This is a genomic window from Edaphobacter aggregans DSM 19364, assembly GCF_000745965.1.
GTDB lineage: Bacteria > Acidobacteriota > Terriglobia > Terriglobales > Acidobacteriaceae > Edaphobacter > Edaphobacter aggregans.
In genome coordinates, this window is sequence record NZ_JQKI01000005.1 from 115,344 (window position 1) to 172,019 (window position 56,676).

53 protein-coding genes (2 of these 53 running past the window's edge) are annotated in these 56,676 nt (G+C 60.9%); 28 read left to right on the forward strand and 25 right to left on the reverse strand.

Annotated features, from left to right (window positions below; all coding sequences use genetic code 11):
• Positions 1-518 carry the 5' end (the start) of an aminodeoxychorismate synthase component I gene (gene pabB / locus Q363_RS04405; protein WP_051978358.1) on the reverse strand. It extends 1,390 nt beyond the left edge of the window, so the window shows 518 of its 1,908 coding nt (coding positions 1-518); the start codon lies at positions 516-518; the stop codon falls past the left edge of the window.
• 125 nt (positions 519-643) lie between these two features.
• Positions 644-3,034 carry a glycoside hydrolase family 2 gene (locus tag Q363_RS04410; protein ID WP_035348131.1) on the reverse strand — a complete coding sequence of 797 codons (2,391 nt, stop codon included), beginning with the start codon at positions 3,032-3,034 and terminating at the stop codon, positions 644-646.
• Positions 3,035-3,134: 100 nt separating this feature from the next.
• Here Q363_RS04410 and Q363_RS04415 point away from each other — a divergent pair, with 100 nt between their 5' ends.
• The gene (locus Q363_RS04415) at positions 3,135-5,378 is read left to right on the forward strand and encodes a PKD domain-containing protein (protein ID WP_084079991.1); all 2,244 of its coding nucleotides are present in this window, start codon (positions 3,135-3,137) and stop codon (positions 5,376-5,378) included.
• A 151-nt stretch (positions 5,379-5,529) separates the two neighbouring features.
• On the opposite strand, the gene Q363_RS04420 is transcribed toward Q363_RS04415, so the two are convergent.
• From Q363_RS04420 to Q363_RS46090, 3 genes are read right to left on the reverse strand one after another with little or no spacing between them, the layout of a single operon-like run.
• A complete protein-coding gene (locus Q363_RS04420) occupies positions 5,530-5,718 on the reverse strand; it encodes an amidohydrolase family protein (protein ID WP_035348134.1) in 189 nt (62 codons plus the stop codon).
• Positions 5,699-6,742 (reverse strand): DUF481 domain-containing protein, encoded by a 1,044-nt coding sequence (locus tag Q363_RS04425; RefSeq protein ID WP_035348136.1) that lies wholly within the window; start codon positions 6,740-6,742, stop codon positions 5,699-5,701. The genes Q363_RS04420 and Q363_RS04425 overlap by 20 nt, the downstream gene beginning before the upstream one ends.
• A gap of 19 nt (positions 6,743-6,761) precedes the next feature.
• A complete protein-coding gene (locus tag Q363_RS46090) occupies positions 6,762-7,028 on the reverse strand; it encodes a hypothetical protein (protein ID WP_425387623.1) in 267 nt (88 codons plus the stop codon).
• Here Q363_RS46090 and Q363_RS43715 point away from each other — a divergent pair.
• Positions 6,937-7,176, forward strand: a complete 240-nt coding sequence (locus Q363_RS43715) for a hypothetical protein (protein WP_245632031.1) — start codon at positions 6,937-6,939, stop codon at positions 7,174-7,176. The two genes, Q363_RS46090 and Q363_RS43715, sit on opposite strands and share 92 nt — an antisense overlap.
• Here Q363_RS43715 and Q363_RS04435 read toward each other — a convergent pair.
• Positions 7,173-7,970, reverse strand: coding sequence for a hypothetical protein (locus Q363_RS04435; protein WP_035348140.1), 798 nt, complete (start codon positions 7,968-7,970; stop codon positions 7,173-7,175). The genes Q363_RS43715 and Q363_RS04435 overlap by 4 nt on opposite strands.
• Positions 7,971-8,289: 319 nt before the next feature.
• Complete coding sequence (locus Q363_RS04440; RefSeq protein WP_035348142.1) at positions 8,290-11,139, reverse strand: serine/threonine-protein kinase; 2,850 nt, start codon at positions 11,137-11,139, stop codon at positions 8,290-8,292.
• A gap of 334 nt (positions 11,140-11,473) precedes the next feature.
• On the opposite strand from Q363_RS04440, the gene Q363_RS04445 reads away from it, so the two are divergent.
• Both Q363_RS04445 and Q363_RS04450 read left to right on the forward strand, forming a co-directional pair.
• Positions 11,474-12,058, forward strand: coding sequence for a sigma-70 family RNA polymerase sigma factor (locus tag Q363_RS04445; RefSeq protein ID WP_035348144.1), 585 nt, complete (start codon positions 11,474-11,476; stop codon positions 12,056-12,058).
• Positions 12,059-12,149: 91 nt separating this feature from the next.
• Positions 12,150-12,608 carry a hypothetical protein gene (locus Q363_RS04450; protein ID WP_035348145.1) on the forward strand — a complete coding sequence of 153 codons (459 nt, stop codon included), beginning with the start codon at positions 12,150-12,152 and terminating at the stop codon, positions 12,606-12,608.
• Between the two features lie 71 nt (positions 12,609-12,679).
• Here the strand turns inward: Q363_RS04450 and Q363_RS04455 are convergent, their stop codons facing one another.
• Both Q363_RS04455 and Q363_RS04460 read right to left on the reverse strand, forming a co-directional pair.
• Positions 12,680-13,774 carry a P1 family peptidase gene (locus Q363_RS04455; protein WP_035348147.1) on the reverse strand — a complete coding sequence of 365 codons (1,095 nt, stop codon included), beginning with the start codon at positions 13,772-13,774 and terminating at the stop codon, positions 12,680-12,682.
• Between the two features lie 43 nt (positions 13,775-13,817).
• The gene (locus Q363_RS04460) at positions 13,818-15,272 is read right to left on the reverse strand and encodes a sodium:solute symporter family protein (RefSeq protein WP_051978359.1); all 1,455 of its coding nucleotides are present in this window, start codon (positions 15,270-15,272) and stop codon (positions 13,818-13,820) included.
• Between the two features lie 108 nt (positions 15,273-15,380).
• Between Q363_RS04460 and Q363_RS04465 the strand changes: the two genes are divergently transcribed.
• The 10 genes from Q363_RS04465 to Q363_RS04515 all read left to right on the forward strand — a co-directional run bounded on the left by Q363_RS04465 (position 15,381) and on the right by Q363_RS04515 (position 26,856).
• The gene (locus tag Q363_RS04465; protein ID WP_035348149.1) at positions 15,381-16,721 is read left to right on the forward strand and encodes an aminotransferase family protein; all 1,341 of its coding nucleotides are present in this window, start codon (positions 15,381-15,383) and stop codon (positions 16,719-16,721) included.
• 69 nt (positions 16,722-16,790) lie between these two features.
• Positions 16,791-18,185, forward strand: a complete 1,395-nt coding sequence (allB, locus tag Q363_RS04470; RefSeq protein ID WP_051978360.1) for an allantoinase AllB — start codon at positions 16,791-16,793, stop codon at positions 18,183-18,185.
• On the forward strand, positions 18,160-20,469 hold the full coding sequence (locus Q363_RS04475; protein ID WP_084079995.1) for a xanthine dehydrogenase family protein molybdopterin-binding subunit: 2,310 nt from the start codon (positions 18,160-18,162) through the stop codon (positions 20,467-20,469). Before allB ends, Q363_RS04475 begins: the two co-directional genes overlap by 26 nt.
• A complete protein-coding gene (locus tag Q363_RS04480) occupies positions 20,466-21,002 on the forward strand; it encodes a (2Fe-2S)-binding protein (RefSeq protein ID WP_051978361.1) in 537 nt (178 codons plus the stop codon). Before Q363_RS04475 ends, Q363_RS04480 begins: the two co-directional genes overlap by 4 nt.
• Positions 20,999-22,405: a 2-oxo-4-hydroxy-4-carboxy-5-ureidoimidazoline decarboxylase gene (gene uraD, locus Q363_RS43720; protein WP_245632032.1), complete on the forward strand. Its 1,407-nt coding sequence runs from the start codon at positions 20,999-21,001 to the stop codon at positions 22,403-22,405. The genes Q363_RS04480 and uraD overlap by 4 nt, the downstream gene beginning before the upstream one ends.
• Positions 22,402-22,746, forward strand: a complete 345-nt coding sequence (uraH, locus tag Q363_RS04495) for a hydroxyisourate hydrolase (protein WP_245632033.1) — start codon at positions 22,402-22,404, stop codon at positions 22,744-22,746. The genes uraD and uraH overlap by 4 nt, the downstream gene beginning before the upstream one ends.
• A 5-nt stretch (positions 22,747-22,751) precedes the next feature.
• The gene (gene pucL / locus Q363_RS04500) at positions 22,752-23,600 is read left to right on the forward strand and encodes a factor-independent urate hydroxylase (protein ID WP_035348155.1); all 849 of its coding nucleotides are present in this window, start codon (positions 22,752-22,754) and stop codon (positions 23,598-23,600) included.
• Positions 23,590-24,876, forward strand: a complete 1,287-nt coding sequence (locus Q363_RS04505; RefSeq protein ID WP_245632034.1) for an allantoate amidohydrolase — start codon at positions 23,590-23,592, stop codon at positions 24,874-24,876. The genes pucL and Q363_RS04505 overlap by 11 nt, the downstream gene beginning before the upstream one ends.
• Positions 24,869-25,609: a (S)-ureidoglycine aminohydrolase gene (allE, locus tag Q363_RS04510; protein ID WP_035348157.1), complete on the forward strand. Its 741-nt coding sequence runs from the start codon at positions 24,869-24,871 to the stop codon at positions 25,607-25,609. Before Q363_RS04505 ends, allE begins: the two co-directional genes overlap by 8 nt.
• Before the next feature lie 5 nt (positions 25,610-25,614).
• Positions 25,615-26,856: a M20 family metallo-hydrolase gene (locus tag Q363_RS04515; protein WP_035348158.1), complete on the forward strand. Its 1,242-nt coding sequence runs from the start codon at positions 25,615-25,617 to the stop codon at positions 26,854-26,856.
• 64 nt (positions 26,857-26,920) lie between these two features.
• Here Q363_RS04515 and Q363_RS40145 read toward each other — a convergent pair whose 3' ends face one another.
• The 4 genes from Q363_RS40145 to Q363_RS04530 all read right to left on the reverse strand — a co-directional run bounded on the left by Q363_RS40145 (position 26,921) and on the right by Q363_RS04530 (position 29,447).
• Positions 26,921-27,088 (reverse strand): hypothetical protein, encoded by a 168-nt coding sequence (locus Q363_RS40145; protein WP_157466530.1) that lies wholly within the window; start codon positions 27,086-27,088, stop codon positions 26,921-26,923.
• 35 nt (positions 27,089-27,123) lie between these two features.
• Positions 27,124-27,588 carry a hypothetical protein gene (locus Q363_RS04520; protein WP_051978362.1) on the reverse strand — a complete coding sequence of 155 codons (465 nt, stop codon included), beginning with the start codon at positions 27,586-27,588 and terminating at the stop codon, positions 27,124-27,126.
• Positions 27,589-28,002: 414 nt separating this feature from the next.
• Positions 28,003-28,677 (reverse strand): Bax inhibitor-1/YccA family protein, encoded by a 675-nt coding sequence (locus tag Q363_RS04525; protein ID WP_051978363.1) that lies wholly within the window; start codon positions 28,675-28,677, stop codon positions 28,003-28,005.
• A 341-nt stretch (positions 28,678-29,018) separates the two neighbouring features.
• Entirely contained in the window at positions 29,019-29,447 is a 429-nt protein-coding gene (locus Q363_RS04530; RefSeq protein ID WP_035348159.1) for a cupin domain-containing protein, read from the reverse strand.
• A gap of 299 nt (positions 29,448-29,746) precedes the next feature.
• On the opposite strand from Q363_RS04530, the gene Q363_RS04535 reads away from it, so the two are divergent.
• Positions 29,747-30,055, forward strand: a complete 309-nt coding sequence (locus tag Q363_RS04535) for a hypothetical protein (protein WP_035348160.1) — start codon at positions 29,747-29,749, stop codon at positions 30,053-30,055.
• Positions 30,056-30,236: 181 nt separating this feature from the next.
• Here Q363_RS04535 and Q363_RS04540 read toward each other — a convergent pair whose 3' ends face one another.
• From Q363_RS04540 to Q363_RS04560, 5 genes are all read right to left on the reverse strand, one after another.
• Positions 30,237-30,590 carry a hypothetical protein gene (locus Q363_RS04540; RefSeq protein WP_035348161.1) on the reverse strand — a complete coding sequence of 118 codons (354 nt, stop codon included), beginning with the start codon at positions 30,588-30,590 and terminating at the stop codon, positions 30,237-30,239.
• A 174-nt stretch (positions 30,591-30,764) separates the two neighbouring features.
• On the reverse strand, positions 30,765-31,241 hold the full coding sequence (locus Q363_RS04545) for a VOC family protein (protein WP_035348162.1): 477 nt from the start codon (positions 31,239-31,241) through the stop codon (positions 30,765-30,767).
• Positions 31,242-31,580: 339 nt separating this feature from the next.
• The gene (locus Q363_RS04550) at positions 31,581-32,849 is read right to left on the reverse strand and encodes a GDSL-type esterase/lipase family protein (RefSeq protein ID WP_245632035.1); all 1,269 of its coding nucleotides are present in this window, start codon (positions 32,847-32,849) and stop codon (positions 31,581-31,583) included.
• A 497-nt stretch (positions 32,850-33,346) separates the two neighbouring features.
• On the reverse strand, positions 33,347-35,287 hold the full coding sequence (locus tag Q363_RS04555; protein ID WP_035348164.1) for an FG-GAP-like repeat-containing protein: 1,941 nt from the start codon (positions 35,285-35,287) through the stop codon (positions 33,347-33,349).
• Positions 35,288-35,414: 127 nt separating this feature from the next.
• The gene (locus Q363_RS04560; RefSeq protein ID WP_051978364.1) at positions 35,415-36,959 is read right to left on the reverse strand and encodes an asparagine--tRNA ligase; all 1,545 of its coding nucleotides are present in this window, start codon (positions 36,957-36,959) and stop codon (positions 35,415-35,417) included.
• Between the two features lie 157 nt (positions 36,960-37,116).
• On the opposite strand from Q363_RS04560, the gene Q363_RS04565 reads away from it, so the two are divergent.
• The gene (locus tag Q363_RS04565; RefSeq protein WP_035348167.1) at positions 37,117-37,326 is read left to right on the forward strand and encodes a hypothetical protein; all 210 of its coding nucleotides are present in this window, start codon (positions 37,117-37,119) and stop codon (positions 37,324-37,326) included.
• Positions 37,327-37,504: 178 nt separating this feature from the next.
• On the opposite strand, the gene Q363_RS04570 is transcribed toward Q363_RS04565, so the two are convergent.
• Entirely contained in the window at positions 37,505-38,716 is a 1,212-nt protein-coding gene (locus Q363_RS04570) for an alpha/beta hydrolase (RefSeq protein WP_051978365.1), read from the reverse strand.
• 146 nt (positions 38,717-38,862) lie between these two features.
• Between Q363_RS04570 and Q363_RS04575 the strand changes: the two genes are divergently transcribed.
• Together Q363_RS04575 and mddA are read left to right on the forward strand one after the other, a co-directional pair.
• Positions 38,863-39,060: a hypothetical protein gene (locus Q363_RS04575; RefSeq protein ID WP_035348169.1), complete on the forward strand. Its 198-nt coding sequence runs from the start codon at positions 38,863-38,865 to the stop codon at positions 39,058-39,060.
• Positions 39,061-39,063: 3 nt separating this feature from the next.
• A complete protein-coding gene (gene mddA / locus Q363_RS04580; RefSeq protein WP_035348170.1) occupies positions 39,064-39,828 on the forward strand; it encodes a methanethiol S-methyltransferase in 765 nt (254 codons plus the stop codon).
• Between the two features lie 82 nt (positions 39,829-39,910).
• Here mddA and Q363_RS04585 read toward each other — a convergent pair whose 3' ends face one another.
• Positions 39,911-40,765, reverse strand: coding sequence for a sugar phosphate isomerase/epimerase family protein (locus tag Q363_RS04585; protein ID WP_035348172.1), 855 nt, complete (start codon positions 40,763-40,765; stop codon positions 39,911-39,913).
• Positions 40,766-40,849: 84 nt separating this feature from the next.
• On the opposite strand from Q363_RS04585, the gene Q363_RS04590 reads away from it, so the two are divergent.
• The 4 genes from Q363_RS04590 (at position 40,850) to Q363_RS04605 (ending at position 43,931) form a co-directional block, all read left to right on the forward strand.
• Positions 40,850-41,635 (forward strand): SGNH/GDSL hydrolase family protein, encoded by a 786-nt coding sequence (locus Q363_RS04590; RefSeq protein WP_245632036.1) that lies wholly within the window; start codon positions 40,850-40,852, stop codon positions 41,633-41,635.
• Positions 41,636-41,646: 11 nt separating this feature from the next.
• Positions 41,647-42,444, forward strand: coding sequence for an SGNH/GDSL hydrolase family protein (locus Q363_RS04595; RefSeq protein ID WP_211256116.1), 798 nt, complete (start codon positions 41,647-41,649; stop codon positions 42,442-42,444).
• 106 nt (positions 42,445-42,550) lie between these two features.
• Positions 42,551-43,027, forward strand: a complete 477-nt coding sequence (locus Q363_RS04600; protein WP_035348173.1) for a nuclear transport factor 2 family protein — start codon at positions 42,551-42,553, stop codon at positions 43,025-43,027.
• A gap of 76 nt (positions 43,028-43,103) precedes the next feature.
• Positions 43,104-43,931 carry an alpha/beta fold hydrolase gene (locus Q363_RS04605; protein WP_035348174.1) on the forward strand — a complete coding sequence of 276 codons (828 nt, stop codon included), beginning with the start codon at positions 43,104-43,106 and terminating at the stop codon, positions 43,929-43,931.
• 73 nt (positions 43,932-44,004) lie between these two features.
• Here the strand turns inward: Q363_RS04605 and Q363_RS04610 are convergent, their stop codons facing one another.
• From Q363_RS04610 to ggt, 4 genes are all read right to left on the reverse strand, one after another.
• On the reverse strand, positions 44,005-46,044 hold the full coding sequence (locus tag Q363_RS04610) for a beta-N-acetylhexosaminidase (protein ID WP_157466532.1): 2,040 nt from the start codon (positions 46,042-46,044) through the stop codon (positions 44,005-44,007).
• A 76-nt stretch (positions 46,045-46,120) separates the two neighbouring features.
• Positions 46,121-47,602, reverse strand: a complete 1,482-nt coding sequence (locus Q363_RS04615) for a hypothetical protein (protein WP_035348176.1) — start codon at positions 47,600-47,602, stop codon at positions 46,121-46,123.
• A gap of 125 nt (positions 47,603-47,727) precedes the next feature.
• Entirely contained in the window at positions 47,728-48,429 is a 702-nt protein-coding gene (locus tag Q363_RS04620; protein WP_035348177.1) for a carbonic anhydrase, read from the reverse strand.
• Between the two features lie 129 nt (positions 48,430-48,558).
• Positions 48,559-50,340 carry a gamma-glutamyltransferase gene (gene ggt, locus Q363_RS04625; protein ID WP_035348179.1) on the reverse strand — a complete coding sequence of 594 codons (1,782 nt, stop codon included), beginning with the start codon at positions 50,338-50,340 and terminating at the stop codon, positions 48,559-48,561.
• A gap of 497 nt (positions 50,341-50,837) precedes the next feature.
• On the opposite strand from ggt, the gene Q363_RS04630 reads away from it, so the two are divergent.
• From Q363_RS04630 to Q363_RS35700, 5 genes are all read left to right on the forward strand, one after another.
• On the forward strand, positions 50,838-51,419 hold the full coding sequence (locus Q363_RS04630) for an RNA polymerase sigma factor (protein ID WP_245632037.1): 582 nt from the start codon (positions 50,838-50,840) through the stop codon (positions 51,417-51,419).
• The gene (locus Q363_RS04635; protein ID WP_035348180.1) at positions 51,416-51,967 is read left to right on the forward strand and encodes a hypothetical protein; all 552 of its coding nucleotides are present in this window, start codon (positions 51,416-51,418) and stop codon (positions 51,965-51,967) included. Before Q363_RS04630 ends, Q363_RS04635 begins: the two co-directional genes overlap by 4 nt.
• Before the next feature lie 13 nt (positions 51,968-51,980).
• On the forward strand, positions 51,981-52,577 hold the full coding sequence (locus tag Q363_RS04640) for a hypothetical protein (protein WP_157466533.1): 597 nt from the start codon (positions 51,981-51,983) through the stop codon (positions 52,575-52,577).
• Between the two features lie 1,063 nt (positions 52,578-53,640).
• Positions 53,641-54,252, forward strand: coding sequence for a phosphatase PAP2 family protein (locus tag Q363_RS40150; RefSeq protein ID WP_157466534.1), 612 nt, complete (start codon positions 53,641-53,643; stop codon positions 54,250-54,252).
• The gene (locus tag Q363_RS35700) at positions 54,207-54,794 is read left to right on the forward strand and encodes a vanadium-dependent haloperoxidase (RefSeq protein ID WP_051978367.1); all 588 of its coding nucleotides are present in this window, start codon (positions 54,207-54,209) and stop codon (positions 54,792-54,794) included. The genes Q363_RS40150 and Q363_RS35700 overlap by 46 nt, the downstream gene beginning before the upstream one ends.
• Positions 54,795-54,890: 96 nt before the next feature.
• Here Q363_RS35700 and Q363_RS04650 read toward each other — a convergent pair whose 3' ends face one another.
• A complete protein-coding gene (locus Q363_RS04650; RefSeq protein ID WP_035348183.1) occupies positions 54,891-55,529 on the reverse strand; it encodes an NADPH-dependent F420 reductase in 639 nt (212 codons plus the stop codon).
• 106 nt (positions 55,530-55,635) lie between these two features.
• Between Q363_RS04650 and Q363_RS04655 the strand changes: the two genes are divergently transcribed.
• Positions 55,636-56,676, forward strand: partial view of a 4-(cytidine 5'-diphospho)-2-C-methyl-D-erythritol kinase gene (locus Q363_RS04655; RefSeq protein ID WP_035348185.1) — the 5' portion only. It continues 135 nt past the right edge of the window; 1,041 of the gene's 1,176 nt are visible here — the first part of the coding sequence; it begins with the start codon at positions 55,636-55,638; its stop codon lies beyond the right edge, outside the window.

A 56,676-nucleotide genomic window follows, 5' to 3' on the forward strand; every position in this document is an offset into this window, starting at 1 on the left:
TCGGTGAAGTTCACCTGGTAGGTGTCGCCGGCTTCGATGTATTGCTGGATGCGGAGGATCTTTTCTGCGTATTCGACTTCGGGAATGTCTAGGGCGGCTTCGGCAGTGAAGGTTGTTGGTGTGGGTTCGATGGACGCTTGCGGCGGCGTGGGACCGGCGAAGGTGCCGGTAGCGTGGTGGAAGATGAAGGGCTGAGGGTAGGCTCCGAACCAGGCTATTGGCTCGTCGGTTGGTGCTCGTTCGTTGAGGGGTTCGAAGCGGCTCGGCTCGAAGTGGTAGCCGCACTCGTAGTGGAGGTAGCCGGCGAGGTGGAGGCCTTGTTTGTGTGCGGACTCGATGCGGGCGAAGAGTGCGGGGAGATCGTCGAGGGCTTGGGCTGTGATGATCTCGGTGGGGTTGAGGAAGAGGTAGCTGTAACAATTTTGCTGGTCGAAGCGCGAGGTCTCGAGCAGCACTGCGTTGCGGGAGGTTGCCGCGAGTGTGCGGAGGTGGGGCGGGAGTGGTGTCCAGCGGGGCACGGGGTTAGTGTTTCATGTTCGTGACTGCGCTGAGTTTGAGTCGAGCGCGAGCAAAACGCAGATCCTTCGACTCCGCTGCGCTTCGCTCAGGATGACACTTCTGACATAGGTACGTAAATGTTGGTTCACACCGCCTCTGGCGTTGCGGCTTTGAAGGTGATGGTGATGGTTTCGGTGCCGAGGCGTGGGTGGGTTGCGGTGAAGTGGGCGGTGCCGGAGAGTTCGCGGGCGCGGAGCCAGATGGCTCCTGTGCCGCCGATGAGTGCGAAGGGGTTGTCGCCGATGAGGTCGGCGGGGCCTTCAAGCTTGAAGGTGATGGGGTCGTTGGCGTAGGGGCGGATGTTGCCGAAGTCGTCGGTGACGCGGAGGACGATGCGTGTGGTGTCGGCTCCGTCGGCGAGGAGTGTTGTGTCATCGGGAGTGACGGTGAACTTGCAATCGGCACCACTGCCGGAGAGGGTGCGCGAGATGACCTGCTTGCCGTTGAGGAAGCCGTCGATGCGGAGGTCGCCCCAGGGGCGGTGGGCTCCGGCGTGGTCGCGGTCGAGGATGAAGGGCGCGTACTTGAGATGCGCGAACTCGGTGCGGTCGGGGTCGAGCTCGATGTAGGGCTCCCACGGCGTGTTGGGGTCGCTTTTAGGGCGGAGGTAGAGCTTGAGGTGGTCGCAGTTGGAGCAGATGACGGCGCGGCGGAGGTGTTCGGATTCGTCGGAGTTGGCCCAGTGGAAGGCGGGCTCGAGGACGATCTCCTCGGCGGGGTCGCACTGCGATTTGTAGAAGGCGGCGGCGGGCTTGGGCTCGCGGAAGATGTCGGTGACGCCGTGGTAGCAGATGCGGTCGCCGGCGCCGAAGTTGGAGTGGGTGTTGTAGTCGAAGGCGCACCAGCCGATGCCGCCGGCGTACTGCGGATCGGAGGCGAGCTGGTTGTGAATGCGTGCGTGGCGCAGGGTGTGCTCGCGCTGGCGCTCATCGTCGTCGGTGGTCTTGGTGGGGAAGGTGTGACCGACGAATTCGGTGTTGAGGTAGAGCGGGTGGTTGGGGGCGCGCAGGGGGAAGCCGAAGTCGTTGATGGTGAAGACGTCTTCGAGGAGCTCTGACTTTTCGAAGTTGCGGATGCCTCCGGTCTGGCGCGTGGGGTCGAGCAGGTGCGCGAGCTTGTTGGTGCGGAGGTAGAAGTCGTGGTCGTCGCGGGACTCGTTGATGCGCACGCCCCAGAGGATGACGGAGGGGTGGTTCCAGTCGCGTCGAATCATGCGGCCGACGTTGTCGATGGAGATCTGCTTCCAGGACTCGTCGCCGATGTGCTGCCAGCCGGGGATCTCTTCGAGGACGAGGAGACCGATCTCGTCACAGCGGTCGAGGAAGTGGCGCGACTGCGGGTAGTGCGAGGTGCGGACGATGTTGCAGTGGAGGTTTTTGCGGAGGATGTCGGCGTCCTTGCGCTGTGCGCGCGCGGGCATGGCCTGGCCGACGAAGGGGAAGGTCTGGTGGCGGTCGAGGCCGCGCAGCTTGATGACCTTGCCGTTGAGCGAGAAGCCCTGCGGGGTGAAGACGGCCTCGCGAAAGCCGATGCGGCGTGTGTCGGAATCGATGACGCGGCCTGCCGCGAGGAGGCGGACGTGGACGGTGTAGAGGTGCGGCTGGTCGAGACTCCAGAGCTGGATGTTCTGCAGAGAGGAGAGTGTGACGGTGTGGCGCGCGGGATCGTTGATGGTCTGAGTGCTGGCGTGGACGGGCGCTGAGGTCTCGGGGTTGGCGCCGGCGTTGGGGTCGGGGGCGGTGGTGTGGGAGATTTTTTCGGAGGATTTTGCGATGGTCTTGTCGCCGTCACGCAACTCTACTTCGAGCATGAGGTCTTGCGCTGCGGCTCCGGCGAGGAAGCAGTCGACATCGAGCGCGGGTGAGGTGAGGACGTCTTTCGTGCGGGCGAAGATGTTGTCGATGTAGGTTTGCGGGACGATACGAAGCCCGACCTCGCGATAGATGCCGCCGAAGGTGAGGTAGTCGATCTCGTTGCCGAAAGGTGGGATGTCGGCGCGCTCGGTGGAGTCGACGTAGACGGTGAGGATGTTGTCGCCAGCGTCTTTGAGGTGTGGTGTGAGTTCGAAGGAGAAGGGAGTGTAGCCGCCTTTGTATTCGCCGAGCGAGGTGCCGTTGATCCAGACGGTGGTGGCGGTCATGGAGCCTTCGAAGTCGAGAAAGACTCGCTTGCCTTTGGCCGTGGCGGGTGTGCGGAAGCGGCGGCGATAGGTGGAGACGAACTCGTAGTCCTTGTCGTCGAAGCTGTGCCAGGGGAGCTTTTTGTTTGTGTGGGGGATGACGACTCGCTCGAAGGATGCGTCGTTGAAGGTAGCGGCGTGTGCGCCTTCGACCTTGCTGGGATGGAAGCGCCAGTTGCGATTGAGCGGAAGGACGGTACGTTCGGCGGAGGTCTCCTGGGCGAGGGCTGTGGCTCCGGGGAGAGCGGTGGCGGCGAGAAGGGTTCCGGTGGTCTTGAGGAAGTCGCGGCGGTCCATCGAATGAATTGTCATTTTCAAAGGTAGAAACATCGTAAGCAGGTTGGCGGGATTTGTCACAGAGAAAGATACGGATTGCGACTTATATAGTGAGAGCTGCATGTCGACAGGCAAGGTGTGGAGTGCGCGTTGGAAACAGGTAGTGCTGCGGCTTATGGCGGTCGTCGCTTTAGGGAGTTTCTTTGCGGGATTCCATGCAGGTCACGCGATGCAGAGGCGGAGCCCCGCGGCGGCAGCGGAGCTGCCGGAGGAGATTGCGTCGTCGCGCTTTGTGCTAAGGGTGAATGGGCGCGAGGTGGCCGTGGCGCACGCGGCGGCGAACTACTACTTTGCGAACTTCGATGTGCGGGGGCGGGGGATGGTGGAGGTGACGGCTCCGACGGACGACTACTGGTCGCGCGGCGTGGAGGTGCAGCCTTGGCGGCTGGGAATCAGGCCGAGGCTGAAGGGACGCACGATCTCGTTCCGGCTGGATGGGCCGGCGAAGATCTCGATTACGCGGCCGGGAGATTTTCTTGCGGGCGCGGAGATGCTGTTTCTGTTTGCGAACAGGCCGGAGAGGGATGCTCCGCGGGCGAATGCTGCGGGCGTGCGGTTCTACGGGCCGGGAGTGCATCGCGACGGAATCAATGCGAAGAGCGGCGATGTGATCTATCTGGCCCCGGGAGCGGTCGTGCTGGGCGGATTGAATCTATGGCAGGTAGAGAACGTTCGCGTCTTCGGGCGCGGCGTGATTGTGTACGACGGGCCGCAGAATCCGAACGACGACACGGGATGGATTCACAAGCCGGACTGGCACGCGATTGTGATGGATAGAGCGCGACACATCTCGATTGAAGGGATTACGTGCGTAGTGCGGAGCCGGACGTGGATGATCCAGATGAAGGACTCGCGGGATATTCGCTTCGACAACGTGAAGGCGATCGGCGGGAGCGCAGGCAATGCGAACCAGGATGGGATGGACTGGCTGGGCGGCGGCGACACGGTGGTGCGGGACAGCTTCTTTCGCGCGGCCGACGACGTGTTTGCCATGCAGGGCAACTGGGACGGGTACAGCCCGGACGCGATGGCGATTCCCGGACATGAGGTGAGCAACATCACGATCGAGGACAGCGTGGTGTCGACGAGCATCTCAAACATTGTGCGGGCGGCGTGGCCGCGCAAGAGCTTCGACAGCCACCACTTTGTGATGCGCAATGTGGACGTACTGCACATGGGAATGGGGGCGTGCGTGGTTCCGTTTGCGCTGCTAGAGATATGGGCCGATCCGGATGGGCACGGGACACAATCGGATTATCTGTTCGAGGATGTGCGGCTGGAGGACTGGTACTCGCTGGTGCAGTTGCGGCAGCCTGCGCAGGGGATCGAGGAAGTGCGGTTTCGCGACGTGGCGGCACTGGAAGTGGGCTCGCTGGTGCCTTCGACGCTGAAGGGGAGCGTTCGTGGAGTGAGCTTCGATAATGTGACGCTGGCGAATCGTTTGATGGAGAAGGATGAGGAAGTGCCGCTGGAGGTGACGGGCGGAGCCGAAGCGCCGGCGTATGGTTCTGGCGCGGCGCGAGCGGGATTCACTTACTCGGCGGGATTGATTGCACCGGGCCGGAGGGTGCGCTTCGCGGCGGGAAGCTCGCAGACCGGCGTGGCGAAGATTGTGCGGTACGAGTGGAGCTTCGGTGATGGGACGAGAGCGACGGGGCGCGTGGTGCGGCATGCGTTTACTGATACTCAAGGGACGCTGTGGGACCACTCGGGAAGATTTCGCGTTCTGCTGCGCACTGTGGATGCGAATGGACGCACTAGCTGGGCGGATGCCCCGGTTGTGGTCGCGAAGAGGCTTGAGCCTGCGGTGAGCGTGGCTTCCACGGAGGCTGGGGTTCGTTATGAGTACTTTGCTGGGTCGCGGCTGGATGTTGATGCGTTGAGGAAAGAGGATGCGATTGCGACGGGGATGAGCGCAGGATTGAGTGTTGCGGCGATGACGCATGGAGAGCAGTACGGTGCAGTTTTTGAGGGGTTGATCGATGTCCCGGCGGATGGCGGATATGCGTTTACGCTGCTGGGCAATGACGGTGGGCAACTCGATGTGGATTCGGCGACGATCGCTGCGAGCCCGAAGGCGTGGCCGCAGGTGTGCGGGTCGGAGGGAAACGCGGTGCAGGCTGCTCGGGGAAGCGTTGCGCTGGCGAAGGGCCGGCACAGGATTCGCGTTGCGATGACGCACACGGCTGGCTCGGATGGCTTCGCGGTGCTGTGGCAGGGGCCGGGGGTTCCTCAGGAGGCCATTCCGGCATCCGCTCTTTCGCACGAGGTGGAAGACGAGAAAAAGAGCGTGTTCGTCCATTGATTGCGACGGGCGCGGGGAAGACTCAGTGAGCGGGACAGATCGTTTCGCCGATGCCGGATTTGGCCAAGGGAGCCATGATGGAGGCGACGGACTGGAGCTTGCCGTTTTTGGCGACGCACTTCACTTTGGCTACGTCGTCGACGTTGGTGAGCTAGTCGCCGGCGACGATGATGAGATCTGCGAGGTGGCCGGGGGTGAGTGTACCGAGGTCGTTCGAGAGACCGTAGGTTTTTGCGGCGAGGCTGGTGGCGGTTTCGAGGGCCTGCCACGGAGCGAGGTGGCCAGCTCGCGTTGGCCTCGTCGAGACCGCCTGACGCCGCTTAATGGAACGACCAGCCAAAGGAGGTCGTGCCGCCGAGGTTGTTCGACGGAGTTCCGACAACTGGCCGGTTGTCGTAGTTGTCATAGAAGCTGAAGCGGATGTAGAAGTCGCTGAAGAACTTGTAGTACACATCCTGGTTGAGGGTGAAGCGTACGCGGCCGGCCGAGGTGATGCTGGGATAGAGCCAGAACGATGTGTTGAACGTCATCGAGTCGAACCGGAAGGTGGAGTACTGCGTCGCAAACACGGAGTCGAGCGCGTTCTTGCGCGATTGGGCCATGCCGTTCCCGCTGTCCCGCTCATTGGTGTACGCCAGTCCGCCGACGAAATTCAGGTTGGTTTTGTTGGTGAAGATCTGGCGTCGGGTGATGGCGGCGCCAAGCGTGGAGCGAAGACTGATCTGCTGCTCGGTACTGGAGAGAAAGTTCGCGAGTCCTCCGGAGTACCAGTTCGATTCACCAAGCTGCCTGTAGACCTGGCTCTTGAGCGTGGTTTCGTTTGTGTCGTTCGTCTCCTGCTGGCTGGCGAACTGCGACGACGAGTTGATCGAGGCTATGTACGAAGCAGACTGGTAGCCGAGATCGGTCTGAAGGGTTAGGGTCTGCTGCGAGTTCGAACGCGCAAAGCTCGTGCCCACGTCTGCATCGCCGCGAAACCTTCTCAGGAACGTCGTTCCCAGCTGGTCGATCTGAATGACATTTTCAGGATTCAGAGTGTTGGTCGTGTTACCCTTCACGACCAGCGAGCCCGATTCTCCTGCGAGCGAACCGTCGTACAGCTTTCCGTCAGGATCCGTGATGAGGAATTGCTGGGCGCTCTGGATGCGATCCACTTTGGTCCAATCGAGCACGATCGCCGAGTTGGAGTAGCCGGGCTTCACCGTGAGCTGCCCTTGCGAGAGCGACTTTATCTCGCAGGTGATCCTGTCGCCGTTGCGCATGTACACGATGTCGTTGCTCGTGCGTGTGCCGGCAAACAAATGTTCTGGTATCAGCAAGCCCAGTCCTGCGGCAAGGAGTGCGGCCCATAACTTCTTCAGCATGCGGATCTCCTCTTCCGGTCTAAAGTACGGTCGCAATCCGGATTCTACGGGAAGAGAGCGGTGCGCTGGCTGGATGTTGTTGCCAATCAGGTATCTGCGAAGAAGCTGGCGCCTGAGAACTTGCCCAGCACGTCGCGGCGTGCGACGAGGGATCGGTGGATTGACGCACGACGAGGCGGCACTCAAGGATGCTGGTGCGCGATCTCCGCTGTTCGCCGCGCATGCGCTCGGGAAGGAACTGCGCCGCCTCGATTCCCTGCCGCGCGACCGGCTGCTCGACCGTGATGAGTGGCGGTGCGGTGAACGCCGCGGATATTGTCGAACCCTCGGGCTCCGTGGACAAGGGCAAGCTGGAGCAGAGGGGTGAGCGCGTCGTGGTAACGATGGCTCACCCGGTGTCTACGACGAGTTTTGATTGGAGCCTGCAATTTTAGAAGAAATCGCAGCCCTTGATGAGCTCCCTTACGTTGATGTGGAAAGTAGCTGGCGCTGCATTCGCGCACTTGTCCACCTGGACGGTATACGAGATATCGCCGGCTGACTTGACCGTGCAGGTCGGCGGATGGTTCCCCAGAGTGTCAGCTTCGCACTTGCTGGCATCCATCTTGATGGTTGGATTCAGTGTGGAGTTCCACTGAACCAAGCCTCCTACCTTTACGATCGGTGTGTCCGTATTTGGCGGGGTAGTGCTTGGATTCAAGACCTGAACGGTGTTGTTTCTGCACACCACCGTCAGGTTCGTCGGCGCTATTTGCACGTCTGGCGCCGGCTGGCTCGGTTCAGGTGACCTCGGTTGAGGTGACTTGGACTGCTGGGCAGCGTAGACCACATGATTCTCACCAGGCAACTGGAGCTTCCCATCACCGCCGCTGGTCGGTTCGGCTCCGGGGTCCTGGCAGAGGATCGTTGCACTGGGATCATTCGCATTCGCCTTATCGGAACAGAAATACATGAACTGGTTCAGAATGGAGGGATGGTTCGGGTCACGGACAGCAGCTTCGGTGATCGTGCATTTATTCCCGCCATCCCCTTCCTCGCAGGGACTGTCTCCGTAGAAATGAATATGCACTTCATCGGAGGGCTTTCCGTCCTTATACCACTCAAGGACGTCCCCTTTGTACGGTGCGGCCAGAACACCTCCGGGAAGAATATCGAAGGTGAAGTGGTGAGGAGGCGTGGATTTGGGTTTGTGAGGAAAGAAGAAATAGCCAATAAGAATACCGGCCACGAATGCGCAGAATATTAGCAGCCAATAACTCCGACTCTGCTGATTGGAAGGCATTGTCTTGTCCTTTCGATCCTGAGAGATGATGAGGCATACTGTCGGGCCCTATAATCCGCCGTGTTCCTTGCAGCGAGACTACCTTCTGTTGAGAGCCGCGTTTGACGAGCGGCCTCTCTGCTGCAGACAGAATTTGAACCTGCCGTCTTTGCTCTTTGGGCATGCCTTCTGACCGCTGACCCTCACTTGCGGCTCATCTCGTATCAGCAGAACCGTACGAACAGCCATCGCCAATATCCTCTCGATCCTGGAAGATGGTGAAGCTCTACGTGGCCGCGGACTGGTTCGATGGGGTCTTTGCAATGACGGAGAGATAGCGGGGGTCTTTACGAAGGTCTTTGAGATCGAGCGCGAGGTCGATCTCAACCGGAGACAGGCCCTCTTTGACACATTCGAGCAACAACGTCAGAGCCTCCTGCTTTTTTCCAAGCAGTGTGAGCGCCTGCACCTTCATAAACTTCGACCTCACATCGCTTGCGCCATACTTCTCCGCATTTTCAATGTCTTTTACAGCGGAGACTGAGTCGCCAACCTTGGCATGATAAAACGCCAGAGTCATCCACCTGAAGCCATTGCGCGGATTCACCTGCAAATCTTCCGAGAGCACCTTCGCAGCCCTTTGATAGTTCTCGTGAACTTTCGCGGAGTTCCCCAGCATGGCATAACAGTCGCCGATGTCCCGCCACGCCAAATGCGACCTGGGTTCCAGCTGCGCCGCCTGCTCATAGTACCCCAGCGCTGCCTTGTAGTCCTTGTCGGTGAACGCCTCATCACCGAGGTTGCGAAATGCATTTGCATTCGGGCTTCTTGCGATGCTGCGCCTCGATGCATCGATTGCCTCATCATGTTTCCCGATGGCGACGTACATCGTGCCGAGGTTCGCCAGCGGCATGGCAACACTGGGCGCTGCCACCGCCGCTTCGGCAAACGCATCAGCTGCCTGCTGGTACTTGGCTTGTCTCCACAGGACATATGCGAGCTCGTTGTATGCCGGCCAATAGTTGGGCCGTTCCTTCAGGATCTCCCGGTACACCTGCTCAGCCTCGGCCAAGCGATTGAGAAAGCGAAGGGCATACGTCTTGTAGAGAATCGTCTCTGAGTTTCCAGGATCTACCTTGAGAGACCTGCCGATGAAGGTCAGCGCTTCTTCCTGCCTTCCTGAAAAGAGATACACCTGTGCCCGGCTCAGAAGCCCGGCGGCAGACGCCGAATTCTCATCGGCTGCCCTTTCCGCGTTCCGCTCCGCAAGCGACAGCAGGGCTCGATCGTGAGTGCGCAAGTACTGCTGGACATAAGCCATAGCAAGCTTGGCATAGCCCAGATGGAACCTTGGCTCCATTCCCAGGCAATCGGCGTATTTAAGAATTGCGGCATCGAGTCCCGTATTGTTCGGTTGATGCGCCAGCTCCTCCGCCTGGCTGAACAGCTGAAATGCCTCAGGCGAGATCGTCTTCAGCTCCTCATCATCCTTGAGCCTCTTTTCCTGCTGGGGAAGTCCAAGCAGCTTCGCTGCCTCCTCTGACCCCCTGTCCGCCAACGTATTAATCTGGTCGCGACTGGTCGCAATCGATTGCTTGCGAAGCGTTCGCTGCGATGCAGCGTCCAGCACCTGCAGCAGAAGCTGTGCCCCTGTGGCCTTCGTCTGCAGCGACGCCGCCAGCACGAGGTTGGCGCCGAGCAGGCTCACTGACTCGGCAGGAGCCACAACCGGGACAGTTCCGGGGACGTCGCCCGCCGAGATGACCAGGAGGTTCTTCACGTAGGCTTCCGCGCGAGTCAGGCGATTTCGAATCGAGCCCAGCACCGTCGAGACGAGCGACGACGACTCACCCGTCGGAGCGGGCCACGCCATGACCGCCACGAAGCGCTTGTCGGGAAGCGGGTGCATCCACCGATCGATCCTCGGCCACTCCAGCCAGGCACCTCCGGCGAGAGCGACGGTTGCGCCGGCTCCCATCTCCAGCATCTTTCGGCGGGAGATGGCGTGCCGTGAACTGACGGCGGGTGGAGGCGGGGGCGCGACGTATCCCGGCTGCAGCACGGCGACTGCCTGGCGCACGCTCGGAAAGCGGCGCGTGGCGTCAGGCTCGAGACATCCGCGAATGAATCGCTTCCACTGCGACGGAAGCTTGTCGAAGACAGGGTCCTGTCCGGTCTCGAGCTCGTTGCCGGGACTGAACCTGGGCACGTGGCCCATCAACATCTCGTAGGCCACGATAGCGATGGCATAGACGTCGGTCGCAATGGAAGGCTGCTCGCCCCGGAAGAGCTCGGGAGCCATGTAGGCCGGAGTTCCGGCAAACGCCGCAGTGGTCAGCGTTTGAGACCCGGCCTGGTAGGCGTGCGCCAAGCCGAAGTCCATCACGCAGACGCGCACCTCTGCGCCGTGCCCATCGAGCATAATGTTGCCCGCCTTGATGTCGCGGTGCAGGATGCCCGCATCGTGGATGGCGCCGAGCGCGTCGCCGACCTGGCGAATGATCGCAGTCGCCTCGGGAAGGTCGATCGGCCCCTGCCTTGCGATCCGCATCGCCAGGGTCTCTCCGCTCAGGAGCTTCATCGTGAAGAAGGCGATCGGCTTGCCCTGATCTTCGCTCTGAAAGATGTCGTAGATAGGACAGAGGTTGGGATGAATCACCTCGCGCGCATGAAGAATCTCGCGCTCGAGGCGCTTCTGCATGACGGGGTCCTCGGCCGATTGCGAGAGAAGCGTCTTCAAACCGAGGTGGACTCCCTGCAACCGGCGGTCCTCCACCTCATACACCTCGCCCATGCCTCCTCGAGCGATGTAGCGCACGATCACAAACCGGTCGTTGAGGACAGATCCGACATTCCACCGCGGGGAGGCTCCGGCATGGGATCCAGTGCCGTAACTATTTGCAGGAGCGCTCTTGTCGTCAAAGGGCGCAAACTGCGCCGCAGCCTTCCTGGGGTCGAGGAAGGGCTGCTCCAGGAAGCTCCCCAGGCGCTCGTCCTTGTCCAGCAGCTCGCGGACGAGCGGCTCCAGCTCAGGAGATTCACGGCACGCCCGCTTCAAAAAGACGGACCTGTCCTCTGGCGCAAGTTCCAGCGCAGCAGCGAACAGCCGTTCGACGGTTTCGCGTTCCCCTGCCATGGCCTATCCTCCACGCTAGCCCTGTATGGCCGATAAAGGATGCAGATTTGGTAGCTTAGGCCCCCAGAGAACAAGCAAGAAGAAGATCGATCAACAGAGCCGGAGACTGCACCGCTAAGAGTTCCGGGTTTCAATCACCGGTCTTACCGCGGCGCAAAACTAGGAAATTCGGGCTAACCCGCCTCTTTTCTTCGCGAGAAGCTTATCACGTTATGCCTCCAGCCCGCTGTCTATTAATGCGTACTCCAGCCGGTAACAGTGTCATTGTCATATTTTTTGGTTGTGAGTGAGTTCAGGCCTCTCGGCGTAGAATGCTCGCCATAGGAGTCCTCCTATGTCCATCCCCGACGGTGACGTCACAGTCCTGCTGAAGGCGATGAACCGTGGGGACAAGTCTGCCGCGGACCAACTGCTACCTCTCGTGTACTCCGAGCTGCACCGGCTGGCCAAGGGCTATATGAGCCGTGAGCGGCGAGGCCACACCCTGCAGCCGACAGCGCTTATCAACCAGGCGTACCTCAGGATCGCGCAGCAGCAGAACGTCGAGTGGCAGAACCACGCTCACTTCATCGGATTTGCCGCCAACGTGATGCGGCGAGTGCTGGTCGATCACGCCAGGGAGCATAACGCAGCCATGCGCGGTGGAGGACGCGTGAGGGTCGAGCTTGATGAAGGCATCGCCTTCACCAGGGAGACGGCTCCACAGCTTCTCCTGCTAGAGGAGGCCCTGACACGCCTGGAACAGCTCAATCCCAGGCAGGCCAAGGTGGTGGAGATGCGCTACTTCGGTGGCTTGTCGGTCGAAGAGGTGGCGGGAGTTCTCGGCATCGCGCCGCGCTCCGTCAAGCGCGACTGGTCGCTCGCCCGCCTGTGGCTCTTCGAGGAGATCCAAAAGGGAGCGGCCACGGCCCAGCAATAAAATTGCGAATTCGTGGCACCTTCTGTCCCTGTTCTCCGCTTATCCAGGTGAAGGCAATTGTGGAGATGGCCTTCGGATAAGGAGATAGGTCATGAAACGCTCAATCACTTCCTTTCTCGCCTCTGGTCTCGTGTCTACCGCTCTTGCCATCGGCGTCGCCTCCACTCCGTTCAACGCGTTTGCCCAGGATCCGTCGGGAGTCAAGGCCAATATCCCGTTTGCATTCGAGGTTGGCTCCAAGGTGATGCCGGCCGGAACCTACACCTTTACAAAGCAGGGCGAGTACATCATGCTGCTGCGCGGCTCCGACCCGCACGCCCAGATTCTGGCGATGGTTCGTCCGCAGACCAGCCAGAACGCCCCGAAGGTCGGCACCATCACCTTCACGCAGTATGGCGATCGCTACTTCCTTCATAAGGTGTCCAGCTCAGCCACCTCAACCGCCTGGGATTGCCCAACCGGCAAGCAGGAGAAGGAACTGATCCGTGAGCTGCGCAACCAGAAAGCCACTGAGGTCGCCGTCAATATCACGCCGACGCTGCAGCACTAATCTGCAATCTGCCTTGATTCTTTCTCTGTGAATCTTCTAAAGCCTCGCGCTGCCAACTGCGGCGCGGGGCTTTAGCTCTTTTGTGACAACACATAATCCCGGTAAGCCGGGAATCCGAGGTCCGGAAGACTCGTGGCCTGCATTGCCGCGCGGACAATCGCGCGGGCCATCACGGTCGCTGCAATCGCTCCAATCGCAGTTACATCCGCCTTCACCTTCGCCGTTCCCGTCGACATCGAAAAGATCGTGTCGCCGTCTCCCATCGTGTGCACCGGGTTGATGGCGCGCGCCAGTCCGTCGTGCGTCATCTGCGCGATCTTGGTCATCTGCGTCTTGGTGAAGGGAGCGTTCGTTGCCACCACACCGATCGTCGTATTGGCGCCGTTCTGCACCACCACGCGATAGCCCTTGAGGATCGCCTCCATCGAGTCACGGTAGCCCTTACCGTCCTCGGAGCGCGCTCCGGCCACGATCGTGCCTGTGCGTGGATCGATCACGTCGCCCGCTGCATTCACCGCCACTAGGGCGCCCACGACGATTCCCGTGTCTCCCACCTTCACGCTCGCCGTTCCCAGGCCCGATTTCATCGCGAACTTCGGCCCGAACATCTTGCCCACCGTCGCGCCTGTCCCCGCGCCCACGTTGCCCTCCTTCACCGGCCCCGTCGTCGCGGCTATGCAGGCCTTGTATCCTGCGTCTTCTGCTGGACGTATCTTGAAGTCCCCGACTCCCAGGTCAAAGAGAATCGCCGCTGGCACAATCGGGACCACGCCTCCGCCGATCTTGTACCCGAGGTTGTGCTCCTCCAGCCACCGCACCACGCCCGTCGCCGCCGCGAGTCCATAGGCGCTGCCGCCTGAGAGCAGAATCGCCTGCACCTTCTCGACCATGTTGGTTGGCGACAGCAGGTCTGTCTCGCGCGTCCCTGGAGCCGATCCTCTTACATCCACGCCAGCGGTCGCGCCGCTCTCGCAGATCACCACGGTGCAACCAGTTGGCCGCTCGGCGAGCGTGTGCTGCCCGACCTTGAGCCCAGGTACATCGGTGATCGATCCGCCCTCAGGCAGGGACAGCGGCTCCTTCAGGAGCGCGAACGCGGCCTCGGCCGGCAGCGCTGCCGCGAGAGGAAGACCAACCAGACTGCGGGTAAACTCACGACGCTTCATGCAAGACCTCGAACAAGAATCACTGCACCTATGCAGAACCCCGCTACAACACTGCCCCTTTTGCGGGAGGCGAGTCAGCGGGCTTTGGAGACACAGGAGCGAACACACGGAACGCAACCATAACGATAGCCGCCGTAAGAATTCCAATCGCCTGCGGAGACAGCACTCCAAAACCGACGCCATGCGTTAGACGCATCGTGACCAGCGTTGCCGCAAGCGCGGCGAAGATGCTCGAGAGCGCAGCAGCCGAGAGTACGCGCCGTGAATAGAGCCCGGCGAGCACGGGAACAAACAGCGAGACGGCGATCAGGCCGTAGAAGATCGAGACTGCCGCAATGATCGAAGGCAGAATCGCAGCCAGCAAAATCCCGGCGATCCCTGCACCGATCAAAATGATTCGGCTCACCATCAGCAGCCTCTGCTGCGAGACGCCCGGATTCAGAAACGTCTTGTACAGATCGACCGCCAGCGACGTCGAGAGCATGAACAGAATCGCATCGGTCGCACTCAGCTCCGCCGAGAAGATCGACGCCAGCGTCCACACCCCGAGCCAGCGCGGCAGAAGCGTCTTCATCGCCTCCGGCAGAGCCAGCTCCGCATTGCTGAGATGCGGCAGCGCAGCAAACGCGCACAGGCCAAGCACTGCCGGCACGAACGCAAATAGGGCCTGGCCCAGCGAGTTCAGTACTACGCCGCCCCGCACCGTCTTCTCATCACCCGCGCCATAGACCTTCTGCACCAGCCCCGGCGAGACCATGAACGACGGCACCAGAATCGCGAACCATGCAGCGATCTGCTTTGCGCCCGCTCCGGTGATGCTGAACAGCTGTTCCGTCCTTGCCGCGCTGCCTGTGTTCGCCAGCACAAGCTCGCGCATGTGTCCCCACCCGCCCAGAGCATGAAGTGCAAACGGAACCGCCAGCAGCAGTCCCGACATCGTCACGGCAAGCTCGAACATGTTCACGAACGACGACGACATCATGCCGCCGGCCACGCAGTACACGATCGCGACCATGCCGCCGATCACGCATCCCTGCCACTTCGGGATTCCTGCGACTGTATTCAGAATCCATGAGATCGCAATCAGCTGCCCGGCAAGAATCGCGAGCGAGCCAAACCAGAACAGCACCGCGATGACCGCCTTCACGGCCTTGCCGTAACGAAGCTCGAGGAAGTCCTGCAGGGTCGCCAGTCCGTTCTTCTTCCCGATCACCCACAGCTTCGGCCCCAGGAACTGCGACAGCAGAAGCGATCCGATCGCCGCCGAGCCGACCCACCACCACGCCGACATTCCCAGCCGGTATCCCAGTCCTGTCGCACCGACCGTCGAACCCGCGCCGATGTTCGCCGCCAGGAACGTGGCAAACAGCCGCCCTGTCCCCAGGCTCCTTCCCGCCACCAGGAAGTCCGTCGAGCTCTTCACGCGCCGGCTCATCACAATGCCAAGCGCCATGAGGAAGATGGAGTAGAGCAGCAGCGCAATCAGGTAGATGTTCATCCGTCTCTTCCATTGTCTATGATTCGTATATTCTTCGTGAAAGACCGATATACTCGACCGCGCTCATAATCTCGAACAGCAAGACCAGTTCTGCATTCCGGAGCCTCCATGCCCGATCAACTCACCTCGCAGCAAGTCATCCAGCTCACCCGGGACCACAACTACGGAACCTGGCGCAAGCAGAAGTTCTGGAACCCCAACCACCTCGTCTCCGCCGACGGCTGCTACTTCACTGACGGCAACGGCAAGCGTTACCTCGACTTCTCGTCGCAGCTGATGTGTTCTAACCTCGGCCACAACAACAAGGCCGTCATCGAGTCCATCAAGAAGCAGGCCGAGACGCTGGCCTACGCCGCGCCCTTCTACGCGACGACGGCTCGTGCCGAACTGAGCAAGCTGCTTCTCGAAGTCCTTCCCGAGGGCCTTACCAAGTTCTTCTTCACGACCTCCGGGACGGACGCCAACGAGGCCGCCTTCAAGATCGCGCGCATGTACACCGGCAAGACCAAGATCATCGCTCGCTATCGCTCGTATCACGGCTCTACCTCGATGTCGATTGCGGCTACCGGCGACCCGCGCCGCTGGCCCGCGGAGCCTCGTAGCAAAGGGCAAGGCGTTCTGTTCTCCCCCGAAGTCAACTGCTACAACTGCCCGATCAAGCACACCTATCCTGAGTGCGGCATCGCGTGCGCCGACTATCTCGACTACATGATCGCCAACGAAGGCGACGTCGCCGCAGTCCTCGTCGAGCCTGTCGTCGGAACCAACGGTGTCCTCATTCCGCCGCCCGGCTACTTCGACAAGCTCCGCGCGCTGTGCGACCGGCACGGCGTCCTGCTCATCGCCGACGAGGTGATGAGCGGATGGGGCCGCACCGGCAAGTGGTTCGCCATCGACAACTGGAACCTGAAGCCCGACATTCTTACGACGGCCAAGGGAATCACCTCGGCCTATGTGCCGCTCGGCCTCTGCGCTACCACACAGAAGATCGCCGACTTCTTTGACGATAACTACTTCGCCCACGGCCACACCTACGAGGCCCACCCCATGACGCTAGGCCCCGCCGTCGCCACCATCGGCGAGATGCGCCGCCTCAACCTGGTCGATCGCGCCAACGAGATGGGAGCCTACCTCGGCGAGAAGCTTCGCGCTCTCAAGCCGAAGCATCCCTCCATCGGCGACGTCCGCGGCATTGGCCTCTTCTGGGCGGTGGAACTGGTGAAGGACCAGAAGCTCAAGACGCCGTTCAACACGTGGCAGGAAAAGCTTGATGGCAAGCCGATGGTGGTCGAGCAGGTCGCCGCGAAGATGCTCGGCGATGGCGTCGTCGTGCAGGCGTGGATGAGCCACTTCGTCCTCGCCCCGCCGCTGATTGTGGAGAAGGTAGACATCGACAAGGCAGTCGCTGCCTTCGACGACGCTCTCTCGGTCGCAGACGCCCTGCTGTAACACCTGTACGACTACCGGGCTTCGTGAAAATCGCTTGACCTTCTCCTCGGGAAGGTCGGAAGATCAGGCATGGTAAAGGTCTTTATCTCCAACCGGGTGATCACCCCACAGGGAATGAGACCGGCGGCGGTTGTGGTCGAGAACGGACGGATCGTCGCCGTGACTGAGCGTGACAGTGCGCCGCAGTCCTCGAACGTGCTCGACTTCGGTGATCTGGTCCTTATGCCTGGACTCGTCGACACTCACGTCCACATCAATGAGCCGGGTCGAACGGAGTGGGAGGGCTTCGAGACGGCCACTCGGGCGGCTGCGGCAGGCGGCATTACGACGCTGGTCGACATGCCTCTCAACTGCCTGCCCGAGACGACCACTGTTGATGCGCTCGAAGCCAAGCGCGCTGCCGCCGCAGGAAAGTGCTACGTCGACTGGGCAGCATGGGGCGGCCTTACGGACGACAATCAAGGACACATCCTGGATCTGGCCAACGCTGGGGTTCGAGGCTTCAAGTGCTTCCTGATCGATCCCGGGATCGAAGGCCTGACGATGGTCACTGAAGCGGGCCTTGAACGCGCTGCGCCGACGCTGGCCGAGACCGGCCTGCCGCTGCTCGTTCATGCGGAGCTGCCGGGGCCGATTGCGGCACCCGCCCGTGAACTCAACGGGGCCGATTGGCAACGATATGAGACGTATCTGCGCTCGCGACCTGATGCAGCAGAGATCGAGGCGATCCGCATGCTCCTTCGGCTCTGCCGGAAGTATCGGTTTCGTCTCCACATCGTTCATCTGTCTACCGCGCTTGCGCTGGAGGAGTTGGCCGCCGCCGAGGCGGAGGGGCTTCCGATCACGGTTGAGACCTGTCCGCACTATCTGCACTTTGCGGCGGAAGAGATCGCTCTCTCCGCCACTCTGCTGAAGTGCGCTCCGCCGATCCGGTCCGCGCAGAACCGCGAGGCTCTGTGGAACGGGCTGCAGCAGGGGACGATCCATCTGATCGCCAGCGATCACTCGCCCTGCCCGCCCGCGATGAAGCGACAGGAAGAGGGTGACTTCCGGAAGGCCTGGGGCGGCATCGCGAGCCTATCCATTGCAGCGTCTATCGTGTGGACGGGAATGCGGGAACGCGGCATCTCATTGTGCAGGCTGCCCCAGTGGATGGCTCAGGCGCCTGCCGCACTCGCCGGCCTGTCCGCGAAGAAGGGCGCGATCGCTCCCGGAATGGACGCGGACCTGGTGGTCTTCGATCCCGATGCGAAATTTGAAGTTGATCCGTCACACCTTCACTACCGGCACAAGGTGTCGGCCTATCTCGGCGAATCGTTCTATGGGGTCGTCGAACGAACATTTCTCAGAGGAGAAGAGATCTACAACAAAGGTGACTTTCCGGCGCTAGGGGCCGGGGAGGAACAGGTATCGTTGCACCTACGCCATGAGCACGTTCATGGCGCGCAGTCGTCTACTTGGTAGCGGCACTTACTTCGCAGTCGAAAGGCGCCTCGTGAGTCAACGCATCGTAGGAGTTTCGGTTCCCCGTAAAGAAGGTCCGGAGAAGGTCACCGGAAGGGCGAAGTATGTCGATGACCTTTCCTTCCCGGAGATGCTGTACGGCGCGACCGTACGCAGCACGATTGCGCGCGGAAGGATCACGGGCATTCGCTTTGGCGACGGAGTGCCGTGGGATGAGTTCGTCATCGTTACGGCGGAGGACATTCCCGGCAAAAACACCGTGTCGCTGATCATGGACGATCAGCCTTGCCTGGCGGACGAGTTTATCAATCATCCAGAGGAGCCTATCCTTCTGCTCGCTCACCCGAACCGCCATCTGCTGCCGCTTGCGGTTTCCGCTGTCGAGATCACCTATGAAGGTTTGCCCTCCATCCATTCCATCGAAGAGAGTGAGCGGCAGCAGGAGATCATCTGGGGCGACGACAACACCTTCAAGAGCTACCTGATCGAGAAGGGAGAGGTCGATACGATCTGGAAGGATGCTGCCTGGATCGTCGAGGGTGAGTATTCGACCGGGGCGCAGGAACAGCTCTACATCGAAAACAACGGCGTGATCGCGCAGTACAGCGAGGCTGACGGAGCCACGGTGTGGGGCTCCATGCAATGCCCCTTCTACGTGCACAATGCACTGATGGCGCTCACCGGACTGCCGGAGGACAAGGTGCGCGTCGTGCAGACGGAGACCGGTGGGGCCTTCGGCGGCAAAGAGGAGTACCCCTCGATGATCGCCGGTCATGCCGTTCTGCTCGCGAAGAAGTCAGGACGTCCCGTAAAGATCGTCTACGACCGCGCCGAAGACATGGCTGCGACAACCAAGCGGCACCCTTCGCGAACGCGCCATCGCACCGCGGTGAACAAGGACGGCAAACTGCTGGGCGGCGAGATCGAGTTCGTGATCGACGGCGGCGCATACTCGACGCTGTCTCCGGTGGTGCTCTCCCGCGGGACCATCCACGCCGCCGGTCCATACTATTGGCCGTCGATTCGCGTTCGCGCCAAGGCTGTGGCGACGAACACTCCGCCGCACGGTGCGTTTCGTGGATTCGGCGCTCCGCAGAGCCTCTTCGCGCTGGAACGCCACATGGATCATGTGGCGCGCACCATCGGCCTCGCCCCGGAGGAGTTCCGGCGCAGAAATCTTTTGAAGCCGGGACAGACGACGGCCACGCAACAGGAGATTCGCGAGCCGATCGACCTGCAGCACTTGCTCGATCGCGCGCTCGAGCTTTCGGACTATCACGCCAAGGCAGAACGATTCGCGATTCACAACCCTGGCAGCTCGAAGAAGAAAGGAATCGGAATCGCCGCGTTCTTCCATGGTGCGGGATTCACAGGCTCCGGCGAAAGATATCTCAACTCGCTCGTCGGCGTGGAGGCCACGGACCAGGGAGACGTCAGGGTGCTGGTGTCGAGCACGGAGTTTGGGCAGGGCACGAACACGATTCTGTGCCAGATCGCCGCCGAGACGCTGGGGCTCGAGTACGACGACGTTCACATGGCGCCCATCGATACGTGCGCCGTTCCGAACAGCGGCCCGACGGTCGCCTCGCGTACCGCGATGATCATCGGCAAACTCGTGCAGTCCGCCGCGCTCGGCCTCCAGCAGACGCTTGCCTCATCCGGCTTGCTCACCCTTCCTGCAACACGCGAAGAGTTTCGCGCTGCATGCGGAGACTACATTCGCAGCTTCGGTACATTGCAGTCGTGCAGCCGCTATCAGGCTCCGCCGAATATCTTCTGGGACGATGCGAAGTATCAGGGTGAGGCCTATCCAGCATTTGCCTGGGCCGTGCACGTGGCAGAGGTTACGGTGGACACAACGACCTACAATGTCACTATCGATGACTTTGTTGCGCTCCAGGAGGTCGGAAAGGTCCTGCATCCCGTGCTCGCCGTAGGGCAGATCGAAGGCGGCGTTGCGCAGGGGATCGGCTACGCACTCTACGAGAAGGTCGTATGGCAGAACGGACGGATGCTGAATAACCAGATGACGAACTACATCATGCCAACGTCCCAGGATATCCCGCCAATCCGCGTCTACTTCGAGGAGATCCCGTATCCTTACGGACCGTATGGAGCCAAGGGAATCGGGGAGCTGCCGATAGATGGTCCCGCACCCGCAATCGTCAACGCCATCGTCGATGCAACCGGGGGCAACTTTCGCTCGATTCCGTTGATGCCCGAAGATATCTTCGCCGGCCTGATCGACGCTCGCGCTGAAGCGGTTGCGGAGGTCGCGCGATGAGCAATCAGCCACAGGACGTGCCACGCACCGAGGTTCACTTCACGGTCAACGGCAGGCCATGCTGCATTCTTGTGTATCCCATGCAGAGGCTTCTGGATGTGCTGCGATGTGAGCTGGGTCTCACGGGAACGAAAGAGGGCTGCGGCGAAGGCGAGTGCGGTTCGTGCTCGGTCCTGCTGAACGGCGAACTGGTCAACAGCTGCCTGGTGCCGATCCTGCAGGCAGAAGGCGCGGAGGTGCGCACCATCGAAGGCCTCGCTAGCGACAGTCTGCATCCAGTGCAGCGAGCTTTTCTCGAGTGCGGAGGAGCGCAGTGCGGCATCTGCACCCCCGGCATGATCGTCGCGACCGTCCACCTGCTGCAGCGCTGTCCTGACCCATCGCTGCCGCAGATTCAGGAGGCGCTGAGTGGAAACCTCTGTCGCTGCACCGGCTACTCGCGCATCTTCGAGGCGGTGCGGGAGTGTGCAAGGCAAGGCGCCGCGCAGGAGTCGGAAGAATACTCCGCCGGCACCTCAAGGAGCACGCGATGAGATCGCTGCCCTCAAACTACGAACTTGTGGCTCCGGGCTCCCTGGCGTCGGTTCTCGCGCTGCTCGCACGCGAACCCGGCTGGACTCCTGTCGCCGGCGGCACAGAGGTGATGGTGCAGTATGGCGCGGGCAAGCTCGCTGCGCAAAGACTAGTCAGCATCTGGGGGATTCCGGAGCTGCGCCGCATCGAGACGATCGCCGATGAGCTGCACATCGGAGCAGGATGCACCTACACCGACCTGCGCCGAGACTCCGTTATCACAAGTGAGTTTCCTCTGCTCAGCACCGCGGCCTCCTGGACCGGCAGCATCGCGAACCAGAACCGCGGCACGCTCGGCGGAAACATCGTCAATGCGTCGCCGGCAGCGGACTCGCTCCCTGCCCTTCTCGCCTATGAAGCTGAGCTGATCCTGACCTCGGCGCGAGGAGAACGCCGCGTACCTTACGGTGATTTTCATACCGGCTACAAGCAGACGCTTCTGTCGCCCGACGAACTGATCCGCACAATCGTTCTCAAGCGCAGGTTCGCGCAGTACGTCGGCTACGCACGGAAGGTGGGCACACGCAGCGCACAAGCTATCTCGAAGTTATGTATGGCTGGGCTTGCAAAGACCTCGGGAAAGAGTATCGATGACGTACGAATAAGCATCGCCAGCATGGCTCCGATTCCTCTCCGGTTACGAGCCACAGAACAGGTTCTACTGGAACGAGAGTGGAGCATAGAGACTCTGCGCGCTGCACGTCGCGCCCTCGAATCCGAGGTCTCTCCCATCGATGACATCCGCTCAACCCGCGCCTATCGCGTTGCCGTCGCAGGAAATCTTCTGGAGGAGTTTCTCTACACGCTGTTTCCGCGTGACGGAGCGATCGATCAACGCCTGAACCAGGTTCTCGAACGATGGAACGCCCTTCCGTTTGAAGACGCTGCCACAGAAATTCTCTCCTGCTGCGGTTCCTATGCGTGGGCAAAGAAGGTCACGGCAGCGAGGCCATTTAGCGACACCGAAGCTCTCTTACAGAGTGCAAGCGCGGTCTGGCGCTCCATGCAGCCGGAGGAGTGGATGGAGGCGTTTCGCAGCCATCCCCGAATCGGCGAACGCCATGCAGAGGTCGAGACCACCGCGGTCTCTCAAGCGTGGTCCGCAGGCGAGCAGACGGCCGTCCACACGGCAGACGCCGAGATTCGGCGAGCCATCGCAGAGGGAAACCGGCGCTATGAGGAGAGGTTCGCAAGGATCTTTCTCGTCTGTGCTTCGGGCAAGCAGCCGCAAGAGATTCTCAAGATTCTTGAACGCCGGCTGACGAATGACGACGACACAGAGCTGCACGAATCAGCTGCGGAACAGGAACAAATCCTGCGGCTTCGTCTGAGACGATGGCTTGGCGATCAGGAGGGGATGTGAAGGGAATTTCGACGCACGTGCTCGACACGGCGCTTGGAACGGCGGCGGCGGCAGTCAGCGTCGTGCTGGAGCGCGCCGGGGAAGACGGAGGCTGGCAGTCGCTCTCGGCGCAGCAAACCGACAGCGATGGCAGATGCCGACAGCTTCTGCCCGAGGATGTCTCCTTGCAGCCTGGGCAATATCGGCTTCGATTCGACACGGGCGCTTACTACAAAACGAAGTCGATCGAAGGCCTCTATCCATTCGTCGAAGTCACCTTCGTCGTGAGGGAATCAGACACGCATCTGCATATACCGCTGCTGCTGACAGCGAATGGTTACACGACGTATCGGGGGACCTAGAGACGATGATCACACTGGCGGAGAACAGGTACGGAAAGTGTCGCGTGCGCGTCGTTCGCGTGAAGCGCGATCGCCCCATGCACCTGTTTCAGGAGTGGACGGTAGAGGTTCTGCTTACGGGCGACTTCCTCGACTGCTACGAGAGGGGCGATAACTCACGCATTCTGGCGACCGATACGATGAAGAACACGGTCTACTCGCTTGCGAGGGATACGACCGTTCCGTCGATTGAGGGCTTCGCGCTGGAGCTAACGGCGTTCCTTCTTCAGAACAACCCTCAGGTCGAGACAGCAACCGTCTCCATCGCCAGTGTTCCCTGGAAGCATATCGCGATCGATGGCACGGTCTTTCCTTCGGCCTTCCTCCAGGAGAGCCGCGAGCTCGAGACCACAACGGTCACGCACGCTCAGAACGGGAAGGCTTCTGTCTCTTCGGGGCTGGACAGCCTGGTCATCATGAAGACGTCGAACTCCGGATTCGAAGGCTTTCTGCGCGACGCGCACACGACGCTCGCCGAGACCTCAGACCGACTTTTTGGCACCGCAGTGCGAGCCCAGTGGAAGTACGACGGCTCGGCGCTGCCGTTCGAGGATCTGAGGAAGGTCGCCAGAGATACGCTGCTGAAGATCTTTGCCGAACACGACAGTAAATCGGTGCAGCATACACTCTATGCCATGGGAAAGGGCGTTCTAGAAGCAGTGCCTGAGATTCCGGAGATCGAGCTGACGATGCCGAACAAGCACTGCCTGCTGGTCGACCTGTCGCGATTTGGAAAGACCAATCCCAATGAGATCTTCGTTCCCACAGAGGAGCCTTATGGATTTATCGAGGCAAGGATCCGCCGTGAGAGCTGATCTGGCGGAGCCGCTCGAGCGCGCGAAGGAAGCCACCAGCACCGCCTCGCGCGCCGCTGAAATCAAGGAGCGATGCCGGCAGCTCGCGCAGATCACCGATATCCCGGGTCAGACGACGCGCAGCTTTCTTTCGCCGGCGATGCGCAGGTGCATGGGAACGGTACAGTCGTGGATGGAAGCGGCGCAGATGTCAATCACGATCGATGCAGCCGGAAATCTTCGCGGCCTCTATCCCGGCAGTCGTCCGGACGCACTGCGCCTTGTCGTCGGTTCGCATCTGGATACGGTTCCGAATGCAGGCGCGTTCGATGGCGTTCTCGGCGTCCTTCTGGGACTCGCTCTGGTTGAATCGCTGGAAGGCCAGAGGCTCTCCTTCGCAATCGAGCTCATCGCCTTTTCCGAGGAGGAAGGGGTCCGGTTTGGCGTTCCGTTTATCGGAAGCCGCGCAGTGACGGGTCAGATCGACCGGGAACTGCTTTCCACGCAGGATGCAGAGGGAATCTCAGTCCGCCAGGCGATGCTGGACTTCGGCCTTGATCCCGAGCGTCTTCCAGAAGCGACACTCGACAGAGCAGCAGCAGCCTACTTGGAGTTTCACATCGAGCAAGGCCCTGCGCTCGAGAGCGAAGATCGTTCGCTCGGGGTAGTCGATTGCATCGCCGGGCAGACACGGGGCGAGGTCATCTTCACCGGAGCTTCGAATCATGCGGGCACGACTCCCATGCGCCTGCGTCGTGATGCGCTGGCCGCTGCGGCTGAGTGGATTGCCGCTGTGGAGCGCCTCGCACGAAACGAGGAAGGGCTGGTTGCAACCGTGGGTCGCATCGAGGTACATCCTGGCGCCGAAAATGTGATCGCAGGAGAGGCGCAAGCAAGCCTTGACGTTCGCCATGCGGACGATGCGATGCGGCGGTCTGCAGTCGAGCGTCTGATCGCCGCGACCGAGTCGATCGCTCGCGCGCGCAGTCTCGAAGCAAGGTGGTGCTTGCAGATGGATCAGGTAGCGGTGGCAATGGACGCGCAGCTCTCGCAAATGGCCGTGGATGCCATTCGCGGGATCGGCTTGCAGCCTTTGCGAATGATGAGCGGAGCCGGACACGATGCCATGATCATCGCCAGCCGGCTTCCTTCGGCCATGATCTTTTTGCGAAGCCCCGGCGGAATCAGTCATCATCCTGATGAGTCGGTGCGCATCGAAGACGTTGCCAATGCCCTGAACGCAGGCCTTGGCTTCCTGAGAGGATTCCACAAAGTGATAATTGGAGCGCATGCATAATCTCGGACAGACACGAAGTAGCCATCAACGCAATCACCTGCTGCAAACTCCGGATACTTTTGTACGCACCGCTTTGCCGGGCTCGCAGGCCGCGACCGCCATCGTTCACTGCACGCCGCAGATTGGTGCCGCGTTCACGCAATACACCGTCGAGTTTGAGCCTGCGGGAACGCTCGGCCCCGCGGTGGCACAACGATTTCTCTACGTTCTGGAAGGCGGTCTCGAAGTTCATGCCGAAGGCCAGGTTCATCGCCTTGCGAAAGAAGGCTTTGCCTATCTCCCCGCGGGAGCCGACCACACAGTGGTCGCATCGAAGCGCAGCCGCGCAGCGGTGATCGAAAAGAGATACGTTCCTCTTGCCACAGCGAAGCCTGGCGAGGCCATCTTCGGACAGGTCGCGGACGTCGCAGGCCAGCCGCTGATGGGCGATGAGGCACTTGAGGTCAAGGTCCTGATACCGGATCAGCCGGGCTACGATTTTGCAGTGAATGTCATGACCTATCAGGCAGGCGCTGCTCTCTCCATGGTGGAGATCCACGTGATGGAGCATGGCCTGCTGATGCTTGAGGGCGGAGGCATCTATCGGCTCGGCGACTCGTGGTATCCGGTCGAAGCGGGCGACTTCATCTGGATGGCTCCTTACTGTCCGCAGTGGTTCGGTGCGATCGGAAAGGCGCCTGCGAAGTACCTCATCTACAAGGAGACGAATCGCCATCCACTGGACGGCGCCTAGGCACGATGCAGATTGAGATCAATGCAAAGAGATTGCTCGCGGAACTCGAGACACTCGCCACTATCTCCGAGGCTGAGCCGCCGGCCGTTACGCGCGTGGTTTATAGCGATGCCGATCGCAGAGCGCGCGCATGGTTCACCTCGCTCTGCGAGCAGGCCGAGCTGTCGGTTCGCACAGATGCAATCGGGAACATCTTCGTTCGCTGGACGGGCTCGCAGCCGGAGCTTCCGGCGATCGGCACGGGCTCGCATATTGATGCGATTCCCTTCGCCGGCAGCTATGACGGTACGGTTGGCGTTCTTGGCGGACTTGAGGCGATACGCTCCCTGAAGGAGAGCGGCTTCCGTCCGCAGCGATCGATCGAGCTGCTGTTGTTTACCGCCGAGGAGCCTACACGCTTCGGAATCGGCTGCTTCGGCAGTCGTCTGCTTTCGGGCGCGCTGGGCAGCTCGGCTGATGAGGACCTGCGTGCTGGCGATGGCTCAACCTTGGCCGAGCTTCGCGCCGGCGCGGGATACACAGGACCGATCGCGGGTGTCCTGCTGCCGCAGAACTACTACGCGGGCTTCGTCGAGCTGCATATCGAGCAGGGACCGCTGCTGGAACGCGAAAGGGTTCCGATCGGCATCGTCACCAACATCGCAGCGCCTGCGGGGCTTCGTATCGCCGTCGAGGGCGAGGGCGGTCACGCGGGAGCCGTGCTGATGCCCGATCGCAAGGACGCGTTCTGCGCGGCGGCAGAGATCGTGCTCGCTGTGGAGCGTAGCGCGCGTGGAACCGGCGCGATTGACACGTGCGGAACGGTCGGCACTTGCCAGATTCATCCGGGCGCCGTTAACAGCATTCCAAGCCTGGTTCAGCTTCAGGTGGACATCCGCGACACTGACGAGCAGCGCAGAGACCGCGTGCTGCGCGAGGTGAAGGAGGCCTGCGATGAGGTTGCTGCGAGGCGATGCGTCTCCGTCCGTGTGGAGTTGGTCAACGCCGACGCTCCCGCTGAGTCGTCCCCGCAACTGATCGATGCGATCGAGCGGTCCGCGGACGAGCTTGGTCTGCGATCGAAGAAGATGGTGAGCCGCGCCTATCACGACTCTCTATTCATGGCCCGCATCGCGCCGATGGCCATGATCTTCATTCCCTGCCGCGGAGGCGTCAGTCATCGGCTTGATGAGTATGCTTCGCCGGACGACATTGCGACGGGCACTCGCGTGCTGGCTCATACGCTTGCCAGGCTTGCCTCGGAGTGACGAGAGCGGTTCCATCAAATTCGCGATTGCGCCTGTCTGCGGCAGGCGCAGAACCTGCGGAAGCCTATTTTTCGAGATCCTTTTCGAGGATGCTGCGCGCCTGATCGAGGTTGAACTCCTGCCCGTCGATGACGAGGATGAATTCGCCGGCATTCGGAGGGACCTCGTGGACGTCCGCAACGGTGTGGCCGTTTTCACGAAGCTCCTGGACGAGAAGGTCGATGTCTACCATGCGCGACAGTGTACACGTAAGCCGCGTAATAAGCGCTACTTGACGTAGGCGAAGGTTCCGCAGCGATCGGTGGAGCTTTGCATGGCGTCGAAGGTGAAGACGGGCGGCTTGTCTCCAGAGAAGAAGGCCAGCTGCAGGTTGTTTCCCTGAGCGTAGGCGACCATCCAATGAACGTCTTCGGCTCCGCAGAGACTGTTCTTGTGCACGAACTTCTTTGCGGCCGGGATGTTGAGGCGATAGAGACTGCCTGTTCCGGCGGTGGCGCTGTCGGTGTCGAAGACCGCGCTGACCTCTGGGGCTTCGAGGGCGCGGATGCGCGAGATGGTGGTGGTCGAGAAGTTGATGGTGAGCTTCTCGTCGGCGACAGTTAAGTCGCCGGTGACGGAACGTGCAGAGTTGCTTGCGGCTCGCCAGTAGCCGCGCTCTTCGGCCTGAGCTGTGGACAGGCAAACAATCAAAAAGGATGCGGCAACCGTTCGTAGCAGGGTTTTACGATGCATATCTTTAGGATGACACGATCCAGAGCGGCGGTGGATTCCTCAGGGGATACCTCGGAACTGCAGGTGCCCTCTCCCCCCCGGTAGTTCCGATAAACCTTTTTAATACAGCGATTTACTCGTTTTACGCGGGGTAAAATATTCGAAATAAATGGTTTATGGGTCAAAATATTGAAGAATAAGGACTTACGGGCGGAAAGAGAGAGCCCCGGCTTGGGTGCCGGGGCTTTTCTATCTCTACTGTTTCTATTTTAGCGAATCGGGTGGAATGAATCGGCGCTTTTTTGCGGTTTATGTTTTGGAGATAACAGGTTTTTTTTGTTGCGGTTGCGCGGAATGGTCGATTCAGGTGGGTCTTGACAGGTTTTGGCAGCGCCTACGGGTTGCGGGCAGCCGCCCGGCTTGGACGCGTGCCTCTTAGTCTCGGCGGCGGCCGCCCATCAGCTGGAGGACGGCGAGGAAGATGTTGATGGCGTCGAGGTAGATGGAGAGGGCGAGCGAGACGGCGGAGGCTCCGGCGCCGCCTGCGCGGATGCGGGCGAAGTCGCCTACGGTGAGCAGGGAGAAGATGCCGAGCGTGAGCCAGGAGTAGGTGTCCGGCGAGAGGAAGTGGAAGAACATGCTGGCGATGCCGGCGATGATGAGCACGAGCAGCGCGGCCATGCCGATTCCGGCGATGCGGCGGTAGTTGATGTTGAAGAGATAGGCGACGCATCCCATGACGGCCATTCCGCAGCCGGTGGTGGCGGCGGCGTTGAAGACGATGCTCGACCCGAAGGCGTGGATGTAGCGCTGGATGAGCGGGCCGATCTGCCACCCCATGAAGTAGCTCAGGGTGAGGAACATCCCGAGCGCGAGGGCGGGGCTGGCCTTGCGGGTGAGGTTGATGGCGAAGACCAGGCCGATGACGACGATGAAGCCGACGAAGGTTCCCCAGGGGGGTGCGGTGGCGACTCCGATGGAGGTGATGAAAAAGCCGAGGGAGGTTATGCCGAGCACCTTGGCGAGGAGCGAGGAGGTCTCCTCGCGGGGGACGTCGATGGTGGTGGGGTAGCTGTTGTAGCTGTTCATGCGGTAGTCGTTCAGTGCCATGATTGCAGTCGCTCCAACACTATGAGACGCCTTTGCGGGCGGTTTGTCATCCTCCCACTTCCCCGTTTTTGTGCAAAATATTCAAAGCAGGCAGCTTAGGTTGGCACTTTGACTGCAAAGTATTGAAAATAAGCGTGATACATCTAACGTATTGAAATGGGAAAAAAACCGGCTGCGGGCCGGGCTTATTCTACTGGTTCTATTGTATCGAGTTGGGTGGGGTGAATCGGCGCTTTCTTGCGGATTATTTTGCGTGTAACGATTTTGTTTTGTGTTGGTTGCGCGGGTCATCCGACTCTGGTGGGGCTTGACAGATTTTGGGCCTGCTTCGAATTTTCCGCTCATTCGGGGTGGATGCTTTCCAGCTCGGGCAGCAGGACGACACTCTCCTGCTCGTTGGGGTCGGTGCGGGCGATGACGGCGACAACGGTCTCGGTCGCGCTGGGGTTGTAGGGAAGGTGGGGGACGTCGGCGGGAATGTAGAAGAAGTCGCCGGGGCGCACAATGGTGTGGTGCTCGAGACGCTCGCCGTGCCAGACGCCCGATTCGCCGGTGAGGGCGTAGATGGCGGTCTCGTGCGTGGCGTGTTTGTGTGCGCGGGCGCGTCCTCCGGGCGGAATGGTGACGAGCTGCATGTGAATGCCCTGCGCGCCTACCGATTCGGCGGAGATGCCGACGGCGTATTGCAGGCCCTGTTTGCCGGTGAAGGCTTCCCCGGCCTGAAGGAGGCGGCATGCCGCGGGTGACGATTGGGTGGTGGGAGTAGTCATCGGAGATGGCCCTCGTGTTGGTGGTGAAGTGGTCGTGGTGGCTCAGTGTTTATGTTAACTTCTCAAGACCGCATGAATGCGGATCTATGGGCCACCGCCTGTACTGATGTCGAAAGAAAATGGTCGATTAGACTGACGAGCATGAGTTCAGAAAATGTTCGGGTCTTGCCGTATGTGCCAACGCAAGAACGATATGACAGGGTCTATGCGTGGCATGGGCCTGTGACTTGCCGGGAGTTCTATAGAGTTCGTAATGAGCTACTCGCCGTGTTGAGGAACTACGGCTCAGTGGGGGGCCGATGGGCGAGTTTTCGCTGGAAGGCGACTGTGATTTTTTCGAGAAGGGCGAAGCTGGCCTGGGTTCAACCGAATCTGATCCAACGTTCTTCGTGGTGGACGATCGGAACAACGAAAAGGATCGATTTCATCGTGTGGAAGCTGAGCCGCAGGCGATTCGGCGGGGCCTGCTGAGAGATGTGATGGCGTTCCTTCGACTCAGAGAGGGTTGGGAGGTTTACTTTGCGGTGGTCAAAGGTGGCCTTCTTGTTTCAGGCGACACGGTGGAGTATGAGGGTGCCGGATTTGAGGGATGTGAAAGTCTAGACTAGAGGACGTTGAAGACAGGTGTGCGACTGTTCAGTAGCTTGAATCATTTATTGAGGTGAAGAAAAGGTGGTTCGCGCTTTGCGCGAATGTCCCACTCATGCGATGAGACTGCATGAATGGGCACCCGATTCGTGGCGGGGTGGATCTTAGGCGAGCGAAATGTGGGGCACCCGCGCGGTTGGATTACTGAACGATGAGCGTCGCCGTGCCGGTGCGAGTCAGCGTCTGTGCGCCTAGCGTAAGGGACGAGGTAATGGTGAACTGCATCGTTCCTTGAGGCGTTCCCGGCGTCGTTGTGCTTGACTTCGTGCTTCCACCGCTGCAGCCGATGCTGGAGCCAACGAGGACAAGCGCCACAGTAGCCGCAAGAAGTTGAATCGGTCTGCGCCGTCTTAGAGGCATCAATACAGTGAAGCCGATTGCGAGCAGACCGAGGCTTGCGGTGCGAACCGTGGACTGGCTCCGCGAGGTGATGGGAGCTGTAGTGTGGACGGTGAGCGTCGCGGTTGCGGGCCGGCCAGTGACGGGAACGGTCACGGGGTCACAGCTGGCTGGTTCAGTTAGCGGTGAAGTGGTTTTTCTTAAAATCCGGATGCGGGCTAGTTTTAGGGTTCACGCGTGGCGCGAAATTCCCACTCATGCGATGAGACCGCATGAGTGGGGCACCCGGCGGAGGCAGGGCGTGGCCGCTCTGCCTCCTGCCGCATCGAGCTATGCTGCCTGCGTGAACTTCTTCATGCGTTCTTCCATATCTTTGGGGGAGACATCTTCGATGTGGGTGGCGACGCCCCAGAGGTGTCCGAAGGGATCCTGGATGAAGCCGGAGCGATCTCCATAGAACTGGTCCTGAACCGGCTTGAGGAGCTTCGCGCCCTCTGTGGTTGCTCGCTTCACGACGTCGTCGACGTTGGGAAGGTAGACGTAGAGGCTCACCGGGCTGCCGCCGATGGTGGCGGCGCTGGTGTATCCCGCGCCCATGCTGGGATTTTCGTCGGCCAGCATGATCTGCGAGTTGCCGATTTTGATCTCGGCGTGACCGATCGTGCCGTCGGGGCCGGGCATGCGCATGATTTCGGTGGCTCCGAAGACTTTCGTGTAGTAATCGATGGCTTGCGCGGCGCCCTTGACGACCAGGTACGGTGTGATGGAGTTGTAGCCCTGGGGAATGTACGAGACCTTGTCTGCCATGATGTTCACCTCAAGAATGTGGGTTGGAGGTGGAGGTTTACGGCGTGCACGCGGCAGGCGGTATGGTTCGGTTGCTCTTTCGTGAGTGCGGAACCTGAGAACGGTTGTGGACCGCCGAGTGCCTCATCCGACGTCGTTGCGTGCAGAGATAAATTACTCTCTTCGGCGCGGGGATGGCTAGGGTGGGAGGGTGTGGAAAGTGTGAATCGCGGCGGGGAGTGAAGGCATGACTTCAGGCCCATTGATATTGCGGCGCTTAGCGGTATGGCGAAATTCGGACAAAGTGTATGGGTGAGTTTGATCTATGGGCGATCCGCCCACCCGTTCATCCTGCCGAATCTACTTGCCCAGGATTGCCGTTATATCAATCGCATTGTTCTGCACACCATATCCAGGCCCGTTGGGGTGAAAGTTATCTCCGGAGTTCAGGTTCGGAATCATGAAGTCGGGATGAGCAGGGTCGGCGAGCACAGCGTCGAAATCAGCAATAGAAACAACCCCTGGGAGCTGCGATCCGGAGTTGCGGATCCAGGTATTCAGCGCCCTGCGTTGCGTCGAACCAGGGTTCTCCGGGCCCGGATTGATGTCACCGGCGTAAGGATCGTCGGACGACGGCAGCGGAGATCCTGTTGTGCAGTACTCGGAAGGAGGAAGCGTCGCCAGGATGACCCGCACGCCGGCAGCGTGGGCCTTCGCGACGATGGCGGTGAGACTTTCCGCAACCGTGGTGGCCGGCAGACAGTCGACCCGCAGGTCGACGCCGCCAGTATAGATCACGACCGCCTTTATACCGGGCTGTTGCAGAACATCATGATCAATGCGGTCGATACCAGCTGTGGCGTTAGGACTGGCTGAGGACGTAGCCGCATCTTCGCCTGCGGGGTCTCCCAGCAGGCCGGCGTTGAGAACACCTACAGGAATGCCTGCTGCATTCAGGGAGTAGCCTAACCAGTCGGACGGTCGTTCGTGGTCCTGCCCCGCGACTGGGCCGTTACCCGCGGGATAGGAATTTGTATCTCCGAAGTTGGAATTATGACCATCAACAGACGAGCTTCCGAAGACGGCGACCGTGCCGTTGTACGGCCCGTAGACGTCCACGTTTGTGATCAAGAACCATTCCGTGGTGGTCTCAGTGAAAGAAGCGCCAGTGGAGTCATTCGTTGTATTGCCCGCTCCAACAGCTGTTGTGAAATTCGTTCCGGCCTGCGAGTCATGCTCAGTCAAGGCTGGAAACGAGCCCTGCATGTATACGGAAACGGCAAGCTTTTTGCCGTAGGTATAGGCGATGTCTACAGGGTCGGAATACACCTCCTGGTTCGGCTGAATGGTCACCGATTGGTTGCCGGAGAACGTGAGCGATGCATCGTGCGCCTTATCAATTGCCGGACCCGAGCCTGAGGCGGTAGCCAGGCGTGCTGAGCCAATGGTGATGGCTGTGCTTCCGAAATAATTGGAGAAGCGCACCCGCTCCCGGTTGCCGCCGATGGTGGGCACGACGATGAAGCGGAAGCTCTGCTCGCTGCCTCCCTGATTGGTTGATGTTTTCAATGCGTTCTGCGGCGAAACTCCCCAGCCGACGACCCACTGAGGCGTCGCCGGTGGGGCCATATATGTACCGGCGTTCCCGGAATCAGAGCAGCTGCTGAGCAGGACGGGGAACAGAAGAAAGATGATGCAAGTCATGCATCGAAAGCGTGATCGCAAGTGTAAACGGCCCTCTACGAGGAATAAACTGTCACTCCGTTCAAACGCGCCCGGCTGATAAGAGTTGCTGCCCTTCGCACGGAATATTCCGCTGTTCCGGGGACTCGGCGCTGTTTCGGTTTCTGGACACGCTTACAAAATGCTCGGTCGATACTCGCGTCACGTGGTAACGGGTGAAGCCCAAGGGATGTGGTCTGGCTCGATCAGGGGTGAGGTGGTCCCGGAGATTCGGACAGAGGTTTAGGTGGAAGTTTTGCTCTTGTGCAGCCTAAGGACCTTCCGGCGGGGACTCGTGGGGTGCGGTCCTTACAGGGTTTGAAGAGCGGTTCGCGCATTCAGTGCGATGAATTGAGTCGTCCGGAGGAGCGCCCGCTTACAAGACGATGTAAGCGGGCCGCGGATTATTGAACGACGAGCGTCGCCGTGCCGGTATGGGTCAGCGTCTGTCCGCCTAGTGTAACGGACGAGTTAATAGTGAACTGCGTCGTCCCTTGAGGCGTTCCCGGCGTCGTTGTGGTGGACTTAGTGCTTCCGCCGCTGCACCCAATGCTGGAGCCAATAAGCACCAGCGCTACCGTAGCTGCAAGAAGCTGAACTGGTCTGCGTCTCCGTAAAGGAAGCAACGCTGTAAAGGCAATTGCGAGCAGACCGAGGCTTGCTGTGCGAATCGTAGGCCTACTCCGGGAGGTGACAGGAGCGGTGGTGTGCACGGTAAGCGTCGCGGTCGCGGGCTGACCGGTGACGGGCACAGTCACGGGATCGCAGTTGGCAAGAGATGGAAGCTGAGAGCAGGTGACGGAGATGGAGCCGGTGAGTCCGCCTGCAGGCGTAACGGTGAGGCTGTAGGTTGCGGTTCCTCCAGCAGTCACGGTTTGGGAGGCTGTTGGGAACGCGATCTGGAAGTCTGCGATGGACTGGGTGAGAGCCGCGCTTGTGGCGGGAAGGAGGTTGTTGTCGCCGGAGTAGACGACGGTGAGCGAGTGCTGGCCCACCGAGAGAAGGGACAGCGGGAAGGTAGTCTGCGCGTTGCCGTCGAGCGTCAGCTGGCCGATGGGACTTGTTCCGTCGAACAACGTTGCGGTGCCGGTAGGTATGTTGCTGCTGGTGCCGGTAACCTTTGCGGTGAGTGTTACGGTGGAGCCGACGAGCTGCGGATTTGCACTTGAAGTGAGGGCGACAGTTGCTGCGGTCCTTGGTTTGATGGAGAGGAAGACGGAGATGTTCTGGGTTACGTTATTGGCGACGACGATGTCGGGGAGTCCGTCTCCGTTAAGGTCGGCGACTCCCATTGCAGCCACGCCATGGTCTATCGCCGCGCTGAAATCTGGTGTGTTCTGAAGAAATTTTCCAGTTCCATCGTTAAGGAAGATATTGATCGTCCTGCTGAAATCGTCAGCGACGACACCATCGACCTTCTTATCGCCGTCCATATCTACTGCGGCTACAACAGCAGCATAGGACGTATTGTCATATTTGCTCGGAATGGGTGTGTAAAAGTATGAAGGCGCGGAGGTATTGAAGGTTCCGTCTCCATTGCCGAGCAGGGCTGCTGTAACGTATTCGGAGCTAAGCATCAGATCAGGATTACCGTCAGCATTGAAATCGGCAGAAGCCAGTGATCGCGGCTGCGGGTAGTTGGCTCCCGATAGTGTTGTGGAAGCTTTGAAGGTTCCGTCTCCGTTGCCGGGATGATAGGTAATTGCTGAAGAGGGTATAGGGGATGCAATTACTACATCGTTTTTCCCGTCTTTGTTGAAATCATCCGAGACGACCCCGGTATACAGGCCGCCACCGCCGAGATTGGGTGATGTCACCTGCTGAAATCCTCCTTTGCCGTCTCCGATGTAAGAGTAGATGGAACCGTTCCCGCCAAGGATGAGATCGAGATGCTTATCGCCGTTAATGTCGGCGGCAATGCCGGAGGCGTATCCGTATGAGCCTGGCAAATTCTGTTGCTGTGTAAACGTGCCGTCACCATTGCCAGTGAGAAGGATATCGGCCTGTGACCCGGCTACAGTGCCGACGATAATGTCCTGCTTGCCGTCCTCGTTGAAATCGCCGGTAATAAGTGGACCCGGTCCCAGGGCGTCCATGTTGACAGGTATGGACTTTGGTGGAGCAAACCCACCTATCCCGTCGTTGAGATATACATAGACAGCTTTGACATTGTTATCGGTCACGGCGATATCCGGTTTGCCGTCTCCATTGAAGTCGGCGACCACCATTCCATAGAGATGCTTGAAACCGGTTGTGATATCAGTCCGCGGTTTGAATTGAGGAGCAGCGGCAAAGGAGGTTGAGGCTAGGGCAGGAAGAAGGCAGGAGAACAACAAGGCTTTCATGAGAGGGCCGCAATCCTTCAAATTCAGCTACAGGAACGATTTAAGTTAACAACCTTCTCTGATGTGGTCAATCACTAAATCCAGAGCCGGCGTCAGTTAGCGGTAAAGAAATTCCCGTTATCAATTTTTATGGGTAGATTCTGTTCAATGTCCTAGCGAACGGAATGGTTTCGCGGACATGATCCAGCCCGCAGATCCAGGCTACGGCTCGTTCGATTCCCATGCCGAAGCCGGCGTGGGGGACGCTGCCGTATTTGCGGAGGTCGAGGTACCACTGGAAGGCGGCTAGCGGTAGGTTGTGGTCTTCGATACGCTGCTTGAGCAGGTCGTAGCTGTCGACGCGCTGGGAACCGCCGATGATCTCGCCGTAGCCCTCGGGGGCTAGGACGTCGACGCAGAGGGCCTTGGTGGGGTCGTGCGGGTCGGGCTGCATGTAGAAGGCCTTGATGGCCGCGGGGTAGCGGTGGACCATCACGGGTTTGTCGAATTGGCTGCTGATGTAGGTCTCGTCGGGTGAGCCGAAGTCGTCGCCGTACTTGTGCGGGTTTTCGATCTTGCCCTCGGCGAAGGCCTTTTCGAGCATGGCGTGGGCCTGGTCGTAGGTTAGGCGGGGGAAACGGTTGGTGGGAGATGAAGATGGAACCGCAGATCTCTCCACTTCGCTGCGCTCCGGTCGGGATGACACTTCTGTGGAGGCACCAAATGCAGGTCCTTCGACTTCGGCTGCGCCTTCGCTCAGGATGACAGAGTTGTTATTTGCGACAGAGCTGTTACTTGTAGCCGAGGTGTTACTTGCGTGGGCCTCTGGGGCGATGATGGCTTCCAGTTTGGGGATGTCGCGGCCGATTACCTTGAGGTCGTTGCGGTGGTGTTCGAGGACTCGGGTGACGATGTGGGTGATGAAGGCTTCGGCGAGGTCCATGAGGCCGTCGAGCTGGAGGTGGGCTACTTCGGGCTCGATCATCCAGAACTCGGTTAGGTGGCGGCGGGTTTTGGATTTTTCGGCGCGGAAGGTGGGGCCGAAGCTGTAGACCTTGCCGAGGGCGAGGGCGGTGGCTTCGATGTAGAGCTGGCCGGACTGGGTGAGGTAGGCCTTGTCCGAGTCGAAGTAGTCCATCTCGAAGAGCTCGGAGGTGCCCTCGCAGGCGTTAGGGGTGAGGATGGGCGGGTCGGTGCGGATGAAGCCGTTGGTGTCGAAGTACTCGGCGGCGGCGCGCATGATGGTGGCGCGGACGCGGAGGATGGCGGACTGGCGCGGGGTGCGGAGCCAGAGGTGGCGATGCTCCATGAGGAAGTCGACGCCGTGCTCCTTGAGGGTGATGGGGTAGGGATCGTCGGCGGAGACGGGGGAGATGACCTGGATGTCCTCGACGTCTAGCTCGTAGCCGGAGGGGGCGCGTGAGTCGGCGCGGACCTTGCCGGTGACGGTGAGGGAGGACTCGAGCTGGAGGTCCTTGAGGGTGTTGAAGACGTGCTCGGGGACTGCGGCCTTGGGAACGATGCCCTGGATGGTGCCGGTGCCGTCGCGGAAGGTGGGGAAGAGGAGCTTGCCCGAGGAGCGGATGTTGTAGAGCCAGCCGCGGAGGGTGACGGTGTGGCCTTCGTGCTGGGCGAGGGAGGAGATGGTGGCGATGGGGACGTGCTGGGTGGTAGCTGGGGCGGAATCTGACATGGCTTAATGAGTTTACCCGGGAGGAATCCCTTCAAAGAAACCCACGGCGAAACGGGCGAATCAACCAAGATCCTTCGACTTCGCTGCGCTCCGCTCAGGATGACACCTCTTTGGAGAGCGTGCAGGGATGGGCTGGTTTCGTTAAAATAACGGTGTTATGCCGTTCCCGATCAAGACGTGTGCTGTTTGTGGTGAGGAGTTTGAGCTGAAGCCGGGTAAACCTGGGTTTGCTAATCGTTGTCCGGAGTGCAGTGAGCCGGAGGAGGATGCTTCGGCTGCTACTGGCGATGCACTGAAGGGTGATCGCGAGGCGAATGCGGCTCGGCGGGCGGCGATGAAGAATCTGCTTTATCGCAAGGACAGTTAGCCGGGCTTTATCCCGGTATACCTCAGCCGCTAAAGCCCCTTTATTTTTGGGATGCGGAGAGTGCCCGGGCTGAAGCCCGGGCCTACCTCAGAAGCAAGAACAACAGCAAAAGCAAGTGCAAAGCAGAAGCAAGTGCAAAAGCAGAAGCGCTTTGTTGTGGCGGTGGTTTGTCGTGGAGCTATCTGCGTAGGAAGGATTCGAGTTCTTCGCGGAAGACCTTCCAGGCGGGTTCTTCGGCCAGCAGGAGGTGGTTGCCGCTGGCGAGTGGGACGAAGCGCGCGTTGGGGATCTCGGTGGCGACGATGCGGCCCTCTTCGGGTGGGGCGACGCGGTCGCCGTGGCTGTGAAAGACGATGGTGGGGACGGTGACCTTCGGAAGCAGATCGCGGATGTTGATCTCGTCGCAGGCTCGCATGAACCGGACGAGGTTGCGCGAGGAGACGGAGATGAGCTGGAGGTTCTTGAACCACTCCTGCTCTTCGGGCGTGCGGGTCTCGGGGATATAGAAACTGGTGACGAAGTGGAAGAAGTCAGGGTTGCTCTTGCCGAAGTTGAGCGCGACGAGGGTTTCGAGGGCGCGGCGGGCTTCGAGGAGTTCGGCGCTTTCGCGGTGGCAGGCGCCGCGGGCGTAGGCTCCGCAGAGGATGAGGTGCGAGACGCGCTCGGGATGGCGCACGGCGTAGGCGATGGCGACGGAGCTGCCCTGCGAGTGGCCCATCAGGGCGAAGGTTTCGAGGCGGGCGGCGTTGACGACGGTCTCGAGGTCCTGGACCCAGGCGTCGAGGGAGAAGTCGTCGACATCGCGCTGGGAGAGGCCGTTGCCGCGGCCGTCGTAGCGGAGGAGGCTGTGGCCGCGGGCGAGGTCGCGGACCCAGTGGCGCCAGATGGGGCTTCCCCACTCGAAGTCGAGATGATTGAAGCAGTTTGCGACGCGCACGATGGGCGGGCCTGAGCCGACGGTGGCGTAGGCAAGCCGGACGTTGTCGGGAGTGACGCAGAAGCGGATCTCGTGGCGTGGTTCGGGCTCGCGATCTTCGGCGCGGCGGCGCAGAAGGCCCGGTGTGGCGACGTTTACAGGCGCGATGAAGCGATAGCCGACGCGCGGCACGGTCTCGATGAAGGGCTCGCCGGTGGACTGTTCGCCGAGGGCTTTGCGCAGGGTGGAGATGTTGCGATCGAGATTGTTTTCTTCGACGACGCTCTCGGGCCAGACGGCGTCCATCAGGTCCTGTTTGGAGACGAGCTTTCCATGACGCTCCAGCAGCACACTCAGGGTGTCGAATGCTTTGCCTGGGAGCGGGACCGGGCGGTCCTTATGCATCAGCCGGTGTTCGCTCTGCTCCAGCCGGAAGGGACCGAACTCAAAGACCGTGCTCGCTTCTGAGTTCACATTACTCAGAAAAATAGCAGAAAAAAGTCAGCGCTGCCAAAGGACGTGGGGAGCACAGGTAGGCGGTAATAGACGCATTGTCGTCCTGTTTTCTGCGGTATCTGCATGCCTGAGACGCCCAAATGACACGAAGGAGACAAAAAGAAATGTCGAAACGAAGCATGGAGTTTCTGTTCGGCGCTGTCTGCTACTTCGGCATCGCCGGCGGGTTGTGCGCGCTGTCGTTCCTGGGAGAGTTCGCGGTTCCGTTGCCTTTGCACGCAGCGCCGCGGTGGCCATGGATGCATGCATCGGTCGTAGAGGTGATGATTCCGCCGGGCGATCCGGCAGAGGTGAAGGAGTAAGACATGTTAGGACGAGTTACAGCATTTCTGTACGGTGCTTTCTGCTATGTCGTCTTCCTGGCAACGTTTCTCTATGCCGTCGGCTTTCTGGGGAACTTCGGCGTTCCCAAGTCGATCGACTCCGGTCCGCAGATGCCGCTGGGCTACGCGCTGGCGATCAACCTCGCTCTGCTGGGGCTGTTTGCGGTGCAGCACAGCGTGATGGCGCGGCCGTGGTTCAAGAACGCGTGGACGCGCTTTGTTCCTCCGGCGGTGGAGCGCAGCACGTATGTGCTGTTCTCGAGCCTGGCGCTGCTGCTGCTGTTCTGGAAGTGGGAGCCGATGGGCGGCGTGGTATGGAGCGTGGAGAATCCCTATGGCCGCGGCGCGATTGAGGTACTGTATGCGGCGGGGTGGCTGGTCGTGCTGGTGGCAACGTTCCTGATCAACCACTTCGATCTGTTCGGCCTGCGGCAGGTGTGGTTCCGCCTGAAGGACGAGCCGTATCAGCCGCTGAAGTTCGGCACTCCGGGACTGTACAAGGTGGTGCGCCATCCGCTGTACGTGGGATGGCTGATGGTCTTCTGGGCGGCTCCGGTGATGACGGTCGCACACCTTGTGTTCGCGGTGATGACGACGGCGTACATCCTGGTGGCGATCCAGTTTGAGGAGCGCGACCTGGTGCGGGCGCACGGAGAGTATGAAGAGTACAGAAAGCGCGTGCCAATGCTGATTCCGATTGGCGGAGCGAAGGAGACGGTGAAGGGGGACCTGCACACCGTCCGGTGAAGGCCGAGGTGCACAGCGTCCGGTGAGGGGCCGGACGCTGTTGCGCTGCGACGTCGGTTGCCAGCGGCGGACAGATTGTTGATCAGGCCCCGAGTTGCTCAGCGAGACGGAGCTGCTGGTCGAAGGCAGCCGTCGCCTTTGTGGTTGCAGACTCGGCGGTCTCGTTGAGGTCGTGGGCGATCTCGAGGATGCCGGGGACCTCGGCGGGGAGCGACGCGGTGAGCCGGGAGATGCTGGCCCAGTCGATGGAGCCGGAGCCGGGCCAGAGGTGCTCGTCGCGGAGTCCGTAGTTGTCGTGCAGGTGCAGCTCGCGGATGCGCGGCTTGAGCAGCTCGAAGGCGTGTTCGAGGCCGGTGTCGCTCAGGTACGCGTGGCCGACGTCGAGGGTGACGCCGACGTTGTCGAAGTGGCCGACGTTGAGGATCTCGAGTATGTGCTCGGGCGTGGTGACTTCGTTCTGAAGGTTTTCAATGAGCACCTTGACGCCGAGCGGGTGGGCGAAGGCCTTAATGTGCTCGATGGCGGTGAGGGAGTTCTCGATGGCGCGCGTGTCCCAAGGGTCGTCCTTGAGGCCGAGGTGCAGGGTGATGGCGGAGATGGGGATCATCTCGGCGGCCTCGAGCGCGCGCTTGACCTCGTCCATGGCGTCGATGCGGAGGCTCTTGTCGGGTGAGATGAGCGAGAGGGTGGCGGGGACGTGGCGCGACCAACGCTCGGACAGCTCCGGGGTGAAGATGGGCTGGTGCAGCGTGGCGGCGGTTCCGCTGTCGCGGAACCAGGCGGCGATCTCGCGGACGACGGCGCGGTCGGTATAGTCGAAGTGATGGCGCGCGGCGAAGAGCTCGATGGTTCCGGCGCCGGATCGCTGAAGAGCGTCGAGCAGGCCGGAGTGGAGTCGCTGGGAGAGGAAGATGTGGGTGGAGATTCCGGGCTGCATGGTGCTTTCAAAAATACAACAGCCGGGGCTGTTAAGGCTTCTTTCTCCGATGTACTTGAGTCGTCGAGCGTATAGGATGTGGCCGTGACCTTGAAGGGCAATGAGATGCGGCGAATCTCCGCAGCGGCGGCGATTGGGATTCTGGGAGCGACGCTGTGGGCGCAAGGCGGAGCCGTTCAGGCGCCTCATCCCAGTGCTGCGTTGCCGACCCAGCACCAGGTGGATGCGCTGGAGAAGAAGCTTGCCGACTGGGCACAGCTTGGCTACTACCGCGAAGCAAACGCCGCGGTGCCGGAACCTGCGGCGGGTGAGGAGCGTGTGGTCTTCTACGGCGCTTCGATCGTCGAGTTCTGGAAGACCCGCGGAGCGTTCTTCCCGGGCAAGCCTTACATCGACCGCGGCATCAGGGGGCAGACGACGGCGCAGATGCTGGTCCGCTTCCGGCAGGATGTGATCGACCTGCATCCGAAGGCAGTGGTGATTCTGGGGGGAACGAACGATGTCGCGGGCAACATGGGACCGATGACTCCTGAGATGACCGAGGGAAACTGGCAGTCAATGGCGGAGCTGGCGAAGGCCAATGGGATTGCAGTGATCTTTACGTCGGTGACGCCGTCGACGGACTTTCCCTGGCGGCGAGGCCTGAAGCCGGCTGAGAAGATTCGCGCGCTGAATGCGTGGCTGAAGGATTACTGCGCGAGCCACGGCACGACGTATCTCGACGTGTACACCGTTTTGACTGACGCTGACGGCGGGATGAAGGATGGACTGCACCTGGACGGCGTTCATCCGAACGCCAAGGGATATGCCCTGATGGAGCCGCTGACGCAGGTGGCGATCGATCGGGCACTTGGAAAGGGACAACCGTGAGGAGACGAGGGATGATGATTTTGCGCTCGATGGTACTAGCGACAGTGGCGTGTATGACGGCGACGGGCTTCGCGCAGGCGACGCAGCCACCCGCACCTGCTCCAGCTGCTCCGGCTGCACCTCCAGCAGGGGCTGCGCCTGCACCGGTGGATGCGGCGAAACAGATCGCCACCATGCAGGCGAAGGTAAACGACTGGCCGCAGTTGGGGCGGTATCGCGACGCGGACGCAGCGCTGCCCGCACCAGCAGCGGGAGAAGAGCGCGTGGTCTTCTTTGGCGACTCGATTACGGATGCGTGGGCGAATAAGCCGGAGCAGTTCTTTCCGGGCAAGCCGTATGTGGGGCGCGGAATCTCGGGGCAGACGACTCCGCAGATGCTGGTGCGTTTTCAGCAGGACGTGGTGCATCTGAAGCCTGCGGTGGTGGTGATTCTGGCAGGCACGAACGACATCGCCGGCAACACGGGGCCCTCGACGCCGGAGATGATCGAGGACAACTTTCTGTCGATGCTGGAGATTGCGCAGGCGAACAACATCAGGGTGGTGGTGTCGTCGATTCTTCCGGCGGACCACTACAGCTGGAGGCCAGGGGCGCAGCCGGCGGAGCAGATTCGCGCGATGAACGCGCGCCTGAGGGCGATGTGCGAGCGCGAGCACCTGGTGTATCTGGACTACTACTCGGCGATGGCGAACGCGAAGGGCGGACTTGATCCGGAGCTTGCTGGGGATGGAGTGCATCCGACGGCGAAGGGCTATGCGGTGATGGCTCCGTTGGCCGAGAAGGCGATCGCAGAGGCGCTGGCGAAGTAGACGCTAGCGGCACGGCACCTCGCGGTATGCAAATGAGAGTTTGATTCTGCGGCGTTGGATGAGGTGTAGAGTAGTGGCGACGTAATCGATGCCGCAGGAGGCCGCAATGTCCGAGAATGCACCGATAAAGCTGGTTCCACCTTTCACACGCGAGACGGCGGTGAAGAAGGTTCGACTGGCGGAGGACGGGTGGAATACGCGCGATCCGCAGCGTGTCTCGCTGGCGTATACGGTGGACAGCCGATGGAGGAACCGCTCGGAGTTTGTGAACGGGCGTGAGGAGATCGTCGCCTTCCTGACGCGCAAGTGGGCACGCGAGCTGGAATACAGGCTGATCAAGGAGCTGTGGGCGTTCGATGGCGCAAGAATCGCAGTGCGGTTTGCGTATGAGTGCCACGACGACCATGGCCAGTGGTGGCGCAGCTACGGCAATGAGAACTGGGAGTTCGACGAGAATGGGTTGATGAAGGCACGGCATGCGAGTATCAATGATCTTGCGATCAACGAGTCGGACCGCCTGTATCACTGGCCGATCGGGCGAAGACCGGATGATCATCCGGGACTGAGCGATCTGGGATTGTAGTGCTGCACTGCGGTCTTTGGGGAGTTGTCTCGTGGAAGTGAATCGTTGCTAAGACGACACGCGAGGGGAGAACGGGATGCCGTACCTGACGGTGGGGCGAGATGCGGGCAACATCGACATCTATTTTGAGGACCACGGAGTAGGAAAACCGGTTGTTCTGATTCACGGCTTTCCGCTGAGCGGGCGCGAGTGGGAGAAGCAGATTCCGCCGCTGGTGGAGACCGGGCATCGCGTGGTGGTGTATGACCGGCGCGGGTTTGGGCGATCCTCTCAGACGATTACCGGCTATGACTTCGACACGTTTGCCGAGGACCTGCGCAAGCTGATCAAGCACCTCGATCTGCGGGAGGTGGCCTTGGTGGGAAACTCGATGGGCGCAGGCGAGGTGGCGCGCTATATCGGGCGTTACGGCTCGATGAACATCGACCGCGTCGTCTTTATCGGGGGAGTGCAGCCGTATCTGATGAAGTCGGACGAGAACCCTGCGGGACTCGACCTGAACGTGCGCACGATGCTGGAGACGGCAGTGAAGAAGGACCGGCTCACATTTCTCACCACGTTTTTGGAGAACATGTACAACGCCGGTGCCCTGCTGGGCACGCGACTGACCGAGGAAGACCTTCATTACGCGTGGCAGATTGCGTCGATGGCCTCGCCCATCGGGACGCTGAAGTGCATCTGCACGTGGTGGTCGGACTTTCGCCCAGATGTCGCCAAGATCAATGTGCCGGCCCTGATCGTTCATGGAGGCGCGGACAGAAGTGTGCCGCTGGAAGGAACGTCGCAGCGGCTGCAGCAGGCGATTCGCGGAAGCCGACTGGTGGTGATCGAAGACGCGCCGCATGGTCTGGTGACGACGCATGCCGACAAGCTGAATCCGCTGCTGGTGGACTTCCTGAGGTAGCCGGTGATGATCCCAGGTCTCAGAAGCGAGACCTGGGGCACCCGCATTGCATGTCCTGCCGTGACTGCTGCTGCTACTGGACGGCGTTGACGAGGTCGTGCAACGGGTCGAGGAAGGTGAAGCGGACCAGCACTTGGGGCTTGCGCGCTTCCTCGATCTCGGCCAGCTTTGCTTGTTTCCATCCTGCGGGGGCCTTCTTCGCGCCGGAGAGGTAGTCGAGCGCCTGCTGGCCTGTGCGTGCGAGGCCGGCGAGCTGCTGGGCTCGCGGGCGCGCCTCCGCGAGCAGGGGCGAACGGTTCATCTGCGCCTCCACTGCAGGCACGCAGTCGGCCCAAGCCTGAAAGATGCTCTTCAGCTGCGGGCGTGCGGCGGTGTTGGTCTTGGGAGACTTCAGCAGGTCGCGTACAAGCATGGCGACCTGGTGGCGCGAGGGCGGGTCGGGGCGGATCGCATCGACCAGGTTGTCGAGCGGCGTGAGCTGGTCGGTGTGCTGTCCGCGATAGCGCTCGCCGAAGGGGACCGGCTGCAGCGCTGACGAGAAGGTGCGCAGGGCGCTGATTTCTTCAGTGCCCGCAAGCTCGCGCAGCGCGGCGCCCTCATGCGTGATTTGCGTGAGGCCGAGTGCCTCAATGCGCAGCGATTCCACGGCCAAGCGGCGATACATGTCGTCGACGTCGGTCACTGACTCAGGCGACCAGAAACGCTCCGCGACGGCGGCCGTGCGCGGCCAGATGCGCGAGTCGATGGAGAGCTGATTGACGTGCTCTCCCCACATGCAGACCTCGCCGCCAAGCACGAGCTGGCGTTGCGCCGGAGTGAGATTGGCGCTGGCGGGAAGCGGGTCGGCGAGGTAATGCTCCTCGGCGGACTTCATGCCGTCGAGGTAGTAGGGCTGGGAAAGGATGCCCTGGTAGCCGCGTTGCGCGGCGTCGTACAGCGACTGCGCGCCACGCCAGGAGTGGATGATAGCGTCGGTGGGCAGCGCGGGGTTCAGGATCTCGTCCCAGCCGACCATGTGCTTGCCGTGCTTCTTCGCCAGTTCCAGCACGCGCTGCGAGAAGTAGGTCTGCAGCTCTTCGGTGGTCTTGAAGTTGTGCTCGTGCATGAACTCAACGACGTGCGGGCTGTTCTTCCACTGCGTGCCGGGTGTCTCATCGCCTCCGAGGTGGAGATAGGGGTCGGGGAAGATGGTCGCCATCTCTCCGAAGAAGGCGTCGAGGAGCTGATAGGTGCTCTCCTTGGTGGGGTCCATCGCGACCTCTTCGACGCCGAACTCGCGGCGGATGGTGTAGGGGCCGGGGTCGCTCGAGAGCTCGGGGTGGCCCACCAGCCACGCGCGGGTATGGCCGGGCATGTCGAACTCAGGCACGACGCGAATGCCGCGGGCGCGCGCATAGGCGACGATCTCGCGCGCCTGATCCTGCGTGTAGTAGAGGCCGTCGGAGCCCTCGCCTGCGAGCTTCGGGAAGAGCTTGCTCTCGATGCGGAAGCCCTGGTCTTCGGTGAGGTGCCAGTGGAAGACGTTGAGCTTCACGGCGGCCATGGCGTCGAGGTTGCGCTTGATGACGTCGACCGGCTCGAAGTGGCGGCCCACGTCGATCATCAGCCCGCGCCATCGGAAGCGAGGCGAGTCGTCGATGCTGACGGCTGGGACGAAGAAGGTGTGGCCGTCGGTCTGGACAAGCTGCAGCAGCGTGGTGAGGCCGCGCATGGCTCCTACGACGGTGGCGGCGTGGATGGTGACCTTCGACGGCGTCGCGGTGAGCGTGTAGGACTCGTTCTCGTCGAGCGACTGGATCGCCTCGCCTGCGCCGTCGACGTCGATGACCAGTGTGGAGTCGCCGCTGGTGGAGATGCTGCGCTGGCGATGCACGCCGGTCTTGCGCTCGATCTGCTCGAGTGTGCGTGCTATAGCGTCGTCGAGGCGCTGATCGTGGAAGCGCGGCACGCCGACCGTGATGGAGTCGGTCCACGGCAGCGAGCCGGCGGCCGTGGTCAGGTGCGCGGGCTGCGGCATCAGCGTGTTGACGAAGGCAGCTTGTGCGTGGAGTGGGAGCGTAGAGGATGTCAAAGCTGCCATGGCGAGGATGCCTGCCGCTGCGAGGGTCTTCACGAAGTGGTCTCTCCGGTTGCTTGAAGTCGTCTAGAGAACTATACGGTCTGCGGGCCGCCGCGTGGCAGAAAAGAGGCTACGGGTGTGCCGCGGTTCTCTGCCAGAGGGTATCGCCATCGGGGAAGGTGCGTACACGGACATACGACCTATGGAGATAGTCGCGAATGGGCGCGATGCCGTCATTACAGGGACGGCCGGGATCGCACTTGGAGTCGAGGTGCTCTGTCCAGAGGATGAACGGAACGCGCGCTGCCCTCAGCTGCTGGACAGCTTGTTCGGCATCCTGCGGGCGAGCGGCGTAGGCGGTGTTCAGGTAAAGAGGATTCCGCAGCTGCAGAGGGAGATACATTCCAGGCCAGCCTGCCTGGAAGAAGAACTCTCCCGGGGTAGTGTGCTGCATGATCCATTGGAGCTTCTCGTAGGCCTGCGGGGCGAGGGCGGTTGCACCGCCGGGGAGGCTGGCTCTCAGTGACTGGCTGCGGTGAGTGATGATGCTCTGACGGACAGCGAGACCGATGACTGCGATCCAGATGAAAGCGAAGACATAGCGACGAAGTTTTGTTGCTTGATCGAGCGTGACGATCAGCAGAACGATGCCAGGAAGAGATACAGCATAGAGTCGCAGCCAGTTCAGGCTCAGAGACACTTCGGCAAGGAAGGAGAGACCGACCATGGCTAAGAGCGCGGTTCGGTCCCACGGGAATGAGGAGTTGAACTGTTCCCGCAGACATCGCCAAAGCGTTAGAAGATAGACGGCCGGAAGCGAGATGTAGACCGCGAGATAGGGAGTCAGGGCAGGGAGTGTCTGCCAGGAGAGAGGCTTGGGCAAGCCCAGTAAGGAGCCTTGCGAGAGATTGACGACATACGTCGTGACATAGGTGACCTGAAAGTACCCGATCTGCCTCAGCCCTACTGTGGCGATAAGGTGTGCATTAAGCACAAGGAGTGCAAACACGAAGCTGAAGAGAAGCCCCGCTTCGTTCCGAAGCAGGTCAGTCCAGGAACTCTTCAGGTGCGACCTTCTCCAGAGAAGGAACACGGCGAAGGCGAACAACCCTGCGGCTCCGTGAGTCTGGTTGAAAAACGAGGCCAGGCCCAGGATGGCTCCCGAAAGTACCGCGGTGCGCAGGTTCAATCTGGTGAAGCTGACTCTTACAGCACCCATGACTGCGAGGACGCTGAACCAGTGGTGTGTGGCGTTCAGTGCTTTGCCATAGACGAGTATGAGAAACAGAGCCGTGGCGAGAAGAGCAGAGTTACGACGCATGAGGCCGATGGCGAGCGAAAAGCATATCCAGCAGAAGGCGACGCCGAGGGCCAGAACTGCGGCGTTCGCGACCCAGATGCGAAACCCGAAGAGTTTGAAGAGGGAAAAGTAGAAGAGATCAGTGCCTGGAGGAGTGAACTCAAGAAAGTCCTGGTAGATGCGCTGGCCATACAGCATGTGCTGGGCATCCAGCCAGAAGTAGACCTGGTCACCACCGAGCAGGTAAGGCGTACACGGCAGCGCAAAAAGATTGAGATATAGATAGGCCGCCGCGCCGAGCAACACGAGCATCGTTGCACGGGTCTCTGTTGGAGCGGTGCGCAGTTTCGTTTCAGCGACTGGAAGCTGTTGTGGCATCGGGGACAAGTACCAGACCAGCTTAGGCTAGCCCGCATGGAGGAGTCCAGACTTTTGCACTAGATCATCGCGATCTTGCCGGTGCCGAGGTCGTAGACTGCGCCGACGACCTTGATCTTGCCTGAGGCTACGGCAGGAGCGACGACGGGGCCGAGGCCGTTGAGGCGGTCGACTCCTCGGCGGACGTTCGCGCGAATGGCGTTCTCAAGCTGGTCGCCAGGCAGATGCTCGCTTGCGGTGACGGCGGGTTTGATGGCGTTGACGAGGTCGTTGATTGCGCCAGGAAGAGCGTCGTTGTCGTGCAGGTGCTGGATCGCGGCCTTGATGGCCCCGCACTGGGAGTGGCCGAGGATCATGATGAGCGAGACGCCGAGTTCGGCGACGGCGTATTCAACGGAACCTTTCACCGATGGTCCTGCTCCATCGACGTAGTTGCCGGCGACGCGCACGACGAAGAGCTCGCCGATGCCGAGGTCGAAGAGAATCTCAGGCGTGACGCGCGAGTCGGCGCAGGCAACGATGCAGGCGACGGGACTCTGTCCGGCGGCCAGGGGTTTGAAGTCCGCGGGGGTGCGGCGCGGATGCGTCGATGCGCCGGTGGCGAATCGGTAGTTGCCCGCGAGCATCAGTTTCAAGACCTCGTCAGGCGGCGGAGCGGGTGTGGCGCGGGGCGCGGCGAAGACTGTCGCATCTGCGAGCGTGGAAGAGGCAAGGGCGGCGCTGCCGGCGAGGAGAAAGCTGCGGCGACTGGTGCTCTGCATGACGAGAACCTCCCGTCAGTCAAGTGCAGTGCTTTTGCGTTACCGGGCCATCATATGCCGGTTGCTGCGCGGTGTCGTTTCAGAATCCGACAAACTTTGCCGCGATGCTTCATCCATTCGGCAGCGGGGCTAGTACCCCGCCGCCTTGCCGTAGCTGCGTCGCGAATCGTGTCCGCTCATCAGCTCGCCGGTCTTTGGGTCGACGGCGATCAGCTCGCTGTCGCCCCAGAGGCCGGGGCTCTTGTCGTCGGCTGCCTGGTTGCGGTTGGTGGTGTAGCCCATCGCCTTCATCTGGCTGACGACGTCGTCGGGAAACTTCTTCTCGAAGTCGAGACGGTCGGGAAGGTATTGGTGGTGGAAGCGCGGGGCGTCGGCGACGGCCTGAATGTTGAGGCCGTTGTCGATGGCGCTGATGATGTCGTTGGCGACGGTGGTGATGATGGTGGAGCCGCCCGGGGTTCCCATCACGTAGGCGAGCCTGGGGCGATGGAAGAGGCTGGCGTGCGTGGTGATGATGGTCGGCGTCATCGCGGAGAGCGGGCGCTTGCCGGGGCCGATGGAGTTGGCGGCACTCTGCATGAGGCCGTAGACGTTGGGCACGCCGACCTTCGAGGTGAAGTCGTCCATCTCGTTGTTCATCAGGAAGCCGAGGCCCTCGATGGTGACTCCGGAGCCGAAGCCGCCGTTGAGCGTGGTGGTGCTGGCGACTGCGTTGCCCTCGGCGTCGACGATGGAGAAGTGCGTCGTCTCGGTGGACTCTTTTGCCGGCGACACGCTCGGCGGCGGCGGAAGGAAGCCGGCGGGGCGGATCAGGTCCTTGCTCGGGGTCGGCTTGTTGGGGTCGATCGAGGCGCGCCAAGCGGCGGCGTACTTCGGGTCTGCCATCTGCTTCAGTGGAAGCTGGTTGAAGTCGGGGTCGCCGAGGTAGTCGCCGCGGTCCATGTAGGCGCGGCGGAAGGCCTCGGTGATGATGTGGACCTGCGCGGCGGAGCGGTCTTTCGATTCCGAGCCTCCGGGTCCGAGCTTCGTGAGGTTGAAGCCGGAGAGGATGTTGAGGATCTCGACCAGCACGATGCCTCCGGAGGACGGGGGCGGCGCGGTGATGAGGTCGTAGCCGCGATAGCGTCCGCGGATGGGCTCGCGTTCTTTGACTTCGTAGGCGGCGAGGTCTTCGGCGGTGATGATGCCGCCGTTGGCCTTCTCGTAGTCGGCGATCTGCTTCGCCATCGCTCCCTTGTAGAACTCGTCGGGGTCTTTGGCGATGCGCTTGAGCGTCTCGGCGAGTTCGGGCTGCTTGAAGGTCTCGCCTTCCTTGTAGAAGTTGCCATCACGCTGAAAGATCTTCTCCGACGCTGGGAAGCGGGCGACGTTTTTACTTTGCAGGCCGGTGGCCTCGGGGGCCGAGAGGACGAAGCCCTCGGTGGCGAGGCGGATGGCGGGGGCCATATCCTGCGCCAGGGTCAGCTTGCCGAAGTGCTTCTGGGCATAGGCCATGCCGGCGACCGAGCCGGGGACTCCGCTGGCCTTGTAGCCGACGAGCGACATGTCGGGGATGACGTTGCCCTTGGGGTCGAGGTACATGTCGCGGGTGGCGGCGGCGGGGGCCTTCTCGCGGTAGTCGAGGAAGTGCGCGTTGCCGTGCCGATCGCGGATGAGCATGAAGCCTCCTCCGCCGAGGTTGCCGGCGAAGGGGTAGACGACGGCGAGGGCGAAGTGCACGGCTACGGCGGCGTCCACGGCGTTGCCTCCCGCCTTGAGGATCTCGAGTCCGGCGTCGGTGGCGTTGTGCTCGACGGTGACGACCATGGCGTGCGGTGCGCGGACGGGCTGGACGTTCGGCTGCTGCGCGAGGACCGGGACCGTGACTAGAACGGCGAGGAGTGCAGAGATGCGTGCTGCTGCTGGGCCCAAGGCTTGCTCCGGCTGATTTGGATGGGTGCTGAGGACAGCATAACTTGCCGGACCGGATTTGTCGGACTGGGTCCGCCGCAAGCACCCCTCCCCTCCACTGAATTTGTGCAAAGTATTCATTTATTTGATGTTAGTTTTGTACTTCGGTCGTTCCTCCCGTGCAAGGTATTGATTTTATTGGGGCAGTATTGGATTTACTTTCGTAAAGTCTTCATTTGGAAAGAGAAAGGCCCCGGACGGATCGTCCGGGGCCTTCGGATCGCTTTGTTTGATTGCTGATTTAAGTATATCGAACGGAGGGTAGGAGGGGTAATTGATCGGCAACCCCGGTGCGGATTTGCTTTTTGGGGTAACTTACTTGTTTTGTTATGGTTGAAGCGAATTTGGAGGGTTTGGAGGGGTGGCGGGGGCTTGACAGCGGAGTTTCCCCAGTTTTTCGGGGATCGGGCAGTAAAAAAGAAAGCTGAACGGTTTGGCGGTGGGGACGGTCTTAGTGGATGAGAGCGTGCGAGATGGATGTGACGGCGGAGTGGACAGAGCATGTGCGGACGGGGCGGACGGCGTTGACGGATGGGCGGATAGCCGAGCGCGACGCGGAGTTCGCCGCGCTCGTAGAGCGGAACGCGCGGCGGATGTTTCGCGTGGCCTACAGCCTGCTGCGTAATGCTCACGATGCCGAGGACGCGGTGCAGGAGGCGTTCCTGAAGCTGTACCGGGGAGATGGCTGGCGACGCATGGAGAATGAGGGGGCGTTTCTGGCGCGGACGGTGTGGCGGGTTGCGCTGGACCGGCTGGCGCCGAGGCGGGAGACGGAGGATGCGGCAGAGATCGCGTTTGGTGGAGAGAGTCCAGAGGAGCTGGCAGCAGGAGGAGATGAACGAGAGCTGCTGCGGCTGATGATCGACGGGCTGCCGGAGGATCTGCGCCAGCCTCTGGTGCTGAGCGCGATCGAGGAGATGACTTCGGGCGAGGTGGCGGCGGTGATGGGGATTCCCGAGGGAACGGTACGGACGCGGGTGATGCGGGCCAGGGCGGAGTTGAAGAAGAGGTTCGCGGCGGCTCGGGAGGTGCGGCGATGAGAGAGTTTGATGATCTTCTCGATGAGGTATTGAAGGACCGTGTTGCGGGGAAGCCGCGGGCTGGCATGGAGCAGAGAATTCTGGCCAGGGTTCGCGAGGAAGGCGCGCAAGGCTTCGATTGGCAGCGTATGGGCTGGATTGCCGGAGCGTCGCTGGCGGCATGCCTTGTGGTCGGGGTCGTTGTGGAGCTCAGTCAGCGCAGGATGGACAAAAACGTTGTTCTGCCTCCGCAGGCTGCCTCGATTCCATCCACTCCAGCGCGCACAAATCCCACGGGCGAGATGCCAGTTCCCTCGCCCGTGAAGACCACCTCCGGCAATCGGCACGCGGGGAGGAGAGTTGAGAGCGTGCGTGTGGAGGCGGCCAGGCCCGGGGATTCGCAGGGTCGGGAGGAGCGCCTGCCCAAGCTGGATACGTTTCCTGCGGTCACACAGAAGATCGAGCCGTTGACGGTGTCGCCTCCTGCGGTTGCGCAGGCGATGCAGGAGCTGAAGGCGAAGCAGGAGCAGCCGCTGGTCGTAGCTGCGATTGAGATCAAGCCACTTTAGACAGGAGATGGAGATGAGCGAGAGATACATGAGGCAGGCGATGCGGTGGATGGCGATGGCCGCGATATTGGCGACAGCAGTGCAAGGTCGGGGACAGTCTGCAGGCAAGGGCGCGGAGACACCGTCGCAACTTGCACCCGCTCAGCCGGTCGCTCAGTCGGAGCCAGCGCAGGATGAGAGGGGTTTTCAGCTGACGTTTACTGCGCGAGAGCTGGACGAAAACGGCAAGGTCGTGAATGCCCGGAAGTACGACACCATGACGACCACAGAATCTTCGAAGTGGGGAGGGACCAGCAATATTCGAGCGGGCGCAAGGGTTCCTATATCGACCGGGGCTAACAGCTTCACCTATCTCGATCTTGGGGCGAACTTTGACGTCAGCCGGGTTCGAATTGTGAAAGGCAATCGTCTGGCGATGCAGGTCTCGGCAGAGATTAGCAGCTTCGATGCGACCCGCACGGAAGCAAATCCTACGATCCAGCAGAATCGCTGGGGGGGAGACGTCGAGGTTCCGATTGGAGGACGCAAGGTCATCTTCAGCTCGGACGATCTGTCTTCGAAGAAGACCCTGCAGATCGAGCTTGCGGTGACGCCGGTGGTGGAGAGGTAGCCTTGGGCCCTTTGCAGCGCGATCACACAGACGATGAGACTGTTGACGCTCGAAACAACAAGACCGGTCCACATTTTTTCCGCGCAGAATCGTCGCGACGACGGTGAGAAGACAAGATAGATAGTCCAAATGGAACTTTATGGGAATTTGACGCGAAAAAAATTGCATAGTGTTGAAAAAGTGGACAACCTCCTTGTAGTTGGTACGTCTTATGGAGAACGCCGGCATTGGCGAAAGTGCACGAAGAGCGTTTGCCGGTGTTAGGAGGAAACCGCATGGCAAAAACCCGAACCCACAACCTGCCCTTTTACGAAGTGCTGGTGAAGGGTCGCCAGATCTCCTATCAGATCAGCAACAGTCGTGGTAGCGGACACAGTCCGCCTTATAAGGTTTAGGCCTCTCGGGTGATCCGCGCGAGGGCAGGGACCACGTTAACATAGTCCTCGCATGACGGAGCCAGGGAGGCATCTCGCCAGGCGATTTGCCGGAATGGAAGACCGATCGATGTTCGGTCACCTCGTTCCCCGGTACGCGGCGCGTGATTTCCGCGCCTGAGGTTCAACGTTTGAGAATGCAGTCGCTTTAGCGGAAGAGACCCGTCCCTTGGGCCCAAAAGGGGCGGGTTTTTTCTGTTTGCTCTGTTGGTTTAGTGAATGACGGCTGCGGCTGCCAATCGCGCATGGAACGAGATCAGATGCTCAGTGGTCTGACCTGACCTGCAAGCAAGCCCGGCCTCCAACAAATTACTTTACGTTTTTCTGAAACCCGGCGTATAGTCCGCTTTCAACTGGCATAGCGAGAGGTGCAGCGTTTTTCGTCCCCTCTTCCGGCCCATTCCTCCATTCAGTCAGCGCGCTCCTCTGTTTTGCCCCTAATCTGGCGGGCCCCCTCGGAGAGGAGATAGAAATGCGACTATTGAGAAGATGCTGTGCGCTCACACTTGGCTTTGCGATTCTGCTCGCGGCGGCGTCGGTCGTACGAGCCGACGCGGTAACCGATTGGAATGCGATAGCCATACAGGCAATCGCCAGCTCCCCGTCCCATCCCGGGCCGACCGCCGTCCTTGACAGCGCGATGGTCCCAGGCCGCGGTGTATGACGCCGTCGAGGCGATTAATGGCCGATTCAGGCCGTACCACGTACACATCCAGGGAGCCACCGGCTCGCCGGCGGCAGCCGTCGCGAAGGCCACGCACGATGTTCTAGTAAACCGCTTCCCTTTACTCACTATGTCCCTGGACAAGACCTACCACGACTATCTGGCGGCTCACGGTCTGTCGGAGAGCGATCCCGGCGTGGCTGTGGGCCAACAGGCCGCTGCCGGCATCATCGCCCTGCGAGCCAATGACGGGAGTTTTCCACCGAACCCGCCGCCCTTCACCGGCGGCACCGACCCCGGCGTCTGGCGCCCGACACCTTCTTATCTCCCAGGACCACCGCCATCCAATTCACCGGCCCTGGCGCCGTGGATGGCCACGGTTACACCCTTCACTTTAACCAGTCCCTCACAGTTTCGCGCCGTTCCGCCGCCCTCTCTAAAGAGCAAGCGGTACGCGATTGCTTACAACGAGGTCAAGGCCCTGGGCGCCGCGTCCAACAGCACCCGCACCCAGCGCAGACCGACCTCGGTTTGTTCTGGGCCGCCAACTACCAGGTGCTCTGGAACCGTGTCCTGAGGGACATCGCCGCCGCACATGTTCACAACATGGATGACAGCGCGCGGCTGTTCGCGCTGGTTAACCTGTCGATGGCGGATGCTGGGATCACCGCCTGGGACACAAAGTTCCACTATGTCTCCTGGCGACCCGTCACGGCCATTCAGGAGGGCGACCATGACGGCAATCCGCGGACGGATGGCGACGCGAACTGGCAACCGCTGATCAATAATCCGAATTATCCGGAGTACACCTCCGGGGCCAATAACGTCAGCGGCGCCGCAACCCGTGCCCTCGCCCTCTTCTTTGGGACGGACGAGATGACTTTTTCCGTGACCACGACGAACCCAGCGGCGCTGCAGCAGGTGCGCACGTATAACCGCTTCTCCGATGCCGCCGCGGACGTGGTCGAAGCCCGAATCTATCAGGGAATCCACTTCCGCTTTGCGGACGTGCAGGCGAGGAAGCAGGGTCGCCATGTGGCCAATTGGGTCTTCTTCCACTTCCTGCGCTCGGTCGACGACGACGATTGCGACGAACACGATGATGATGATGACGAGTAGTCATCGGCGCGAGCGGTTTCGTCAGGCGGCTGAGGTCGTGGGCTTCTGAAATATGCCGCGGTTTGAAGACTCTTGCCTTCAGGCTGCTGAGCTTTCTCAGCGCAGCAGTTTGAAGGCGTGGGTCCATTCGTCGCGAAGAAAGCCGGGGATGCACCAGAGCATGCAGAGCGGCTCGATGGCGCGGGCGGCCTCGGGGCCACCCATGTCCGCCGTCTCCCAGCCGAACTGATCAAGGATGCGCGCGACCGAAGCCTTTGCCTGGTCGTCGCGGCCGCAGAGAAACATCGTTGGCTTGCCCTCCTTGAAGCTCGGGTTCACCATGCGGGTATTTCCGACGGAGTTGAATGCCTTGACGAAGTTCGCCTGAGGAAACGCGGTCTGCAGCTTTTCCATCAGCGACTCGTTTGGACCGGTGAAGAACTTCAGGACTCCATTTGAGGGAGGCGCGTCTTCGATCGGGTTCGTCGCATCGATGACCGTTTTTCCCTTTAGGTTTTCTGCGCCGGCTTCGCGGAGAGCTTCTTCTGCCGCTGTGCCTTTGACGGCTAAGACGACAAGTTCTGCGAAGCCGGCGGTATCGGCAAAAGTGCCGGTCAGCCCTGTCGGGTTCGCGTTTTTCCATTCCGCGAGCTTGGCGGGCGTCCTGGTCCCGAGCATCACCTGATGGCCGTGCTTGAGGAATCCGCTGCCGAGAGCTTTGGCTACATCACCTGATCCGATGATTCCGACTTTCATACGCCCACTCCTTCCGCCACAGCATGCGGCGTTGATGCTACGGCCAGCCTCGCGACCTTGTCGGCGCTGGGAGGTTAGATGGCGGCATGGGTAGAATCGAAGGTGCATGTCGACGCGTGTTCGTTCTTATTCAAAGGTCAACCTGGGGTTGGCGATTGGGCCAGTGCGGCCGGATGGCTTTCATGGGCTGACGACGCTGTATCAGACGCTGGAGCTGCATGACCTGGTGACGGTGGAGGCGGCGCGGGCGGCGGAGACGGCGATTACGCTGACGACGAACGATGGGCGTGTTCCGACGGACGGCCGGAATACGTGTTGGAAGATGGTGGAGCGGGCTCTGGCAAGGCTCGGGGTGGCGGCTGAGGTCACGGTCCATATTGATAAGTGGCTGCCGGTGCAGGGTGGGATGGGGGCGGGCTCGGCGAATGCGGCGGCGGCGCTGATTGGGTTGGAGCGGGAGCTTGGCGTCGCGCTGGGTGGGGCAGAGCGGCTGCGGCTGGCGGGTGAGGTGGGGTCGGATGTGCCGTTGTTTCTGCTGGGTGGGTCCGTGTTGGGGCTGGGGCGCGGGGAGCAGGTGGTTCCCTTGCCCGATATGCCCTCTGTTTTCTGTGTGGTGGCGGTTCCGGAGCTGGGGGTTTCGACCCCGCAGGCTTTTCGGGACTGGGACGCTTTACAGCAGGGAGTAGGGGGGAGGGGAGAGGGAGTAGGGGAAGTGCCTGAGGCATCCTGCGAACCCACATCTGGCGGTGAGGCTGCCAGATATGGGGCACCCGGTTTTGTGGCGCCCCCAGAGAATCCCGGTTCATTGACTCAAGCCGGTAAACCCGATAGACTATATGAGTTGAGTCTCGCTTACGCATCGCTGTATGCGGAGCCAGGCACTTCCGGTATCATCCGTGGCTCGAGCCCTGCCGGCGAAACGGCCGACGATCAGGGAGGCTCTGATAAACATCAGGGCGGTCAAGTGGATGATCTGGCGGAGAATACCCTTCTCGCGCTTGTCCGCACCGGGGTTGAAAACGACTTTGAACGGGTCGTCTTTCCTGCTTATCCCTCTCTGCGTGAAATCAAGCGTTTATTGATGGGTACCGGTTCCGAGGCTGCGATGTACGCTGCGCTCTCGGGTTCGGGTTCGGCTCTGTTTGGA

What these genes read in the sequence shown, in the direction of transcription:
- Q363_RS04410 (WP_035348131.1), bottom strand. Translation starts at nt 3,034, where the DNA reads ATGGACCGCCGCGACTTCCTCAAGACCACCGGAACCCTTCTCGCCGCC.
- Q363_RS04415 (WP_084079991.1), top strand. Translation starts at nt 3,135, where the DNA reads ATGTCGACAGGCAAGGTGTGGAGTGCGCGTTGGAAACAGGTAGTGCTG.
- Q363_RS04425 (WP_035348136.1), bottom strand. Translation starts at nt 6,742, where the DNA reads ATGCTGAAGAAGTTATGGGCCGCACTCCTTGCCGCAGGACTGGGCTTG.
- Q363_RS04440 (WP_035348142.1), bottom strand. Translation starts at nt 11,139, where the DNA reads ATGGCAGGGGAACGCGAAACCGTCGAACGGCTGTTCGCTGCTGCGCTG.
- Q363_RS04445 (WP_035348144.1), top strand. Translation starts at nt 11,474, where the DNA reads ATGTCCATCCCCGACGGTGACGTCACAGTCCTGCTGAAGGCGATGAAC.
- Q363_RS04450 (WP_035348145.1), top strand. Translation starts at nt 12,150, where the DNA reads ATGAAACGCTCAATCACTTCCTTTCTCGCCTCTGGTCTCGTGTCTACC.
- Q363_RS04455 (WP_035348147.1), bottom strand. Translation starts at nt 13,774, where the DNA reads ATGAAGCGTCGTGAGTTTACCCGCAGTCTGGTTGGTCTTCCTCTCGCG.
- Q363_RS04460 (WP_051978359.1), bottom strand. Translation starts at nt 15,272, where the DNA reads ATGAACATCTACCTGATTGCGCTGCTGCTCTACTCCATCTTCCTCATG.
- Q363_RS04465 (WP_035348149.1), top strand. Translation starts at nt 15,381, where the DNA reads ATGCCCGATCAACTCACCTCGCAGCAAGTCATCCAGCTCACCCGGGAC.
- allB (WP_051978360.1), top strand. Translation starts at nt 16,791, where the DNA reads ATGGTAAAGGTCTTTATCTCCAACCGGGTGATCACCCCACAGGGAATG.
- Q363_RS04475 (WP_084079995.1), top strand. Translation starts at nt 18,160, where the DNA reads ATGGCGCGCAGTCGTCTACTTGGTAGCGGCACTTACTTCGCAGTCGAA.
- Q363_RS04480 (WP_051978361.1), top strand. Translation starts at nt 20,466, where the DNA reads ATGAGCAATCAGCCACAGGACGTGCCACGCACCGAGGTTCACTTCACG.
- uraD (WP_245632032.1), top strand. Translation starts at nt 20,999, where the DNA reads ATGAGATCGCTGCCCTCAAACTACGAACTTGTGGCTCCGGGCTCCCTG.
- pucL (WP_035348155.1), top strand. Translation starts at nt 22,752, where the DNA reads ATGATCACACTGGCGGAGAACAGGTACGGAAAGTGTCGCGTGCGCGTC.
- allE (WP_035348157.1), top strand. Translation starts at nt 24,869, where the DNA reads ATGCATAATCTCGGACAGACACGAAGTAGCCATCAACGCAATCACCTG.
- Q363_RS04515 (WP_035348158.1), top strand. Translation starts at nt 25,615, where the DNA reads ATGCAGATTGAGATCAATGCAAAGAGATTGCTCGCGGAACTCGAGACA.
- Q363_RS40145 (WP_157466530.1), bottom strand. Translation starts at nt 27,088, where the DNA reads ATGGTAGACATCGACCTTCTCGTCCAGGAGCTTCGTGAAAACGGCCAC.
- Q363_RS04520 (WP_051978362.1), bottom strand. Translation starts at nt 27,588, where the DNA reads ATGCATCGTAAAACCCTGCTACGAACGGTTGCCGCATCCTTTTTGATT.
- Q363_RS04525 (WP_051978363.1), bottom strand. Translation starts at nt 28,677, where the DNA reads ATGGCACTGAACGACTACCGCATGAACAGCTACAACAGCTACCCCACC.
- Q363_RS04530 (WP_035348159.1), bottom strand. Translation starts at nt 29,447, where the DNA reads ATGACTACTCCCACCACCCAATCGTCACCCGCGGCATGCCGCCTCCTT.
- Q363_RS04535 (WP_035348160.1), top strand. Translation starts at nt 29,747, where the DNA reads ATGGGCGAGTTTTCGCTGGAAGGCGACTGTGATTTTTTCGAGAAGGGC.
- Q363_RS04545 (WP_035348162.1), bottom strand. Translation starts at nt 31,241, where the DNA reads ATGGCAGACAAGGTCTCGTACATTCCCCAGGGCTACAACTCCATCACA.
- Q363_RS04550 (WP_245632035.1), bottom strand. Translation starts at nt 32,849, where the DNA reads ATGGCCCCACCGGCGACGCCTCAGTGGGTCGTCGGCTGGGGAGTTTCG.
- Q363_RS04555 (WP_035348164.1), bottom strand. Translation starts at nt 35,287, where the DNA reads ATGAAAGCCTTGTTGTTCTCCTGCCTTCTTCCTGCCCTAGCCTCAACC.
- Q363_RS04560 (WP_051978364.1), bottom strand. Translation starts at nt 36,959, where the DNA reads ATGTCAGATTCCGCCCCAGCTACCACCCAGCACGTCCCCATCGCCACC.
- Q363_RS04565 (WP_035348167.1), top strand. Translation starts at nt 37,117, where the DNA reads ATGCCGTTCCCGATCAAGACGTGTGCTGTTTGTGGTGAGGAGTTTGAG.
- Q363_RS04575 (WP_035348169.1), top strand. Translation starts at nt 38,863, where the DNA reads ATGTCGAAACGAAGCATGGAGTTTCTGTTCGGCGCTGTCTGCTACTTC.
- mddA (WP_035348170.1), top strand. Translation starts at nt 39,064, where the DNA reads ATGTTAGGACGAGTTACAGCATTTCTGTACGGTGCTTTCTGCTATGTC.
- Q363_RS04585 (WP_035348172.1), bottom strand. Translation starts at nt 40,765, where the DNA reads ATGCAGCCCGGAATCTCCACCCACATCTTCCTCTCCCAGCGACTCCAC.
- Q363_RS04595 (WP_211256116.1), top strand. Translation starts at nt 41,647, where the DNA reads ATGATGATTTTGCGCTCGATGGTACTAGCGACAGTGGCGTGTATGACG.
- Q363_RS04600 (WP_035348173.1), top strand. Translation starts at nt 42,551, where the DNA reads ATGTCCGAGAATGCACCGATAAAGCTGGTTCCACCTTTCACACGCGAG.
- Q363_RS04605 (WP_035348174.1), top strand. Translation starts at nt 43,104, where the DNA reads ATGCCGTACCTGACGGTGGGGCGAGATGCGGGCAACATCGACATCTAT.
- Q363_RS04615 (WP_035348176.1), bottom strand. Translation starts at nt 47,602, where the DNA reads ATGCTCGTGTTGCTCGGCGCGGCGGCCTATCTATATCTCAATCTTTTT.
- Q363_RS04620 (WP_035348177.1), bottom strand. Translation starts at nt 48,429, where the DNA reads ATGCAGAGCACCAGTCGCCGCAGCTTTCTCCTCGCCGGCAGCGCCGCC.
- Q363_RS04630 (WP_245632037.1), top strand. Translation starts at nt 50,838, where the DNA reads ATGAGAGCGTGCGAGATGGATGTGACGGCGGAGTGGACAGAGCATGTG.
- Q363_RS04635 (WP_035348180.1), top strand. Translation starts at nt 51,416, where the DNA reads ATGAGAGAGTTTGATGATCTTCTCGATGAGGTATTGAAGGACCGTGTT.
- Q363_RS04640 (WP_157466533.1), top strand. Translation starts at nt 51,981, where the DNA reads ATGAGCGAGAGATACATGAGGCAGGCGATGCGGTGGATGGCGATGGCC.
- Q363_RS04650 (WP_035348183.1), bottom strand. Translation starts at nt 55,529, where the DNA reads ATGAAAGTCGGAATCATCGGATCAGGTGATGTAGCCAAAGCTCTCGGC.